Annotated in this window: 38 protein-coding genes and 1 riboswitch; of the genes, 11 read left to right on the top strand and 27 right to left on the bottom strand. The window is 68.1% G+C overall.

From position 1 onward, the window contains the following. The coding region (locus ABD231_RS15480; protein ID WP_344151212.1) for an HNH endonuclease signature motif containing protein at positions 1-928 on the top strand (928 nt) is incomplete at its 5' end. A 719-nt stretch (positions 929-1,647) separates the two neighbouring features. Next, on the top strand, positions 1,648-2,085 hold the full coding sequence (locus tag ABD231_RS15475; RefSeq protein WP_344151209.1) for a DUF4262 domain-containing protein: 438 nt from the start codon (positions 1,648-1,650) through the stop codon (positions 2,083-2,085). A 56-nt stretch (positions 2,086-2,141) separates the two neighbouring features. Here the strand turns inward: ABD231_RS15475 and ABD231_RS15470 are convergent, their stop codons facing one another. From ABD231_RS15470 to ABD231_RS15425, 10 genes are all read right to left on the bottom strand, one after another. Further along, positions 2,142-2,432 (bottom strand): helix-turn-helix domain-containing protein, encoded by a 291-nt coding sequence (locus tag ABD231_RS15470; protein ID WP_344151206.1) that lies wholly within the window; start codon positions 2,430-2,432, stop codon positions 2,142-2,144. A gap of 163 nt (positions 2,433-2,595) precedes the next feature. After that, positions 2,596-3,087: a CinA family protein gene (locus ABD231_RS15465; protein WP_344151203.1), complete on the bottom strand. Its 492-nt coding sequence runs from the start codon at positions 3,085-3,087 to the stop codon at positions 2,596-2,598. Positions 3,088-3,299: 212 nt separating this feature from the next. After that, positions 3,300-3,914: a CDP-diacylglycerol--glycerol-3-phosphate 3-phosphatidyltransferase gene (gene pgsA, locus ABD231_RS15460; RefSeq protein WP_344151200.1), complete on the bottom strand. Its 615-nt coding sequence runs from the start codon at positions 3,912-3,914 to the stop codon at positions 3,300-3,302. Continuing rightward, the gene (locus ABD231_RS15455) at positions 3,911-5,683 is read right to left on the bottom strand and encodes a MiaB/RimO family radical SAM methylthiotransferase (RefSeq protein ID WP_344151197.1); all 1,773 of its coding nucleotides are present in this window, start codon (positions 5,681-5,683) and stop codon (positions 3,911-3,913) included. The genes pgsA and ABD231_RS15455 overlap by 4 nt, the downstream gene beginning before the upstream one ends. Before the next feature lie 51 nt (positions 5,684-5,734). Beyond that, entirely contained in the window at positions 5,735-6,487 is a 753-nt protein-coding gene (locus tag ABD231_RS15450; protein ID WP_344151194.1) for a helix-turn-helix domain-containing protein, read from the bottom strand. A gap of 127 nt (positions 6,488-6,614) precedes the next feature. Continuing rightward, on the bottom strand, positions 6,615-7,193 hold the full coding sequence (locus ABD231_RS15445) for a hypothetical protein (RefSeq protein WP_344151191.1): 579 nt from the start codon (positions 7,191-7,193) through the stop codon (positions 6,615-6,617). Between the two features lie 2 nt (positions 7,194-7,195). After that, positions 7,196-9,607, bottom strand: a complete 2,412-nt coding sequence (locus ABD231_RS15440; RefSeq protein ID WP_425554182.1) for an FtsK/SpoIIIE family DNA translocase — start codon at positions 9,605-9,607, stop codon at positions 7,196-7,198. A 281-nt stretch (positions 9,608-9,888) separates the two neighbouring features. Beyond that, a complete protein-coding gene (locus ABD231_RS15435; protein ID WP_344151185.1) occupies positions 9,889-11,979 on the bottom strand; it encodes a DUF6351 family protein in 2,091 nt (696 codons plus the stop codon). Positions 11,980-12,033: 54 nt separating this feature from the next. Further along, entirely contained in the window at positions 12,034-12,564 is a 531-nt protein-coding gene (locus tag ABD231_RS15430; protein ID WP_344151182.1) for a DinB family protein, read from the bottom strand. 22 nt (positions 12,565-12,586) lie between these two features. Beyond that, positions 12,587-12,958, bottom strand: coding sequence for a VOC family protein (locus tag ABD231_RS15425; protein ID WP_344151179.1), 372 nt, complete (start codon positions 12,956-12,958; stop codon positions 12,587-12,589). Positions 12,959-13,053: 95 nt separating this feature from the next. After that, a riboswitch (SAM riboswitch) is annotated at positions 13,054-13,167 on the top strand. Positions 13,168-13,183: 16 nt separating this feature from the next. Between ABD231_RS15425 and ABD231_RS15420 the strand changes: the two genes are divergently transcribed. Continuing rightward, positions 13,184-14,548, top strand: a complete 1,365-nt coding sequence (locus ABD231_RS15420; RefSeq protein WP_344151176.1) for an aminotransferase class V-fold PLP-dependent enzyme — start codon at positions 13,184-13,186, stop codon at positions 14,546-14,548. 10 nt (positions 14,549-14,558) lie between these two features. Here ABD231_RS15420 and ABD231_RS15415 read toward each other — a convergent pair whose 3' ends face one another. Both ABD231_RS15415 and ABD231_RS15410 read right to left on the bottom strand, forming a co-directional pair. Beyond that, on the bottom strand, positions 14,559-16,610 hold the full coding sequence (locus ABD231_RS15415) for a prolyl oligopeptidase family serine peptidase (RefSeq protein WP_344151173.1): 2,052 nt from the start codon (positions 16,608-16,610) through the stop codon (positions 14,559-14,561). 10 nt (positions 16,611-16,620) lie between these two features. Further along, positions 16,621-17,175: a TetR/AcrR family transcriptional regulator gene (locus ABD231_RS15410; protein ID WP_344151170.1), complete on the bottom strand. Its 555-nt coding sequence runs from the start codon at positions 17,173-17,175 to the stop codon at positions 16,621-16,623. A gap of 54 nt (positions 17,176-17,229) precedes the next feature. On the opposite strand from ABD231_RS15410, the gene ABD231_RS15405 reads away from it, so the two are divergent. Beyond that, complete coding sequence (locus ABD231_RS15405) at positions 17,230-18,048, top strand: alpha/beta fold hydrolase (RefSeq protein WP_344151167.1); 819 nt, start codon at positions 17,230-17,232, stop codon at positions 18,046-18,048. A gap of 73 nt (positions 18,049-18,121) precedes the next feature. Here ABD231_RS15405 and ABD231_RS15400 read toward each other — a convergent pair whose 3' ends face one another. Then, positions 18,122-19,642 carry an alkaline phosphatase D family protein gene (locus ABD231_RS15400; RefSeq protein ID WP_344151164.1) on the bottom strand — a complete coding sequence of 507 codons (1,521 nt, stop codon included), beginning with the start codon at positions 19,640-19,642 and terminating at the stop codon, positions 18,122-18,124. A gap of 185 nt (positions 19,643-19,827) precedes the next feature. Here ABD231_RS15400 and ABD231_RS15395 point away from each other — a divergent pair, with 185 nt between their 5' ends. Further along, positions 19,828-20,874 (top strand): fatty acid desaturase family protein, encoded by a 1,047-nt coding sequence (locus ABD231_RS15395; protein ID WP_344151161.1) that lies wholly within the window; start codon positions 19,828-19,830, stop codon positions 20,872-20,874. Positions 20,875-20,882: 8 nt separating this feature from the next. Continuing rightward, a complete protein-coding gene (locus tag ABD231_RS15390) occupies positions 20,883-21,725 on the top strand; it encodes a hypothetical protein (protein WP_344151158.1) in 843 nt (280 codons plus the stop codon). Here the strand turns inward: ABD231_RS15390 and ABD231_RS15385 are convergent. The 4 genes from ABD231_RS15385 to ABD231_RS15370 form a co-directional block, all read right to left on the bottom strand. Continuing rightward, positions 21,679-22,710, bottom strand: a complete 1,032-nt coding sequence (locus tag ABD231_RS15385) for a LacI family DNA-binding transcriptional regulator (RefSeq protein ID WP_344151155.1) — start codon at positions 22,708-22,710, stop codon at positions 21,679-21,681. The two genes, ABD231_RS15390 and ABD231_RS15385, sit on opposite strands and share 47 nt — an antisense overlap. Positions 22,711-22,725: 15 nt before the next feature. Continuing rightward, the gene (locus ABD231_RS15380) at positions 22,726-24,420 is read right to left on the bottom strand and encodes a ribonuclease J (RefSeq protein WP_344151152.1); all 1,695 of its coding nucleotides are present in this window, start codon (positions 24,418-24,420) and stop codon (positions 22,726-22,728) included. Continuing rightward, positions 24,417-25,331, bottom strand: coding sequence for a 4-hydroxy-tetrahydrodipicolinate synthase (dapA, locus tag ABD231_RS15375; RefSeq protein WP_344151149.1), 915 nt, complete (start codon positions 25,329-25,331; stop codon positions 24,417-24,419). Before dapA ends, ABD231_RS15380 begins: the two co-directional genes overlap by 4 nt. A gap of 126 nt (positions 25,332-25,457) precedes the next feature. Then, entirely contained in the window at positions 25,458-26,273 is an 816-nt protein-coding gene (locus ABD231_RS15370; protein WP_344151236.1) for a metal-dependent hydrolase, read from the bottom strand. A 122-nt stretch (positions 26,274-26,395) separates the two neighbouring features. Here ABD231_RS15370 and argG point away from each other — a divergent pair, with 122 nt between their 5' ends. Next, the gene (argG, locus tag ABD231_RS15365; RefSeq protein WP_344151146.1) at positions 26,396-27,829 is read left to right on the top strand and encodes an argininosuccinate synthase; all 1,434 of its coding nucleotides are present in this window, start codon (positions 26,396-26,398) and stop codon (positions 27,827-27,829) included. Between the two features lie 18 nt (positions 27,830-27,847). Here the strand turns inward: argG and paaE are convergent, their stop codons facing one another. From paaE to paaA, 5 genes are read right to left on the bottom strand one after another with little or no spacing between them, the layout of a single operon-like run. Continuing rightward, positions 27,848-28,930 (bottom strand): 1,2-phenylacetyl-CoA epoxidase subunit PaaE, encoded by a 1,083-nt coding sequence (gene paaE, locus ABD231_RS15360; protein WP_344151143.1) that lies wholly within the window; start codon positions 28,928-28,930, stop codon positions 27,848-27,850. Beyond that, complete coding sequence (gene paaD, locus ABD231_RS15355; RefSeq protein ID WP_344151140.1) at positions 28,931-29,410, bottom strand: 1,2-phenylacetyl-CoA epoxidase subunit PaaD; 480 nt, start codon at positions 29,408-29,410, stop codon at positions 28,931-28,933. Then, on the bottom strand, positions 29,404-30,138 hold the full coding sequence (paaC, locus tag ABD231_RS15350; protein ID WP_344151137.1) for a 1,2-phenylacetyl-CoA epoxidase subunit PaaC: 735 nt from the start codon (positions 30,136-30,138) through the stop codon (positions 29,404-29,406). The genes paaD and paaC overlap by 7 nt, the downstream gene beginning before the upstream one ends. Beyond that, complete coding sequence (gene paaB, locus ABD231_RS15345) at positions 30,135-30,416, bottom strand: 1,2-phenylacetyl-CoA epoxidase subunit PaaB (protein WP_344151134.1); 282 nt, start codon at positions 30,414-30,416, stop codon at positions 30,135-30,137. Before paaB ends, paaC begins: the two co-directional genes overlap by 4 nt. Further along, positions 30,413-31,330 (bottom strand): 1,2-phenylacetyl-CoA epoxidase subunit PaaA, encoded by a 918-nt coding sequence (gene paaA, locus ABD231_RS15340; protein WP_344151131.1) that lies wholly within the window; start codon positions 31,328-31,330, stop codon positions 30,413-30,415. Before paaA ends, paaB begins: the two co-directional genes overlap by 4 nt. A gap of 174 nt (positions 31,331-31,504) precedes the next feature. Between paaA and ABD231_RS15335 the strand changes: the two genes are divergently transcribed. Both ABD231_RS15335 and ABD231_RS15330 read left to right on the top strand, forming a co-directional pair. After that, positions 31,505-32,698, top strand: a complete 1,194-nt coding sequence (locus tag ABD231_RS15335; RefSeq protein WP_344151128.1) for a DUF418 domain-containing protein — start codon at positions 31,505-31,507, stop codon at positions 32,696-32,698. 17 nt (positions 32,699-32,715) lie between these two features. Further along, the gene (locus tag ABD231_RS15330) at positions 32,716-33,321 is read left to right on the top strand and encodes a GNAT family N-acetyltransferase (protein WP_344151125.1); all 606 of its coding nucleotides are present in this window, start codon (positions 32,716-32,718) and stop codon (positions 33,319-33,321) included. Here the strand turns inward: ABD231_RS15330 and ABD231_RS15325 are convergent. Beyond that, complete coding sequence (locus tag ABD231_RS15325) at positions 33,307-33,564, bottom strand: DUF5655 domain-containing protein (protein ID WP_344151122.1); 258 nt, start codon at positions 33,562-33,564, stop codon at positions 33,307-33,309. The two genes, ABD231_RS15330 and ABD231_RS15325, sit on opposite strands and share 15 nt — an antisense overlap. Beyond that, positions 33,564-34,001: a VOC family protein gene (locus ABD231_RS15320; protein ID WP_344151119.1), complete on the bottom strand. Its 438-nt coding sequence runs from the start codon at positions 33,999-34,001 to the stop codon at positions 33,564-33,566. The genes ABD231_RS15325 and ABD231_RS15320 overlap by 1 nt, the downstream gene beginning before the upstream one ends. Positions 34,002-34,029: 28 nt before the next feature. Here ABD231_RS15320 and ABD231_RS15315 point away from each other — a divergent pair, with 28 nt between their 5' ends. Together ABD231_RS15315 and ABD231_RS15310 are read left to right on the top strand one after the other, a co-directional pair. Beyond that, positions 34,030-34,584, top strand: coding sequence for a helix-turn-helix domain-containing protein (locus ABD231_RS15315; protein WP_344151116.1), 555 nt, complete (start codon positions 34,030-34,032; stop codon positions 34,582-34,584). Between the two features lie 78 nt (positions 34,585-34,662). Continuing rightward, positions 34,663-36,384 carry an alpha/beta hydrolase gene (locus tag ABD231_RS15310; protein ID WP_344151113.1) on the top strand — a complete coding sequence of 574 codons (1,722 nt, stop codon included), beginning with the start codon at positions 34,663-34,665 and terminating at the stop codon, positions 36,382-36,384. A gap of 443 nt (positions 36,385-36,827) precedes the next feature. On the opposite strand, the gene ABD231_RS15305 is transcribed toward ABD231_RS15310, so the two are convergent. From ABD231_RS15305 to dapB, 3 genes are all read right to left on the bottom strand, one after another. After that, a complete protein-coding gene (locus ABD231_RS15305) occupies positions 36,828-39,326 on the bottom strand; it encodes an ATP-binding protein (RefSeq protein WP_344151110.1) in 2,499 nt (832 codons plus the stop codon). A gap of 139 nt (positions 39,327-39,465) precedes the next feature. Further along, positions 39,466-39,912: a hypothetical protein gene (locus ABD231_RS15300; protein ID WP_344151107.1), complete on the bottom strand. Its 447-nt coding sequence runs from the start codon at positions 39,910-39,912 to the stop codon at positions 39,466-39,468. Continuing rightward, entirely contained in the window at positions 39,913-40,659 is a 747-nt protein-coding gene (dapB, locus tag ABD231_RS15295; RefSeq protein ID WP_344151104.1) for a 4-hydroxy-tetrahydrodipicolinate reductase, read from the bottom strand. Positions 40,660-40,770: the final 111 nt, after the last annotated feature.

Genomic DNA, 40,770 nt, shown 5'->3' with positions numbered 1-40,770 from the left:
GTCCAAACCCCACAAGACCATCGACGGCGAACGCGACCCCCGCACTCGCGACCAACGACAAGCCGACGCCCTGACGATCATCATGAACGCCGCCGCCGGCAACCCCGACCATCCCGGCGTCCCACACCTGACCGTCACCATCGACTTCAACGACCTCAAAGCCGCCACCCCCGCCGCCTTCGGCGGCACGGCCGACGCAGACGCGAGCCGAGCCGGTGCGGTCGGGGCCGGTGCCGTTGAGGACGGCACGACCGGTCTCGATGCGGGAGGTCGGGGTGGTGGAGTAGGTGAGTTGGTGTTCGGCGGCAACCTGTCCGCCGGCGCCGTCCGCCTCCTGGCCTGTGACGCGGCGGTCCTGCCGATCGTGCTGGGCGGCGATTCGCAACCGTTGGATGTGGGCCGCGAGCAGCGGTTCGTGAACCGCTACATCCGCCGCGCGTTGAACAAACGCGACAAAGGCTGCGTCGTCTGCAAAGCACCACCCTGGATGTGCCACGCCCACCACCTCATCCACTGGGCCAACGGCGGTCCGACCAGCCTGCAAAATCTCGCGTTGCTGTGCGCCTTCCACCACCGCGCCGTGCATGACGGCCAATGGAGCATCACGATCGTCGACGGCATCGCCCAAGTCACCCGCCCGACCTGGGCAGACCCACCCCGCACCGATCCCGCCGCACTCGCCGAGCTAGTCGGCTGGGTCACCCCTGCCCACAGCACCAGCACCAGTGCCGACAGGGCCAGTGGCAGAAGCGCGCGGGTCAGCAGCAACCCAACTCATGAGCAGCCGGACCGGCTCCCGCCCGCCAGCACCCTCCCCAACCCAGGACTGGCCGCCGCCCGCGAAGCCTTCCGGACTCGGCTCACTGCAGTGGGACCCAACTACACCGACCCCTGGAGCACCAACGCCACCCCAACAGCCGGACCGTAAGAACCACGCCACCCGATCCACCAACACCACCGTCCACCATCACCCCACCGCGGCAGCCGGCCCACACACCGGCCCGCGGCCCTACCCATGCCCACCGCACAACCACAGCCACACCACCGACTCAGCCGCCGAGCCCATGATTCCCAAACAGCAACCACACCGATCGGTCAGCCGCACACCATCCGATCCCGGAACAGCAACCACAGCCCGTCAGCCGCACACCATCTGATCTCGGGGCAGCAACCACAGTCCGTCAGCCCAAGCGACGAGCAGACGCTCGCCCGCAGCAACCATCCCCCTCAGCCACCGCACCGCCCAGCCACCCCGCCTTTAGTCGGCCGCAGCGGTGATCAGCCACCGCGCACATCATCGGCCGAGTCCACGCAGGCAGCACCCGGCCGACGAATCAGACGCAAGGCACGTGATCCCGGAACAGCAACCACAGGCCGTCAGCCCCAAGCGACGAGCAGACGGTCGCCGCAGCAACCATCCCCCTCAGCCACCGGATCGCCTAGCCACCTCGCCCTTAGTCGGCCGCAGCGGTGGTCAGCCACCGCGCACGTCGTCGGCCGAGTTCATGCCGGGTGGGACACCTGCGGCGGTGACGGCAAGCCCAGACACCTTCAGGCAGCGAACCTGTGGACAACTCCGGCCACGGGGCGGAACGCGGATATCTTCTCTGGCGTATCGAACAGGTGTTCGAGGGAGAGGAGAAGTTGATGTGTGACGTCTGCGGTGGCATCACCGTTCCGGAGGTCTCGCGATCGATCGAGGCCGGCATCCGGACCTTCGGCTGGGCCATGCTGTACGTCGAGGGCGACGGCGAGCGGAACCCGGCCTTCGGCTACACGATCGGGCTCACGCAGTACGACCATCCCGAGATCATCGTCTTCGATCCAGTGCCGGCCTCAGCCCATCTGAGCCTGAAGCCACTGGCCTGGGCTGTGCTCGAGGGGAACACCTTCGGCGAAGGTGACGATCTGACCGCCTTCTTCCCGCCACCGGACCGAGCCGAGCTGCTGCAGTTCCCTGATTCGGGAGCGCATCTGTTCACAGCCAACAGCATCTTCCGGGGCGCGAGCGATCCACCACTGCCCGCGCTACAGCTCGTGCGGTCGAGTTTGAGTCCGCTGCTGAGCCGGCGGGGAGGCCGCTGATGGCAGCAGGAACCGGCTGCTCCGGACTTGCCGGGACAGCCGGGTGTCGACGACGGTCAGGCCGCGGAGGCCACGACCTCCGACTCGATGGTCGGATGCGCCAGGACCAGCGCCTCTTCGCGCGCCAGGTCTTCACTCACCTCGGCGAAGACAGCCGAGAGCGGCACCTCGAGGGCCATACAGATTGCCGCCAGCAGCTCGCTGGAGGCCTCCTTCTGGCCGCGCTCCACCTCGGACAGATAACCGAGACTCACGCGTGCATCGGCAGACACCTCGCGAAGAGTGCGCCCCTGGCGCAGCCGCTTACGCCGCAGGACGTCGCCCAGCAGGCCACGAACCAGCACCATGAGGTTTCTCCCTTCCGCCTGTCCGGTCGTTGCTACTCGCACCGTAGCCCGACCGTAGGAACCAACGGTACCTGTTGCCGGGTCACTACTCCTCGCAATGTCCACCTTCGGTGCGCCGTGCCAGTCTGCCTTACCTGTCCCCATGCTGGTCTCAACACCCCGTTCAGTCGAGTTCTTCCGCCACAAGTGTCGCTACGAGTTCCAGTGCGGCCGCCACAGTGCCCTGCCGTACCGCACTCCGGTCACCGCTCAGCTGCAACTTCCGCACCTGCACAGACCCTGGTCCAGCCGCTGCGACGTACACCGTGCCCGCCTCGACGCCTGCTTGGGGGTCCGGTCCCGCCACACCGGTCGTGGCTAGCCCGTAGGTGGCCTTCAGACGCTCTCGCACGCCGGTGGCGAGCGCTGCTGCAGTGTCGGGGTGAACCGGGCCCACAGCGTCCAGAAGGTCCTGAGGAACGCCCGCAAGCTTGGCCTTCAGGTCCGTCGCGTAGACCACCACACCACCCCGGTACACCGCAGACACCCCCGCCACATCCGTCAGAGCCGCACCGACCATCCCACCGGTCAACGACTCAGCAGTCGCCAAAGTCTCGCCCCGACTCTTCAAAACTCCGACCAGCCACTCGACCCTGCCCGCCCCGGTGCTCTCCATCTCCCCATTCCACCCCACGACCCACCCACGCTGCAGGCGGCACCCGGTGTGGCGACACACCGGAGAGGTTGGACGGCCGGGAGGGGTGGTCGGCGGAGGCGCTGAGTCCGGAGGCGCTGGCAGACCGGGAGGGGTTGTTGGCGGAGGCGCTGAGGCCCGAGAGGTTGGAAGGCCAGGAGGGGTGCTCGGCGGAGACGCTCAGGCCGGCGGGGCTATGGGAGGGGGTGTTTGGCGGCGGCGCGGAGGCGGAGGGCGCGGATCAGGTAGTCGACGCCGGTGATCAGGGTGACGGCTACGGCGGCGGTCATGAAGAGGATCGCGGTCCAGTGCAGGAGGCCGAGGGTCTGCCACGGGAGGAGGTAGAGGCCGAGAGCGATCGCCTGCAGGACGGTCTTGAGTTTGCCGCCGCGGCTGGCGGGCATCACGCCGTGGCGGATGACCCAGAAGCGGAGGGCGGTGACACCCCACTCGCGGACCAGGACGACGACAGTGACCCACCACGGGAGTTCGTTGAGCAGGGAGAGGCCGATGAAGGCGGCTCCGGTGAGGGCCTTGTCGGCGATCGGGTCGGCGATCTTGCCGAAGTTCGTGACCAGGTTCCAGCGGCGCGCGATGTCACCGTCGAAACGGTCGGTGACGATCGCGACCACGAAGGCGCCCGTGGCGAGCAGGCGGGTGCCGGTGTCGTTACCGTCGTGGCGGAGCAGCAGCCAGACGAAGAGCGGAACCAGGACGAGCCGCAGCACAGTCAGCGCGTTCGGGACGTTCCAGGCGCTCGGCGCGTGGATCCGCCCGGCTTGCGGAACCGGGTTCGGCGGGTTGGTCACGCGGTCAGGTTAGCGGCCGGACGGTCGTCCTGGGGATTCACCACCGCGGCGAACTCCGCGATCAGGTCGACACCGTCGCTGCCGGACACCTTCGCGGAGACCAGATCACCGATCCGGACACCCTCCGGAAGCCCGACCAGCGTCGTCGAACCATCCACCTCGGGGCCCTGGTGAGCGGCGCGGCCTTCACCGGTCTGCCCGGCGACCGGTGCGTCGTCCGGGGCGGCGGTGAGGGATTCCACGAGTACCTCGACGAGGTCGCCGATGCGGGACTCGGCGCGGGCGGAGGTGAGGTCCTCGGCGAGGCGGGTGACGCGGTCGAGGCGGGCGGCGATGGTGTCCTCGTCGAGTTTGCCGTCGTAGGTCTCGGCCTCGGTGCCGTCCTCGTCGGAGTAGCCGAAGACGCCGATCGCGTCCAGGCCGGCCTGGGAGAGGAAGTCGCAGAGGATGTCGACGTCTTCCTCGGTCTCACCGGGGAAGCCGACGATGACGTTGCTGCGGATCCCGGCGGCGGGAGCTGCGGCGCGGACCTGGGCGATCAGTTCGAGGAAACGTTCGGAGTCACCGAAGCGGCGCATCCGGCGCAGGAGCGGGCCGGAGGCGTGCTGGAAGGAGAGGTCGAAGTACGGGACGACGCCGGGGGTCGACGTCATCGCGGCAAGCAGCGTCGGGCGCATCTCGGCGGGCTGCAGGTAGGAGACGCGGACCCGGGTGATGCCGGGGACCTCGGCGATGTCTGCGACGAGGGTCTCCAGGAGGCGGAGGTCACCGAGGTCCTTGCCGTAGGAGGTGGAGTTCTCGGAGACCAGGAAGAGTTCGCGGACACCGTTCTCGGCGAGCCAGTGGGCTTCGCCGAGGACCTCGGTGGGGCGGCGGGAGATGAACGCGCCGCGGAACATCGGGATCGCGCAGAACGCACACCGGCGGTCGCAGCCGGACGCCAACTTCAGCGGCGCCATCGGGCCACCGTCGAGCCGGCGGCGTACGACGCGCGGGCCGCTGGCCGGAGCAGACGCGAGGTCAGGCGCGTCGATCTTCAATTCGTTGCGGGTGCCGTCAGACGCGGCAACCATCCGCCCCTTGAGAGGCTGCGCGGTGTCGGCGGCAGAATCCGAGGTGCCAACCGGCTTGAGTGCCGAGGGGATGTGGTCTCCGAGGGTGCTTGCAGCGGCCTCCGAGGAGCCACGCGCGTGGTCGCGCTGAGCCGGGATGACGGCAGAGCCGTGGTCGCCGTGGGCGGGAGCGGCGCCGCTGGGGGCGTGGTCGCCATGGGCGGGCGTGGCACTGGGCGCGTGGTCGCCGTGGCCGGGGGTGGCTACGGGGGCGGCGGACTGGCGGGCTGCTGGAGACAGCGGGAGGAGTTTGCGGCGGTCTCGGGGGGTGTGGGGGTGGTGCTTGGTGCCCGAGAGGATGGAGCGGAGGCGGTCGGAGATGTCGGCGTAGTCGTCGAAGCTGAGGACCGCATCAGTTTCGGGGAGGGCCTCGGCGAGTTGGTCGCCGTAGCGCTCGGCGAGGCAGCCGACGGCGACGACGGCCTGGGTGCGGCCGGACTCCTTGTAGTCGGCGGCGGCGAGCAGGGTGTCGACCGAGTCCTTCTTGGCGGCCTCGACGAAACCGCAGGTGTTCACCACCACGGTGTCCGCTTCGGTGGCGTCGTCGACGAGAAGGAAGCCGCCGGCCTCGAGGCGGCCGGCGAGTTCCTCGGAGTCGACGTCGTTGCGGGCACAGCCCAGCGTGACCAGGGCAACAGTGACGGGTGGCGTAGTCATCACTACGAGTATGACTCGCCGCCCAGCCTCACACCTAACTGCGCGCGAACGCTACTTCTTGGTCAGGGTGCCGTCGGGGTGGGCAACGAAGCGGTAGAGCTTGGTGACCTGGGCTTTGCCGTTGACCTTGATCGCGAGGTTGCCCGGGGCACCGGCGGACACGCGGATGTCGCCGACCACAGTGACCGTCTGCACCGAACCAGGACCGACCAGGCCCTGGAAGAGACGCTTGCCCTTCTTGTCGCGCAGCGTCACATAAGAACCGTTGTTCTTCGCGGTCAGGGTGAGCGTGGTCTTCGTCGGCACCACCGGTGGCGCGACCGGCTTCTTCTTGGTCGGGGCAACCGTCGGCTTCGGGGTTGGCTTCGGCGGCTGCGTGGTGATCGTCGTGGTGGCCGTGGTCTTGGACGCGTTGGCCTCGACATCGCTCGGCAGCGTGAAGAGCCGAACCATCCCCCAGCCCATCAGACCGACCAGAATCGCCCCGAGGACAACGGCCCAGCGCGGACGGGCCGGGTGCAGGGTCGGGCCCTTGACCGCGGCACGCTCCTCGCGGCGGGACTTCTCCTCGTCGGCAGCGTGTTCCGCGTCGAAGGACGCCACCAAGGGCGCCGGGTCGGCCTTGACCACGCGCGCGATCGAACGGATGTGACCGCGCGCGTAGAAATTGCCGCCACAGCGGGAGAAGTCGTCGGCCTCCATGGCGGTCAGCAGCCCGGTTCTGATCCGGGTGGCGGCACTCAGCTGCTCGATCGTCATGTCGGCCCGTACACGGGCCGCCGTGAGCTCGCTACCGATGCTCACGTGGTCACCGTCCTCTCCGTCGCCCGATCCGAAGTGCGGGCCATCAGCATCAATGAGTTCCTGATGCCGGCAGCCAGGACCGCCGACATCAAGTCAACGGTCGTCGCCCGATGGGGTCACGGACAAGTCAGAGTTGCTCGCGCACCGGACATCTGGCGTCCGCGAGCATGTGCAAAGCCTGTACCACTTCCCCGTTCGACGGCCGTGCCGTCAACCCGAACGGTACCGCTAGTGAGGACCCGGTCAGACGCCGGTTGGCATCCGTGGTCCGGCGCGTCGCACTCGGCATCGCGGCCAGGATCGGGCCGGGATCCAGCAGATGGACGGCGATCCGGCCGTCGTCGAGCGGATGCCGGCGTTTCAGCACCGTCACCTCCTCGATCTCCTGCCACCGGGTGCCGATCCATTCGTTGCCGATTCGCAACCGGATCCCGACGTCGTCGGCCACCAGCATGTCCCCGACCGTCAGCGCCCGGGCGCACACCACGGCCAGTACGGCGAAGGCTGCCGCGGCGAACCAGCGCAGTACACCGGTCGCAGTACCCGACGCGGAGGCGGCGAAACCGACCGCCACCAGGCCGGCGCCGAGGGCGAGGCCCCCGTGCACCTTCTGGGAGGCGCGGATCGTGAACGGAACAGGCCTGTCGTCGAGGTCGAAACCCTCATGACGGGGCTGATGATGGGTCATGGCGCTTGCTTCGGTCACAGTCACTCTCCTCGGAGGGTGGTGATGAAGTCTTCCAGGTCGTCCGGTTTGACCAGCACGTCCCGCGCCTTGGATCCCTCGCTGGGACCGACCACGCCCCGGCTCTCCAGGATGTCCATCAACCGGCCGGCCTTGGCGAAACCGACCCGCAGCTTGCGTTGCAGCATCGACGTCGACCCGAACTGGGTCGAGACGATCAGCTCGGCGGCCTGGACCACCAGGTCCATGTCGTCGCCGATCTCGTCGTCCAGGTCCTTGCTCGGCGCGGCGACGGCGGTGACGTCCTCGCGGTACGTCGGCTCCAGCTGGGTCTTGGTGTGCTCGACCACGGCGCGGATCTCGGACTCGGTGACCCAGGAACCCTGGATCCGCATCGGCTTGCTCGCGCCCATCGGCAGGAACAGGCCGTCTCCCTGACCGACCAGCTTCTCCGCACCGGGCTGGTCCAGGATGACCCGGCTGTCGGCCAGCGACGAGGTCGCGAACGCCAGCCGGGACGGCACGTTCGCCTTGATCAGACCGGTCACGACGTCGACCGACGGCCGCTGGGTGGCCAGCACCAGGTGGATACCGGCGGCCCGGGCGAGCTGGGTGATCCGGACGATCGAGTCCTCGACATCGCGCGGCGCGACCATCATCAGGTCGGCGAGCTCGTCGACGATCACCAGCAGATACGGGTACGGCGTGAGTACGCGCTCGGACCCTGGTGGCGGCTTCACCTTGCCGCCGCGGACCGCCTTGTTGAAGTCGTCGACGTGCCGGAAGCCGAACGCCGCGAGGTCGTCGTACCGCATGTCCATCTCGCGGACGACCCACTGCAGCGCCTCGGCGGCCTTCTTGGCGTTGGTGATGATCGGCGTGATCAGGTGCGGGATGCCCTCGTAGTTGTTCAGCTCGACCCGCTTGGGGTCGACCAGGATCATCCGCACCTCGTCGGGGGTGGCGCGCATCAGGACCGAGGTGATCAGCGAGTTGACGAACGACGACTTGCCGGAGCCGGTCGCACCGGCGACCAGCAGGTGCGGCATCTTCGCCATGTTCGCGACCACGAAGCCGCCCTCGACGTCCTTGCCCAGACCGGCCACCATCGGGTGGTGGTCGTTGCGAGCCGTCGCCGAGCGAATGACGTCGCCGAGACTGACGATCTCCTTGTCGGTGTTCGGGATCTCGATCCCGATCGCGGACTTGCCGGGGATCGGGGACAGGATCCGGACGTCGGCCGAGGCGACGGCGTACGCGATGTTCTTGGACAGCGCGGTGACCTTCTCGACCTTGACCGCGGAGCCGAGCTCGACCTCGTACCGGGTGACCGTCGGGCCGCGGGTGTAGGCGGTGACCTGGGCGTCGATGCTGAACTGCTCGAACACCTCGGTCAGCCGGTCGACCACGGCGTCGGACGCCTTGGTCCGGGCCTTGTGCACCGATCCCGGCTTCAGGATCTGGCCGTCGGGCAGTGTGTAGGTGATGTCGCCGGACAGGCTGAGCTGCTCGACGCGCTGCGGCATCGGGGTGTGCGGCGGCGGCTCCGGAGCCGGTGCGTCGTTCACCTTGAAGCTCGGCGTGGCCGGGGCCGCGGCTGCTGAAGCGTCGACGTCGTACGCGTCTTCTTCCGAAGGCGGCGCGGCCTTCGGCTTGCGGCTGCGCTTGGAGATCTCGCGTCCTTCGAGGACCGGCGAGTCGTACGGCTTGATCGTGGGGTCGCCGTCGTCCTCGAGGGCAGCCTTGGCGCGACGCTCCTTGCGGGTGAGCCGCACAGTGTCGTCAGTGGGCGACTCGCCCGCCGGCGCGGCAGCCTCCTCCGGCAGTTCGGTCCGGCCCATCAGTACGTCGAATGCTGCGCGCACCCGGAGCGGGATCGCGTAGATCGCCGTACCGGTGATGACCAGCAGACCGAAGATCGAGAGCAGTACGAGCAGCGGAGCGGCGACGTACTGGGTCATCAGGTAGGAAAGCGCCGCGGAGATGACGTAGCCGACCGCACCGCCGGCGTCGTGCAGCGGGGCATCGCCCGCAACGTCCGGTCGCGGGATGCCGTGGGCGATGTGCACCAGCCCGAGCACCCCGAACGAGAGCAGCGTCCAACCGATGATCTGACGCCCGGCCGGTCCGTTGCTCTCGGGGTTCCGCAGGGTCCGGATCGCCATCGCGAGCAGCAGCAGAGGGACGGCCCAGCCGGTAATACCGATGCTCTCGCCGACCGCGGTCCGGACGCCGTTGCCGACCGCGCCAGGCAGGTGCCACCAGATCGAGGCGGCGACGATGATCGCCAGCCCGATCAGGAACAGGCCCGCGCCGTCACGGCGGTGCTCCGGCTCCAGATCCCGCGCGCCGTGACCGATCCCCCGGGCCGCCCGGCCGATCAGGTGGGCGATGCCGATCCACAGCTTGACGAGGCCGCGGCCGATCGCCAGCATGGCGGCCGCAAAAGGGCCTGGTCCGCTGTTTTTGGGTGTGCTGGTCCGCGCAGCGGTACTGCCACCACCGCGCTTCGAGGTCTGCCCACGCTTCTGGGCGGCCGACGGACGGGTGCGTCCACCGGCAGCGGCTCGGGCCGTACTGGGCCGTTTCGCTGCCGACTTCTGCGCCCGCGCCGGGGAAGACGTGCGGGTCGCCATGTTCAGCAGGCTACCTCCAATACCACTCGAGTCCCACGTGTCACACGCCGATCACGCTGCCCCATCCGTAGCGTCACGACTCAGAAGACGGGCCACGCCTCAGTCGGACGCTGCTGACCGTCACCTGGTGCCGTCCAGTCACAAACGCCCTGCGGGAAGGCCTGTCGGAGCGCCGTCCACTGGGCCGGCGTGAAGTCAGCCTGGTAGTCAGCCAGTGACAGCGGGCGCAGGTGGCATTTGATGATGTCGTTGGCGACGGAGGCCCCTGCTACCTGGCGTGGCGCGGGCCAAACCGGGTAGAGCGTGTTGCACCGCGTCGTACCGATGCCGTTGACCTGCTTCTCGACGATCTTCACTCCCTGCGGCGTCCAGCACGCCTCATCGAGCGACGACGGCTTGTTGCGGATCAGACGGCTGTGCGACGAGCCGGGACCAGTGTCGGCATCCACGGCATCCATCCACTGATCGAGCGCCTTCAGCGCGGACAGGACGACCGGGTTGCCGGTACTGAAGCCGCCCTGCGCGTCGCTGGACTGCACCAGCATCACCTGGTTGTCCGCATCCCCGTTCGCCTTCACGAGCCGCTCGCGCAGCGAGAACGAGTGGAACATCAGGTGGATGTCGCCGTTCGGCAGCTCATCCAGGTACTGCCGGTAGTCGATGATGGGGGTGCTCGCGAGTCCCCCGCCGCCGTTGATCAATTGCCCGGTCCGGTACGCCGTCTCGGTCGCCTGCGAATCGGCCACCGTGCGACCGGGGACGAAGTTGGCGTCGGCGTCGAAGCCACCGATCGCGCGGTTCAGGTCGACGAACTGGGCCGCGGTGATCTTGCCGGCGTTCAGCGCCGCCAGGCCGTACTGGATCCCGACGTTGTCGAGCGGTCGCCGGACAGCGCCGGCAGCGTCCTTGCCCCAGATGTTGACCTGGTGGTCGTAGACGTCACACCGAGCACCACCAGGGTTCGTCGACGGGTCGTACCGCTGCTCCACAGGTAGTTGCTCAGGGCAATAGACCCGCGGGTCGATCCGGCGGCCGCCGGCGGCCAGGTTGGCGATCGTCTCGACCTTGCCGAACCCGGCCACCGCCCGCTTCGCGGTGTCGGTCCAGCCGTCGGCCGATCGGAAGTAGTGATCCAGCAGCAGCGCGTCGGTGATCGTGTGCAGGGTCGCGAACCCGACCTCGGGGAACACGCACGCCGCGACGATCCCGTCGAGCAGCCCCGGATAGTTGTCGGCGATCTGGAAGACCTGGTACGAACCGCCCGAGCAGCCCCAGCCGATCGTCTGCCGCGGTACGCCGATGGTCTCGGCGATGTGCTCGCGGGTCATCGTCATCGTCTCGGCCGCGAGCACCCCGTTGCAGTTCACCCCGAACACGTTCAGGCTCGACGAGGCAACGGCGTACCCGCGTCCCAGGAGTACGTCGTCGTTGATCCCGCCGGTGTTGCTCCCCTGCTGGTACCAGCCACCGGGGCAACCGCCGCCGAAACTGTAGACCAGCCGGCCGTTCCAGGCCGACGGTGGCCGCTGCACGCTCGGCGCACCTTCCGTGCGGTCGTGCAGTACGGCGTACTCGTAGATCGACCGGTTGATCACACCGGTTTCAACGCGGACGATGTACGGCACCCGCCGGCCGTCCGACGTGGTCGTCGTGGCGAGGTCATCGGGTTTCGTTGCCGGCAGCACCTTCAGCGACCGGTCGATCGTCGAGCGGTACAGGTAGTCGACCCGGGTCGGCACCGAGCAGTTCGGCCCAGTCGCCGGTCCGAGTTTGACCTTCGCGAGCGTCGTGAAACCGGCCGTCCCGCAGATGTACGGCGTTTCGTGCGGCCCAGCCAGCATCGGTCCGGAGCGCGGATAGTTCGTGATGCCGAGTCGAGCCTCGCCCGCGGTGAGCGTGTTCCGGCCGATCACTAGTCCGCGAACCAGGCCGATCAGCCGGTCCGCGGTTCGGGTGAAGGCGTCGGTGACATCGCGACCGTTGAGCTCGACGACAAGGTTCTCGAGGTTCTGTCCGGTGATGCCGATCAGCGCATTACCGTCGCTGACAAACTCCGGCCGCGGAGACGACAGCACCTCGATCCGGACGCCGTATGCCGCACTCGCGGGCGCGACGAGCAACGCGGTGAGCACCGCGAAGATCAGCGCGACGAGGGCGGCCGGACGCTTCATGGCAGGAAGTTGACCACAACGCCCGGTCCATCGGAAGGCTTGTTACCAGATCGATCAGGCTCCGGTGGTGCCGTCGAGTTGTTCCCGCAGCAGGTCGGCGTGCCCGCAGTGCCGGGCGTACTCCCCGACCAGGTGGATGTAGATCATCCGGAGCGTCGACTCCGTGCCGTTGAAGACGAAGCGCTCGTCGAACGACCGGTCGGCCGCCGCTTCGTCGGACAACTTCCATTCGGCTACCAAGCCGTCGTACGCCGCCTCGGCCTCGGCCGGATCGATCAGCTCGAAGTCGGCGTCCTTGCCCAGCTCCGGCGCGAACAGCGGCTCGGCCTTCTCGCCGGACGCGAAGTGAATCCGGAACCAGATCCGCTCGACCTTGGTCAGGTGCCGGATCAGCCCGAGCAGCGACAGGTTCGACGGCGGCGAGGGCCGGGTGGCGAGCTGCTCGGCGGTCAGCCCGGCGCACTTGTAGAGCAGCGTGCTGCGGTAGAAGTCGAGATACCCACGCAGCAGCTCACCTTCCGGCGCGGTCAGCGATCCGTCGGGCCGCTCGACATCAGGTGCGGTCCACGCCGCGATCGTCGTCATCCCGCCATCCAACACACCCACCTCAACGGTCGCGAATCGGCGGTGCCCAGCCCGGCCTCGGGATGAGGCAGAACGGGTGACCCGCCGGGTCCTCGAACACGCTGCCCACCACTTGACGGGCACCCAGCGCGACGACGGCCGCACCGGCTTCCGCGAGGTCGTCGACCATGACGTCGAAATGCATCTGCTGTGGATGCGCGGGGTCCGGCCACTGCGGCGGGCGGTGGTCCGGTGCGCGCTGGAAGGCCAGACCGGACGTGTGGTCGTTGTCCGCGACCACCACCCAGTCGTCGCTGCGGTAGGTGATCGGCTTGCCGAGGAGCTCGGCGTAGAACTCCGCCAGCCGGAGCGGATCCGGACAGTCGATGGCCAGATGGTGCAGGCGTCCGATCATCTTCCGCCGCCTCTCGTCCCACGATGTGTTTGTCTATCTCATCACATGAGATTAGGGCTGGCGTCCTTGTGGCCGGTTCGTTACCGTTCTCGGCAGGTCATGAGCGCCAGCGTCAAGCCCCGGCTCGCTGGCCGGCAACCCTCCTCCGCGGCGGGGTGCCCCGGGTGAAGACCAGGCCGTGCGGATACCCCGTTCGGCAAGTGCGGACTTCCCGGGAGCGAAGCCATGTCGATCCTCTCCATCCTCGAGCCGGCCAGCACCACCACCCCGCGTGCGGCGGTCACCCGGCTGACGAACGGCACCATCCCCGCCACTGTCGGTGCGGACCTGCTGGTCCCGCTGGCCGACGGTCGCGTGACGGACTACGCGAACTTCGACCATGGTGCCAGCGCGCCGTGTCTGGAGTCGGTGCGCGCCAGCGTCGAGGCAGCCCTGCCGTCGTACGCGTCGGTGCACCGCGGCAACGGGTACGCCTCCCGGATCACCACCCAGTGGTACGAGCGGGCCCGCGCCGAGGTGCACAGCTTCGTCGGCGCTCGCAACGACGACCAGGTGATCTTCACTCGGCAAACCACCGACGCCCTGAACCTGCTCGCGCACGCCGTCCCGGCGGACGCGACGGTGATCGTCTTCGAGTCCGAGCACCACGCGGCGCTGCTGCCCTGGGGCGAGGAGCGCACTGTCCGGCTCGCCGCTCCGGCTTCGGCCAGCGCGGCCGTGACTGCTGTGGCCGACGCGCTGCGGAGCGCTCCGGAGGGCCCGCGGCTGGTTGTCGTCACGGGCGCATCGAACGTGACCGGTGAGATCTTCCCGATCGCCGAGCTCGCTGCGGTCGCCAAGGCGCACGGCGCGCGGATCTGCCTGGACGCCGCCCAGCTGGCACCGCACCGCGTCGTCGACATCGCCGAGCTCGACGTCGACTGGGTCGCACTGTCCGGCCACAAGCTCTACGCCCCGTACGGCGCCGGTGCGCTGATCGGTCGCGCGGACTGGCTCGACGCCGCCGATCCCTACCTGTATGGCGGCGGCGCGACGACCGCGGTCACCGGCGACGGTGTGGTCTGGGCGACCGGCCCGTCCCGTCACGAGGGCGGCTCCCCCAACGTCATCGGCGCAATCGCCCTGGCCTCGGCCTGCGCGACCATCAGCCGCAACCGCGACGCGATCGAGCAGCACGAGCGCAGCCTGCTCGCCCGGCTCCGCACCGGCCTCGCGCAGATCGCCGACGTCACGACGTACTCGATCTTCGGCGCCGAGGCCGACCGCGTCGGCACGGTCTGCTTCACCATCAAGGGTCTGAGCTCGACGCTCGTCTCCGCAGCACTCAGCGCGGAGTACGGCATCGGCGTTCGCGACGGCAAGTTCTGCGCCCACCCGCTGGTCGGCCACCTCCTGGCCGACGCACCCGAGCACGGTACGGCGGTGCGCGCCAGCCTCGGTCTCGGCACGACCCGCGAGCACGTGGACCGGCTGGTCGGCGCAGTGCGCTCACTGGCCACCAACGGGCTGCGCGCGGAGTACGAGGACACCGACCACGGCTGTCAGCCGGTCGAGGACCCTCGCGATCTCCACGCGCCCCGCATCTGGTGAAGCCCAGCTCCTACTGCTCAGGAGTCTCCAGGCCTACATGGTGAGCGGCGAACGCCAGTAGGTCAGCCCACTCCGCCGCGATCATCGCGGCGGGTTTTCCGAAGCCGTGACCGGTGTTGACCTCTACCCGGGTCAAGACAGGTGCGGATCCGGACTGGGCATGCTGCAATGCAGCGATGAACTTATGACTGTGCAACGGGACTACCCGGTCATCGTGGTCACCGGTGACCACCAGCGTGGCCGGGTACGCCGTACCGTCCTGCACGCGATGTAGCGGCGAGTAGGCCAGCAGGTCCTCGAACTGCTCCGGGTTGTCCGGATGCCCGAAGTCGGACGCCCAGGCGGCACCCACCGTGAACAGGTGGAACCGCAGCATGTCCAGTACGCCGACTCCCGGCAGCGCGACCTTGAAGAGGTCGGGCCGCTGTGTCATGGCCGCTCCGACGAGCAGTCCGCCGTTGCTGCGGCCGTGAATGGCCAGCTGGGCCGGAGTGGTCACGCCCTGGTCCCGCAGGTGTTCCGCGACCGCGATGAAGTCGTCGAACACCTGCTGCTTGTTCTTGAGCCGCCCCGCGTCGTGCCAGTCGCTGCCGTACTCACCGCCGCCCCGCAGGTTGGCGATCGCCAGCACTCCCCCGGCCTCGAGCCACGCCGGCCAGCCCGGCTTGTAGTCGGCCAGGATCGAGATGCGGAAACCGCCGTACCCGTAGAGCATGGTCGGGCGCGGTGTGGTGAAGTCCAGGTCGGACCGGGTGATCAGGAAGTACGGCACGTCGCCGGCCTTCTCTCGCACCACCGTGACCTCGGGCGACTTGTAGCCGCTTGTGCCCCGAACCAGCTCCGGCAGCGCACGCGCCTCGCCGGTCGACGCAGAGACGACGTACGAGACCGTCGGGTCGGTGGTGGTCGACAAACCGATGAAGAGCTCGTCGTGCTTGGTGCTGCCGTTCAGAGCGAGCACCCCACCACCCTGTACGTCGACCACTCGCGCACCGGAACCGTCGAGTGCGTAGAGGGTCAGCACGGGCTGCGCGTCGACCAGCGTGATGGTCGCCAGTCCGGACGCCGTACCGCGAACGGCCTGCAGTGCGTCGGGCCCCTCGGGGATGAGGTCGGAGAAGGTGCCGTCCAGCGAGGAGAGCACCACGCGGCCACGGGACGCGTCCCGGTCGGTCTGCAGTACCAGCTGGTCGCCGGCCATCCGGATGAAGAAGATCTCGTCGACCAGCTCGTCGACGACCTTGATCGGCTCACCGAGGCCGTCCGTAGCGATCGGGTAGACCCACAGCCGGGACGCCGGGTCAGTGCCCGCGTTGATGTGCACGACGACATACCTGTCGTCGTCGGACACCTCCGGCGAGATGAACAGGCGGTCGTCCTCGGGGAACGCGAGAACCAGTTCGTCGTCGGACTGCGGCGTACCCACGCGGTGCAGTTTGAGCTGACCACCCGTCAGCGTCTTCGTCTCCGTACCCTCGGTGCGCCCACTCGACGGGTAGTGCAGATACAGGTACGCCGAGCTGTCCGGAAGCCACGTGGCCTCGCAGAACTTGGCCTCCGTCACCAAGTCGTCCACCGGGTCCCCAGTGGCGATGTCGAGCAGCCGGAACGTCGTCCAGTCGCTACCGCTCTCGTTGATGCCGTACGCGAAGTACTTGCCGTCCGGACTCACGGTGAACGTCCCCAGTGAGTCGGTGCCGTCTTCGGACAGCTTGTTCGGGTCGATCAGCACCCGGCCGCTGTCCAGCAGTTCGTCGAGCGACTCCGCGACGTACACGACGTCCTGCGCCTGCGTGCCGTCGTTGCGACCGACGAAGTACCAACCGCTCTTCTTGGCCGGCACTCCGGCGCGCGGACGGGCCAGGATCGCGGACAGCGTGGTCTGGAACCACTCCCGCTCCGGATAGCCCGCCAGCTCGGCCTGGGTGTATTCGTTCTGCCGGTTGACCCAGTCCTGGGTCACGGCGGAGTCAGGGTCTTCCAGCCAGCGGTAGGGGTCGGCGATCGCGTGCCCGTGCAGGGTTTCGACCACATCGTCGCGGCGGGTCTCCGGGTAGGTCATGGGGACAAACCTAACCGGCGACCGGAATCACTGCCCGGGCAATTAGCTCGAACGTCGGCCGCGGGTCCACGTCGTCGTGCCGGGCAATCCGATGCAGGATCAGCCCCTCCGATACCGCAGCCATCGTGTGCGCCGCCACCTCGGGGTCGGTGGCCCCCAGAGCGGCGAGTGCCTCGGCGGCGCCGGCCTTCAATGCAGCGTGCCCGCGGGACAACGCTTCTCGCAGTACCGGGTCGTGGCTGCCCTCCAGAAACAGGATCAGCCGCGCAGTGGTCTGCACGCGATTCACTCGGGTGATGAGATCGAACAGTCCGCACATGGCATCCACAAACTCCGCCGCGGTCGCCGGACGGAACCCGCCCGGCCCGGCTGCCTGCCGGTCGGCCTCCGCGAGCCAGTCGACGACACCGGACATCAGTGCGGCCCGGCTGCGGAAGTAGTTCGAGGTCGACCCCTTCGGCAGCCCGGCCCGGTCGTCGACCCGGGCGTGCGTGAGCGATCGGAGCCCTTCGGTGCCGAGCAGCTCGACGGCGGCCTGGAGCGCCCGGGTGCGCGGTGATTCCACCCCGTCACTATAAACGTAGTAGACGCCGTACTACGTTCGTAGTACGGTCGAAAGATGGAACTTCAGGGGGTGAGTCACCGCTTCGTCGAGTTGTCCGGCGTGCGGTTACACGTGACGGAGGCGGGGAGCGGCGAGCCCGTCGTACTGCTGCATGGTTTTCCGCAGCACTGGTGGGAGTGGCGTGACGTCCTCCCCGCACTGGCCGAGCACTACCGGGTGATCTGTCCTGACCTGCGTGGGTTCGGGCAGTCGAGCGCACCGGCCACCGGGTACGACCGGGAGTCGCTGCTCGGTGACCTCACCGGGCTGCTGGACGCGTTGCAGCTCGACCGGGTGCACCTACTGACACACGACTGGTCCGGGATTCTTGGAACGCTGCTCTGCCTGCGGCAGCCGGAGCGAGTGCAGGATCACCTGATGCTGGCGATCCCGCCGCTGGGCGCCAAGCCTGACGCAGCGATGTTCGGGAGGGCGCTGCGGCACGGGTGGTTCAACCTGGTGCTCCCGTGGCCGGGACTCGGTCCGTGGGCACTACGCCGTACTGGACTGGCCAAGACGATGCTGCGCGGCCACTCGGTCGATATGCCCGAGGACTTGGTCGAGTTGTTCGCCAGCCAGTTCCAGGAGCCGGAGCGTGCCGTGGCGGGGTCGTTGTTGTACCGGAAGTTCATTCAGCCCGAGGGGATGCGGATGATGCGCGGCGAGTACCGCGCGGAGCAGCTCACGACTCCGACGAGGGTGCTGATCGGTGCCGAGGACCGCGTGGTGCGGGCCGGCCCTGACACTCATGAGATTGCCGGTGCGTCGCACTTCCTGGTCGACGACCGGCCGGATGCGGTGGTCGAGCACGCACTGGAGTTCTTCGGACGGTAATCGCGTCGTACCCACCGCCCCCGGTGGGCGGCATCCCGCACAGGCGCCGGAGGCAGGTGGGTACGACGGGCCCTCAGTGGTGGGCCGGATTGATGTCTTTGCTCCAGAGGACCTTGCCGAACAGGTCCCGCAGTGACGCGGTGAAGACTCCGGTGCGCGGATCGATCTCCACGTGCCCGAAGAACTGGTTGCCGCCACTCGGCGGCTGGTTCGGGAAGTCGGCCGCCTTGACGAACTCCGCCTTCGGTCCGAACGTCGGGTCCAGCGTGTTCGGGCCGAACGTACCTGCGTTCACCGGACCGGCGACAAGCTCCCAGAACGGGTCGAAGTCGGTGAAGGCCGCACGGGACGGGTCATAGTGATGGGCGGCGCAGTAGTGCACGTCTGCGGTCAGCCAGACCGTGTTGCGCACCTTGCGCTTCTTGAACTGGCTGAGCACCCAGGCGATCTCGTGCTCCCGGCCACCGGGCGCACCGCCGACGCCGTTCGCCACTGCCTCGATCAGCGGGCCGTCCGGCACCAGCAGTCCGAGCGGCATGTCACTGGCGATCACCTTCCAGGTGGCCTTGGACTTGGCCACCTCACGGACCAGCCACTCGGCCTGCTCGGTGCCGAGCATCGCCACTGGCCCAGCCGTCGCCGGTGTCGGGTTGGCGCCGCGGTAGGTGCGCATGTCGAGGCAGAAGACGTCGAGCAGCGGACCGTAGCTCACCTTGCGGTAGATGCGGTTCCGGCCGGCGGTGTGCACCATCGGCAGGTACTCGAGGAACGCCTGCCGAGCTCGGGCCGCCAGGACGTCGACCCGCCTCTCGGTGTAGCGCGCGTCTTCCAGGATCTCGCCCGGGTACCAGTTGTTGACCGTCTCGTGGTCGTCCCACTGGCTGACGATCGGTACGTCGGCGTACAGGTCCCGGACGTTGTGGTCGAGCAGGTTGTACTTGTAGCGGCCGCGGTACTCCGCCAGCGTCTCGGCGACCTTGGAGACCTCCTCGGTCACCACGTTCTTCCAGACCGTGCCGTCCGGGATCTGTACCGAGGCCGCGATCGGGCCGTCGGCGTAGATGTTGTCCCCGGAGTGCAGGAAGAAGTCCGGCCGAGTCTCGTGCATGGCCTTGTACGCGATCATCCCCCCGAAGTCCGGGTTGATGCCGTACCCCTGGCCGGCGGTGTCCCCGGTCCAGACGAACGACAGCCCGCGGTTGCGGCCCGGCGTACTGAAGGAGCCCTCCAGGGACTCACCACACCGGCCGTAGGCGTCCTCGAACGCGATGCGGTAGTCGTAGCGCTGACCGGGCCGCAGGCCGCGCAGCGGCACCTGTGCGGTGTAGTCGGCGTCCGGCCCGGTGATCGGACCGCACAACCGGACTGCCCGGTCGAAGCGGCCATGGCTGGTCAGGTCGACCACCATCCGGGCCTTCCGGTCGGTGCGCGACCAGACCACGGCGGAGTTCGAGCTGACGTCGCCCGACATGATGCCGGACGGCAGTGCGGGCCGATCCCGGCGTACGACGTTGGCGGCTGCGACCTCAGGCAGAGCCAGGGTGGCGCCGGCGGCGGTGGATGCAGCCAAGAGTTGGCGGCGACTCAATTTCATACGGCAAGCCTGGTCCGGCCGGATGGCTGCCGCGTGAACTGGCGATGACCCCTTGGCGCGCCACGAGACCCACCTTGCAAAGGGCTTGCCCCACGTGGTTCGGTTGGGGCCCAGCCACAGCTGTGGCGCTGCCCTGGACCTGGTGGCGCATCGAGACGATGTTCCACCGGACCGGAGGGTTTCCCTTGCGCCCACAGCAGCAGTACGCCAGCCTCTACACCGACCTGCTCCGGACCGTGCAGGAGCTCGGACTCCTGCGGCGGCGGCACGGGTACTACTTCACGCGCATCGGCCTCGTGGCCGTCGCGCTGATCGGCGTCGCGGCAGGCGTCGTCGTACTGGGTGACTCGTGGTTCCAGCTCGTGCTGGCCGCCGTACTGGCGCTGGTGCTCGTTCAGGTGGCGTTTCTGAGCCACGACAGCGCGCACCGGCAGATCTTCGACTCCGCCGCGCGCAACGACTGGACAGCGCGGGTGCTGGCCGGTGCCGTCGCAGGGATGAGCGTGAGCTGGTGGCGCAACAAACACTCACGTCATCACGCCGCACCGAACCAGGTGGACAAGGACCCCGACGTACAGCTCAAGGCGGTCGCCTTCACGCCAGATGCGGTGCTAGGGCGCGGACCGCTCGGTCGGTGGATCGCTGCCCGCCAGGGGTGGCTGTTCTTCCCGCTGCTCACGCTGGAAGGCCTCGGCCTGCACGCATCTAGCCTGCGGCACCTGTGCCGCCGGGACGCCAGCAAACTCGAGCGGGTCGAGCTGGCGGTCGTGATCTCCCGTCTGACTCTGTACGTCGCCGCGCTGTACGTACTGCTGCCGCCCACCAAGGCCACTGCCTTCCTGGCAGTGCAGTTGGCCGTCTTCGGCGTGTTCCTCGGCGCAGCGTTCGCACCGAACCACAAAGGCATGCCCCTGGTCCCAGCCGGCATGAAGCTCGACTTCCTGCGCCGCCAGGTGCTGATGTCGCGCAACATCCGCGGCGGTGTGCTGATCGACTTCGCCATGGGCGGTCTCAACTACCAGATCGAGCACCACCTCTTCCCGAGCATGCCCCGCCCGACACTGCGCCGGGTGCGCCCGATCGTCCGCGAGTACTGCGAGCTGCATGGCGTGGACTACACCGAGGTCGGCCTGTTCACGTCGTACCGCATCGTTGTCGAGTACCTCAACAACGTCGGCCTGCACGCCCGCGACCCGTTCCAGTGCCCGCTGGCGGCCTCCCTGCGTGGTTAAGTGGCGCTATGGGGTTGCTGTGTGCACTTGCTGCTGCGGTGGCCTACGGACTGGCATCGGTCCTACAGGCGGCGGCCGCACGGAGTACTCCGGATGAGAGTGCGCGCGGTGTCCTGCGCGTCGTCGGACAGTGGAGGTTTCTGGCCGGGATCGCGCTGGACGTGCTCGGCTTCGGGCTGCAGATGGTCGCACTGCAGTCGCTGCCGCTGTTCCTGGTCCAGGCCGCACTCGCAGCCAGTCTTGCGGTGACCGCCGTCGCGGCTCGGGTGCTCGGCGTACGGCTCGGGACGAAGGAGTGGTCTGCCGTCGCCGCGGTGTGTACCGGTCTAGCCCTGCTGGGGATGTCGGCGGGTAAAGAAGGCAGTACGCCGGTCGGTCACGGCTTCCGGCTGTCGTTGGTCGGGGCAACGATCGTGCTCGGCCTCGCGGGGCTTGCGACCCAACGCGCGTCCGAGAGACTGCGCGCGCCGCTGCTTGGGCTGGTGGCCGGGCTGGCGTTCGGCGTGGTCGCCATCTCGGGCCGGATCATCACCGACTTCCACCCGCTGAAGCTGCTCGCCGAGCCGGCGCTCTACACCGCGGTCGTGAGCGGCGCGCTGGCCATGTTCTGCTACGCCTCGGCGCTCCAGCGTGGCAGCGTGACGATGGCGACCGCGATGCTGGTGGTCGGCGAGACTGTGTTCCCAGCGCTGGTCGGACTGCTCGCACTCGGCGACCACTCCCGGCCGGGGTTCGGCGCAGTCGCGGTCGGCGGCTTCCTCGTCGCGGTCGCCGCCGCCGTCGTACTGGCTCGATTCGGTGAGGTTACGACGCCGGCGGGATCTCCCCCGAGCCGCGAATCGTCAGTTTGACCGGCACCCGCACTGTCCGGCCAGGCCGGTGGGGTTCGGGAAGGCGCTCGGTCATCAGCTGGATCGCCGTACGGGCCATCACGTCGGCTGACTGAGCGACCGCGGTCAGGCCGGGCTTGAGGAGATCGCCGAGCGCCAGGTCGTCGAACGAGACGAGCGCGACCTGGTCACGCCGGCCGGCCAGACCTCGCAGTACCTCGGCGGTTGTCATGTTGTTTGCCGACAGCAACGCTGTGGCGGGCTCCGGCCGATCCAGTACGGCGGACAGCGTGATGCCGATGCCTTCCGTGGTCGGCTCGGACAGGTGCACGAGGTCTTCGTCGACGTCGATGCGGTGCCGGGCCATCGCGGCGCGGTAAGCGACAACGCGCTCGCGGGCGGTGAAGATCCGCTCATCGTCACCGAGGTAGGCGATCCGGCGGTGGCCCTGGCGGACCAGGTGATCGATCGCCTGGTCGATACCGCCGGCGTTGTCGGCCAGTACGGCGTCCGCTTCGATCCCGTGCGCGGGTCGGTCGATCGTGACGACCGCCATCCCGGCATCGACATGCGGTGCCAGGTACTCCTGGGTCTCGCCGATCGGCGCCATGATCAGCGCGTCCGGGCGGCGGGCGACGAACTCGAGGCAGACGTCGCGCTCGCGCTCCGGGTCCTCGTCGGTCAGGCCGATCATCACCACGGAACCCGACGAGCGGGCCCACAGCTCGACCGCACGACCGAGCGAGGCGAAGAACGGGTCACCGATATCGCGGATGACCACGGCGATCGTGCCGGTCTTGCCGCGGCGCAGCATCCGGGCCGACTCGTTCGGCGTGTAGTTCAGGTCCTTGATCGCGGCCTGGACCTTGGCGGTCAGCTCCGGGCTGACGTTCGGCTCCTCGTTGACCACCCGTGAGACGGTCTTGAGCGCCACGCCCGCCCGGGCCGCGACCTCTTTCATGGTGGGCCGGCGCTGACCGGCTCCGTTGACACCAGTGATGCTCACAGGCCCACCTCTCCGTTAGCTCTGCACGACGACCGGGATGATCATCGGGCGGCGGCGGTGGGTGTCACTGACCCACTTGCCGACCACCCGGCGGATCACCTGCTGCAGCTGGTACATGTCGTCCACGCCGCCGCCGATCGCCTTCTCGATCTCCGCCTCGATCTTCGGCTTCAGGGTGTCGAAGACGGTGTCGTCCTCGGCGAACCCGCGGGCCTGGATCTCCGGACCGGCCGTCAACTTGCCGGTGACGGAGTCCATCACAGCGATCACCGAAATGAAACCCTCGTCGCCGAGAATCCGGCGGTCCTTCAGCGAGGTCTCGGTGATGTCGCCGACCGTGGAGCCGTCGACGAAGACGTACCCGCAGTCGACCTTGCCGGCCACGACGGCCTTGCGGTCGATCAGGTCGACCACCACACCGTCCTCGACGACGACCACGTTCTCGCGCGGTACGCCGGTCTGGATCGCCAGCTCGGCGTTCGCGTGCAGGTGCCGGATCTCGCCGTGCACCGGCATCACGTTGCGCGGCTTGACGATGTTGTAGCAGTAGAGCAACTCGCCCGCACTCGCGTGCCCGGACACGTGCACCAGGGCGTTGCCCTTGTGGATCACGTTCGCGCCATGCCTGGTCAGACCGTTGATCACCCGGTAGACCGAGTTCTCGTTACCCGGGATGAGCGACGACGCCAGTACGACGGTGTCGCCCGGCTGGATCTGGACGACGTGGTGGTCGTTGGCCGCGATCCGGGACAGCGCCGACATCGGCTCGCCCTGGGATCCGGTGGAGACCAGCACGACCTGCTCGGGCGGGTAGTTCTCCAGCTCGCGCATGTCGATCAGCGTGTCGCCGGGCACGTTCAGGAAGCCGAGATCCCGGGCCACGCCCATGTTGCGGACCATCGAACGGCCGACGTACGCGACCTTGCGGCGGTGCTTCACGGCGGCGTCCATCACCTGCTGGACGCGGTGCACGTGGGAGGCGAAACAGGCCACGATGATGCGCTGGTTCTTCGCCTTGGTGAAGACACCGTCGAGCACCGGGGCGATGTCCCGCTCGTGCGTGGTGAAACCGGGGACCTCGGAGTTGGTGGAGTCGACGCAGAACAGGTCGACCCCCTCCTCGCCGAGCCGCGCGAACGCGTTCAGGTCGGTGATCCGGCCGTCCAGCGGGAGCTGGTCCATTTTGAAGTCGCCGGTGTGCAGCACCATGCCGGCCGGGGTCCGGATCGCGACCGCGAGAGCGTCCGGGATCGAGTGGTTGACCGCGACGAACTCGCAGACGAACGGGCCGATCTGCAGCTTCTCGCCCTCGACCACGGTCTGCTGCGGCACGTTGCGGTGCCGGTGCTCCTTCAGCTTGCCCTCGAGCAGCGCGAGCGTGAGCTGCGACCCGATCACCGGGATGTCGCCCCGCTCACGCAGCAGGTAGGGCAACCCGCCGATGTGGTCCTCGTGGCCGTGCGTCAGGACGACGGCCACGACGTCGTTCAGCCGGTCCCGGATCGGCTGGAAGTCCGGCAGGATCAGATCCACACCGGGCTGGTTCTCGTCCGGGAACAGCACACCGCAGTCGACGATCAGCAGTTTGCCGTCGTACTCGAACACGGTCATGTTGCGGCCTACTTCACCGAGGCCGCCGAGCGGGATGACCCGCAGTGCGCCCGGCGCCAGCGGCCCGGGCGTGTCGAGATCGGGATGGGGATGACTCATGCAATCAGTCCTGCCGTTTTCAAGTCGGTGGTGAGCCAGTCCACTTGCTCCGCGGTCGCCTCGATCAGCGGCGACCGGAGGGTCGCGTGCTCGATGACACCGGCCAGCTTGAGTGCGGCCTTCACCATGATGGCGCCCTGGGTTCTGGTCATAATCGCTTCGACGGCGGGCACCAGCCGTCGATCAATCTCCTGTGCGGTGGCGAGGTCGCCGGCCACCACGGCGTCGATCAGCTGCCGGTACTCCGGGCTTGCGACGTGTCCCACGACACTCGCGATACCGACCGCTCCTATCGCCAGCATGGCGAGGTTCAGCTCGTCGGCACCGCAGTAGTAGAACAGATCGGTGTTCGCGAGCACCTTGGTGGTCGCGGCCAGGTCGCCCTTGGCGTCCTTCACCGCGACGATCCGCGGGTGCTCCGCGAGCGCGATCAGCGTCTCGGTCCTGATCTCCACCCCAGCCCGGCCGGGGATGTCGTACAGCAGGTTCGGCAGGCCGGTCGCGTCGGCAACCTGGGTGAAGTGCTGACGCAGACCCTCCTGCGGAGGCTTGTTGTAGTACGGCGTCACGACCAGCAGCCCGTCCGCACCGGCGGCCTCGGCCTGCCGGGCGAGCTCGATGGTGTGCACCGTGTCGTTCGTCCCGACGCCGGCGACGAGCTTGGCCCGGTCGCCGATGGCCTCGCGGACCGCGCGGATCAGGTCCACCTTCTCCTGGTCCGAGGTGGTCGGGGCCTCGCCGGTCGTCCCGTTCAGGATCAGGGCGTCGTTCCCGCCGTCGACGAGATGCGTGGCCACCTTCTGCGCCGCGGCCAGATCCAGGGATCCATCCGGCTGAAAAGTAGTGACCATGGCCGTGGTCAGGCGGCCGAAGGGCAGCGCCGGAGCGGCTGAAGGTTCTGGCGAGGGCATGGTGCTCAGATTACCGTCCCGACGCCCTGAAGAAATGAGTAGGCCTGGTGGCTGTCCGCTCGGGGGTCCGGGCAGCCACCAGGCTCACTCGTCCTATCGGGTGAGCCCAGGAAGTCGTTACACGTTTCACGAAAAAAGTCCGGAAAAGATTCTGTGAACACTTTGAGTGACTTCTCCCTCACTGAATGTAGACAAAATGAACGGATATACGCCTGGAAGCAGCAAAATCCCGGCCACCAGCAACGCCGGTACGACGATCAGCCGCTCGACCCAGCTGTTCGTACTGAACCGGAGCAGCCGCGGCAGGCGGATCTCGTACCAGGTCTCGCCGCGAATCGGGAGCGGCCAGAGCCATGGACACCCGGAGCGGGTCAGACTGTCGCCCAGACAATGCGTGAACATGCCGAGACCGACGGCCACCCCGATCCACCCACCGATGCCGCTCAGCCCCGCCTGAAGCGCATCGGCGGGCGTCGTACCAGGAAGCGCCGTACCGAAGACGGAGTAGGCACTGGCGCCGAGGACTGCGAACAGGACCCAGTCGCCGAGCACGTGAGCTGCCAGGAGCAGACCGGTGGCCGCGATAGCTAGCACTGCCCACTTGCCGCGGTCCCCCAGGCTTGCGGCCAGTAGGCCGAGACCGATCGCGGCCGCGAGGGTGTGCGTGGCGTGCCGATGCTTGCCGGTGCTGTCCTCGTCACGAGGACCCTTGGTGAGACTGTAGAGCGCGCCCGAAAGCCTGCGAATCAGGGCGGAGATCAGCCCGGTGATCGGGCCGAGGAACCGCGACGCGCTCCCGCCCGGGTGATCCAGGTCCGGCACCAACGCGTAGCCGGCCGTGGCCGCGGCGAACGGCACCACCTCGGCCACCGAGGTCAACCCGACCATTGGAGCCACCGCCAACCCCAGAACCCACCCCGACAACGCATGCGACCGCCCCATCATGGTGCGCCTCACTCCCCTCCAGCAGACCCCCATCTTCTCAATCCAGCCTCAGCAGTCCCAGTAGCCACACCCGTCACCGGCATTTTGCATAATCATTCAGAGGCATGCATACTCTTCCTATGTCCAAGGTGCTTACGTCGTTGCCGGTTGGTGAGCGGGTCGGGATCGCGTTCTCGGGAGGTCTCGACACGTCGGTCGCGGTCGCGTGGATGCGCGACAAGGGAGCGGTGCCCTGTACCTACACCGCCGATCTCGGCCAGCCCGACGAGCCCGACATCGCGTCGATCCCCGGGCGAGCCGCGGCGTACGGCGCTGAGCTGAGCCGGCTGGTGGATTGCCGCGCGGCGATGGTCGAGGAGGGCCTGGCCGCGCTCGCGTGCGGCGCCTTCCACATCCGGTCGGGTGGGCGGACGTACTTCAACACCACGCCGATCGGGCGGGCAGTGACCGGGACGATGCTGGTCCGGGCGATGCTCGACGACGACGTCCAGATCTGGGGCGACGGGTCGACGTTCAAGGGCAACGACATCGAGCGGTTCTACCGGTACGGCCTGCTCGCGAACCCGCAGCTGCGGATCTACAAGCCGTGGCTGGACGCGCAGTTCGTGCACGAGCTCGGCGGCCGTAAGGAGATGTCGGAGTGGCTGGCCAGCCACGACCTGCCGTACCGGGACAGCGTCGAGAAGGCCTACTCCACCGACTCGAACATCTGGGGCGCCACGCACGAGGCGAAGACGCTCGAGCACCTCGACGCCGGGGTGGAGATCGTCGACCCGATCATGGGCGTCGCGCACTGGGACCCGTCGGTCGAGATCGCCACCGAGGACGTCACCATCGGCTTCTTCCAGGGCCGGCCGGTGACGATCAACGGCAAGGAGTTCGGTTCCGCGGTCGACCTCGTCCTCGAGGCGAACACGATCGGCGGCCGGCACGGCCTCGGCATGTCCGACCAGATCGAGAACCGGATCATCGAGGCCAAGTCGCGGGGCATCTACGAAGCCCCGGGCATGGCGCTCCTGCACGCGGCGTACGAGCGGCTCGTGAACGCGATCCACAACGAGGACACCCTCGCGAGCTACCACAACGAGGGCCGCAAGCTCGGCCGGCTGATGTACGAAGGCCGCTGGCTCGACCCCCAGTCGCTGATGCTGCGGGAGTCCCTGCAGCGCTGGGTCGGTACGGCGGTCACCGGTGAAGTGACGCTGCGGCTCCGGCGGGGCGAGGACTACTCGATCCTCGACACCACCGGACCGGCGTTGTCGTACCACCCCGACAAGCTGTCGATGGAGCGCATCGAGGACTCCGCCTTCGGCCCGGTCGACCGGATCGGCCAGCTGACGATGCGGAACCTCGACATCGCCGACTCCCGCGCCAAGCTGGAGCAGTACGCCGGACTCGGCATGTTCGGCGTCGAGAACCCCGCCCTGGCCGCCTCCACCAAGCTGATCGGCGAACTGCCCACCGGCGGCGCCGACGCCATCGCCTCCCGCGGCGAGGCCTCCGAGGAAGACATCCTCCTAGACCGCGCCGCCATGGAAGCCGGCACCGACTGACCCAAACGCGACCGACAGTCAGGCGTCGTAGTCGACGGTTACGGCTGAGGTGGTGGGGTGGGATTGGCAGGTCAGGACGTAGCCGGCTCGGATTTCGTCGGGTTCCAGGGCCCAGTTGGTGTCCATGCGGACTGAGCCGTCGAGGACTTTGGCTCGGCAGGTGCCGCAGACGCCGCCTTTGCAGGCGAAAGGGGCGTCGGAGCGGACGGCGAGGGTGGCGTCGAGGATGGGGCGGGCGTGTTCGCCTAGGGGGAAGGTGGAGCGGCGGCCGTCGAGGACGACGGTGACTTGGGCGGCGTCTTCGTCGACTGCCTCTTCGACCTGGGGCTTGGGGGCTTCGTCGCCGATGTGGAAGAGCTCGGCGTGGACATGTTCGCGGGCTACGCCTTCGGCCAGCAGGAGGTCTTGGGCGCCGACGACCATGGCGTACGGGCCGCAGAGGAACCAGTCGTCGACAGTTGCGATCGGCAGGATGGTTGCGAACATCCGCTGCAACCGCTCCACGTCGATGCGGCCGCTGAAGAGTTCCACCTCGGTCGACTCACGCGACAGCACGTGCACGAGGTGCAGGCGCTCGGCGTACACGTCCTTCAAATCGGCCAGCTCGTCCGCGAACATCACCGAGCCCGCAGTGCGGTTGCCGTAGAGCAGTGTGACGCGGCTGGACGGTTCGACCGACAGGATGGTCGCCACCAACGAGAGCACCGGTGTGATGCCACTACCCGCGGCCAGGAACGCGTAGTGCTTGGCGTTGGCGGGGTCGAGCGTCGTACCGAAGCGGCCGAGCGGCGTCATCACCTCGAGCTCGTCGCCGACCTTGAGCTCATGCGCCGCGTACGCCGAGAACGTGCCACCGGGGATCCGCTTCACCCCGATCCGCAGTACGCCGGAACCCGCAGGCGAGCAGATCGAGTAGCTGCGCCGCACGTCTTCACCAGTACGGCGAATTGTCAGGTGCTGGCCCGCGGTGAAGTCGTACTCCCCCGCGAGCTCCTCCGGTACGGCGAACGTGATCGCCACCGAGTCGTCGGTGATCGCCTCGATCGCCGCCACCTTGAGCGCGTGGAATGTCGCCCTGCGCCGGGCAGCCACAGTAGTCATCTAGATCGCCTTGAAGTGATCGAAGGGCTCACGGCAACTGTTGCAGCGCCAGAGCGACTTGCAGGACGTGGACCCGAAGCGGCTGAGCTCCGACGTGTCAGGTGACCCACAGAGCGGACACCGCAGAGTCAGCGACAGCATCACCGGTCCACCGACAGCACGGCGACCGGTGGGCGGCGCGATCCCGTACTCGGTCAGCTTCGCCTTGCCTGCCTCGCTCATCCAGTCCGTCGTCCACGCCGGCGACAGCACGGTCTCAACACGACCGTCGACGTGCAACGACTGCAACGTCAGCTCTACCTCGTGCCGGATCAGATCCATCGCCGGACAGCCCGAGTACGTCGGTGTGATCGTCACGACGACCTCATCGCCCTCGTGCCGCACACCACGCAGCACTCCGAGGTCAGCGATCGTCAGCACCGGCACCTCGGGGTCAGCGACCTCACCGACTGCGTCGAGGATCGCAGCGTCGGTCACCATGTCGCCCCCGGGTGTGAGCGCGCCACGTGCTGCAGCTCTGCGAGCAGGTACCCCATGTGCTCCGTGTGCCGACCACTCCGGCCGCCCTTGTGCTGGTACGACGACTCTGGCCGGCTGCACGTGGATTCGTCGATCACCGCGAGCACCCGGCGTTCCCACTCATCCCGCAGACCAGCCGGATCCACAGCGACCGGGAGCCGCCGTACAAGCTCGTCGGACTCGAACATCTCCGCGGTGTACGGCCAGAGTGCGTCCAAACCGGCCTGCATGCGGCGGTGGCTCTCCTCAGTACCGTCACCCAGCCTGATGACCCACTGGGTCGCGTGGTCGACGTGGTACGCGACCTCCTTGACCGCCTTCCCCGCCACACCGGCCAGCGTCTCGTCCGTGCCGGTACGCAGCTCGTCGTACAGGAGATGCTGGTACGTCGCGAAGTACAGCAGGCGGGCCATGGCGTGCGCGAAGTCGCCATTCGGCAGCTCGCACAGCTGCAGGTTGCGGAACTCGCGCTCCTCCCGGAAGTACGCCAGGTCGTCCTCGGTGCGGCCGTCCATCGAACCGGCGTACTGCAGCAGCGTCCGCGCCTGGCCCAGCTGGTCGAGCCCGATGTTGCCAAGGGCAACGTCTTCTTCGAGCTGAGGCGCGGCCGCGATCCACTCGGCCATCCGCTGCGCGGCGATCAGCGCGTCGTCACCGAGCCGGAGCGTGTAGTCGAAGAGGTCGGTCACAGGTGCTCGACACCTTCCGGAACCTCGTAGAACGTCGGGTGCCGATAGACCTTGTCGCCTGCCGGGTCGAAGAACTCGTCCTTCTCATCCGGACTGGACGCGGTGATGTCGGTCGCCCGCACCACCCAGATCGAGACACCCTCCTGACGCCGGGTGTACACGTCACGCGCGTTCCGCAGCGCCATGGTCGCGTCAGGTGCGTGCAGCGACCCGACGTGCGTGTGCGACAACCCACGCCGCGACCGAACGAACACTTCCCACAGAGGCTCAACGGTCATGCCACAGCCTCCTGCTGCTTCGCTGCGTACGCCGCTGCGGCCTCCCGGACCCAGGCGCCGTCCTCGTGCGCCTTGACCCGATGGGCAAGCCGCTTCTCGTTGCACGGCCCGTTGCCCTTCACCACGGCGTACAGCTCGGTGTAGTCCGGCTCAGTGAAGCTGTAGTGCCCAGTGCTCTCGTCGTACACCAGTCCGTCGTCCGGCACGCGCAGCCCCAGCACATCCGCTTGCGGAACAGTCATGTCGACGAATCGCTGCCGCAGCTCGTCGTTGCTGTGCCGCTTGATCCCCCACGCCATCGACTGCTCGGAGTGCGTCGAGGACGCGTCCGGCGGACCGAACATCATCAGCGACGGCCACCACCAGCGGTCTAGCGCGTCCTGCGCCATCGCCTTTTGCCCCTCGGTGCCGTTGCACAGCGTGTGCAGGATCTCGAAGCCCTGCCGCTGGTGGAACGACTCCTCCTTGCAGACCCGGACCATGGCTCGCGCATACGGCCCGTAGGAGCAGCGGCAGAGCGGCACCTGGTTCACGATCGCGGCGCCGTCGACCAGCCAGCCGATCGCACCGATGTCGGCCCAGGTGAGCGTCGGGTAGTTGAAGATGCTGGAGTACTTCTGCCGGCCGGTGTGCAGCATGTCCAGCAGGTCGGCCCGGTCCACGCCGAGCGTCTCGGCGGCGGCGTACAGGTAGAGGCCGTGACCGGCCTCGTCCTGGACCTTGGCCATCAGGATCGCCTTGCGGCGCAGCGAGGGCGCGCGGCTGATCCAGTTGCCCTCCGGCTGCATGCCGATGATCTCCGAGTGCGCATGCTGCGCGATCTGCCGGATCAGGGTCTTGCGGTAGCCGTCGGGCATGGCGTCCCGCGGCTCGATCCGGCCGTCGGCGTCGATCGTCGCCTGGAAGCTGTCCATGAGCGCAGCATAGCCCAGATGTGACACTTTTTCTCCGGATCGACAACAGGTGTCACAAGGGTGGTGCTGGACCTACCCGTGGGAGTGGGTTCAGCGCACTGGGTCGGGCTGGCTAGCAGCGGGAGGATCGTCTCAACAGTTCAAGGGCTAAACAGTTCTGAGAGGCAGACTCCAGTGACGATCCAGCAAACCCTCCCGGCCACGGATCACCGCGGCCCGGTCACCGGTAAGGAACGGGCCCTCGCCCCCGACCTGATCCGCGGCGCGATGCTGCTGCTGATCGGGCTGGCGAACAGCGCGAACTTCGCCTTCGCCGGCCAGCCCGGCGTGGAGAGCGCGCCGCACGGGTTCGAGCGCATCCTCAACTTCCTCAAACTCACCTTCGTCGACGCCCGGGCGTACCCGGTCTTCGCGGTGATGTTCGGGTACGGCCTGGTCCAGCTCGCTCGGCGACAGCGCTCCTCCGGCGCAACGCCCGGTGCGGTCCGGCGGATCCTGCTGAAGCGCAACGCGTGGCTGATCGCGTTCGGCGCCGTACACGCGACCCTGCTGTACTTCGGCGACTTCCTCGGCGCCTACGGCATCGTCGGGATCATCTGCACCCTGCTGCTCCTCAACCGCAGCGACAAGTTCCATCGGATCGTCATCGGCATCTGGGCGTTCGAGATCGTCTACGTCCTCTACCTGGCGATCCATAGTGCGGCTGCGACGCTGGCCAGCTCCGGACCGGCTCATGCACTCACCAACGAGCCCAACCCGTCGCTCGCAGCATCGTCGTACGGCGCGAGTCTGCTGGAGCGACTGCACGAGTACCCGCTGCACACCGCCAGCGTGATCCCGTTCGTCATGGTCGTCTGGCTGGGTATCTGGGCCGCCCGCAAGCACATCTTGGAGAACCCGGCCGCACACCGCACGCTGCTCACCAGAGTCGCCGTAGTCAGCATGAGCATCACAGTGCTGGGCGGTCTGCCGCTGGCACTGGTCGGTGCGGGCTGGCTGCACGTTGACGAGACCGCAGTCGCTTCACTGAACATGCTGTCGCATGTGAGCGGGATGTTCGGTGGTCCCGGGTACGTCGCTCTGTTCGGCCTACTGGTCGCCCGCATCACCACCCTGTCGCTCCCGGTCCGCGCGATCTCCGCACTGGGTCAGCGGTCGATGTCGGGGTACCTGTTCCAGTCGGTTGCGTGGATGGGCCTGCTGGCACCGTTCACTCTGGATCTCGGGCACCGATTCGGCAGTACGGCGTACGCGGCACTCGGATGCGCGGTTGCGGTCTGGCTGGTCTCGGTGATCGGCGCCTATCTGATGAGCCGCCGCTCGTACCGCGGTCCGGCGGAGACCCTCCTGCGCCGGCTCGTCTACTGATTGAGAGGATGGGCAGCGTGAGTGACTTCGGCGTACCTGAGCCTGCAAATCTGTCCGACCTGTCCGGTGAACCGCCGGTGGCCGAGACCAGTGTGCGGCTCGCGCTGCCCGCCGAGGCGAACGCGATCGGCGAGATCCAGGTAGCGGCCTGGCGGGCGTCGTACGCCGGTCTGCTGCCGGCCGACGTACTGGCCGACCTGAACCCAGCACAGTTCGCCGCCCAGTGGCGGGCCGCACTGATCGCCCCCGGCGAGGCCCGCAACCGGGTGATGGTCGCACTGGCCGGCCGCACCCTGGTCGGGTTCGCGGCCATCACCGCCTCGGACGACCCGGACGCCGACTCCCAGCACGACGCCCTGATCGCGGAACTAGCAGTCCAGCCGGACGCCACCCGCGCCGGCCACGGCTCCCGCCTCCTGAACGCAGTCGTCGACACAGTCCGCGCCGACGGCTTCCGCCGGGTCACCGTCTGGGTCAACTCCACCGACGACGTCTCCCGCGCCTTCTACACCGAAGCCGGCTGGGCCCCTGACACCGCACACCGCGAGCTCGACCTGTACGGCGACGGTTCGGTCCGCATCAAGCAGATCCGTCTCCACACCGACCCCTCAGCTGAGGTGTAGCCCGCACCCCACGGCGTAGGCCCTCGCCAACCAGTCCTCGACCTCAGCGTCCACTTCACTCGGGTCGCTCAGCCGGAAGGCGTGCAGGACGTTCCGTGGCGAGTACACCTCCACCCGCCGAAACCGCGGGCCAGCCAGCTCCTCCGCCAGCACGACGTGCCCGTCGAGCTGCCCCAGCGGCCGACAGGTGTGGGTCTGGTTCCGCTGCGCGAACGTCCGCCCGCACCGCTCACACCGCCACATCAGGCCACGCAGAACTCGTTCGCCTCGGGGTCCTGCATGACGACGAGGTAGCCGTCCGCCTCGTCCATCCGCCGCAGCACGCTCCCACCGAGCTCGATCAGGCGATCCACCTCGGAATCGACCGCCGTACGACGCTCGTCGCCGGACAGGCCGGGTGCGACCTTGATGTCGAGGTGCACCCGGTTCTTGGCCACCTTTGCCTCCGGCACCTGCAGGAAGAAGATGTCCGGCCGGTCCCGCACCTTGTCCACCAGCGTGCGCCCGGTCGGCCGCTGGTCCACCGGGATCTGCTGCGCGTCCGCCCAGTCGTCCCAGGTCAGGAAGCCGTCGGGCACCGGCGTCGGGAAGTCGTACCCACCGAGCGCACGCATCCAGAAGCGCGCCACCCGATCCGGCTCAGCGCAGTCGAACACTATGTGCAGGTCAAACGCCGTCATGCACCGACTCTAGGGCAGTCTTGGCCGCATGAGCGAGGTGCGAGTCAACGAGGTCGGGGACATGGTGCTGACGGGCGCGGCGGCGATGCGGACGCTGGCGGATCCGGTGCGGCTGGCGATCACGGACCGGCTGACACGGCACGGGGCAGCGACGACCGAGGAGCTCACGGAGGCCGTTGGGGTCGGTGCGGCTGAGCACGCGGAGCAGTTGGCCGCGGTCGGCCTGGTCAAGCGGGACGGCGACACGTGGGAGGCCTGTGGGCGGGGCATCTTCTTCGAGATTCCGGAGGACGGGGACGTCGAGGTTCAGCAGGCGGCGCGTGCGTTGAGCAGTGCGATGTTGCTGAGCTATGAGCACCTCCCGCGCCAGTGGGTCGAGGGGACCGAACCGGAGCTGGAGCTGGATTGGGCTCGCTCGGCGGGGTTGTTCAACGCGGGGATGTGGCTCACCGCCGAGGAGTTGCGCAAGGTGCAGGAGGACCTCGAGGTTCTGCTGATGCCTTATCTGCAACGCAAGGAGCCGACGCCGGACTCGCGGCGGGTGCGGATGCTCGCGTACTTCCTGCCGCCGAAAAGCGACTAGCCGGGGGTGGTGCTCGACCCCGGCCGCCTGGCATGACAGATTGCGACGGTCCGATCACGCTTTGCCGTTGGAGTCTGTATGAAGCTCGCCTCCCTGGCCGTCGGCCTGGGGCTGTCCGCCGCTGCTGTCCTGATCGTTCCCGGCTCGGGTGCGACCGCCTCGATGCGGACGGGGGTGATCGTCGACAAGGCGCGGCCGGTGGCGAACAAGTACCTGCAGCAGAAGCTCAGCTGGCGGCGCTGCGGTGACGAGGAACTGCGGACCTTCTGCACGAAGATCGCCGCACCGCGCGACTGGTCCAACCAGTACGGCGGAACTGACATCGAGCTCGCGGTCAGCAAGGTCACCCCGGAACGCGGTAAGCCCAGCCGGGTCGTGTTCGGCAACCCGGGTGGACCAGGCGGTGCCGGGCTCGGAATGGCGCCGTACCTGGCGAGCCAGAAGCCACTGGCCAAGGACCACCTCGCAGTTGGCTTCGACCCCCGCGGTACCGGCGACAGCACCAACGTCACCTGTCAGGGCGCACCGGGCTACTCGATGGACGCCCGCGACCGCGACCCGTCGAACCTGGACCTGATCTCGCAAGCCTCCAAGCTGGCCCAGCCGTACTGCGACCGGCAGTCCCGCGGGCTGCTCCCCTACGTCACCACCGCGCAGACCGTGCAGGACATGGACCTGATCCGCCAACTGCTCGGCTTCGACAAGATCGACTTCGTCGGCTACTCCGGCGGCACCTGGCTGGGCGCGTACTACCAGACCTACTTCCCGCAGCACGTCGGCCGCTTCGTGCTCGACTCGAACACCGACTTCACCAGCCCGTGGATCAGCACGTTCGCGGCGCAGCCGGCCGCGTTCGAGCGGCGGTTCCAGCAGGACTTCGCGACCTGGGCGGCCAAGTACGACGACAAACTGCACCTCGGTACGACGTCCCGCCAGGTGGTTCGCAACTACGAACGGTTACGGGCGGCGCTGAAGAAGCAGCCCGTGATCGAGGAGTTCATGGACGGCTCGATCCGGATCACCTACGACCAGAACACCCTGGACGACATGGTTTCCGGGGATTTGTATACAAAACTCGACTTCTACTCGCTTGCCCTTGATCTGGCATTTCTCCGCGAACTTTCCGAAACCCAGACAAAGGGCGGACCGCGCGCCGCACAAGCCCTCGTCGACGCGCTCTCACCGGCCCGCCAGCAAGAACTCGTTCGCCGGGCGCACCGCAGTACCGTCGGTCTGCCGGCACGCGGTCTGTCCGCGGCGGGCGACGACTACGAGGACGCGACCTTCACGGCGATCACCTGCAACGACACCGCTTGGCCGCAGGGCCGCGAGCACGCCGACCAATTGGCCGGCCGCCTCGGCCCGCGGAACCCGCTGATCGGTTGGAGCATGAACGAGAACCCGTGCTTCTACTGGGACCGCCCGCAGCTCACCATGCCGCACCCGACCGGCGCCGGCCTGCCGACAACCCTGATGGTGCAGAGCCAGAACGACCCGGCCACCAGCTTCACCCTGGCTGCCGAAGCCCACCACCGGTACGCCGGATCGCGGCTGCTGACGATCACCGGCGAGGGTGATCACGGCGTGTACGGCGGGGTGAACAAGTGCGCCGATCGGATCGTCAACGCGTTCCTCACCACCGGCAAGACCCCGGCCACCGACGTGAGCTGCCGCGGCGAAGGTATCCCGGCACCGTCCACTCCGGAGCCGATCGAAGGTGAGGGCGGCGAGGCCGCCACCGGTTCACCGTTGCGCCGGGTTGCCGGATTCACCGCAGCCCTCTCCGGATATCTCGGCTGAAATCATCACGAATTGGCACCGGCCAAACGCTTGACCCAATTCCGGAGCCGCACCGGAAATCACCCACTGACAGGCACCGGTTACGGTCGGCGAAATCCCGCAGATGCCTTCGTTGTCAGGACATATTTGTCAGGGCGATGTCAGGGTTACGTCCCTGTGCGACAGAGCGTGACATCGGCCACTCTTGTTTCAGCGCGGGAGGGCCGGGCGTCGACCGGGAGGGCTCGACGAAAGGCTCGCTCGCTGGACGTGGCTTCGGCCGGCTGCAGGTGGGGGGACTGCCTGGGGGGTCAGACAGAGGCGCAGCCGGCCGGGTCACGCACACGTACGATCCCGCGCATCCCAGATCCCTCGCGGGGCATCGTCGATCCCCCAGGTCGTGATGCCTCGCGAGGCATATCCCCTGCCGATCAGCAGCTCTGGTGGACTGCTGATCGGACAGGTCACAGATACCTGGACCGGTCCGGATCAGGTGCGGGGCTCTGGACCGGGTAGCCGTCGGCCACGGCTGCCAGCGGGGCTGAGCGCCCCGCTGTCCACGCCGTCCGGAAGACGCGCCGGTCCAGCGATGCCTCGACCGCACTGCGCGTCGCCTGGTAGTCGGCCTTCTCCACCTGCGGTACCGGTGCCTGGATCACTTCGCGTACGCCGTCCGCCGCACCGAGCAGGAATGCGGCGTACTCGCTGCGTTCTCGCTGCTGAGCAACCGCAGCGAGCTCTTCGAGCACACTGGCCGACCGCCACCTGTCACCGAGGTCTCGATGCTCAGCCAGGCTCTCGTCGAGCAGGTGTACCGCACGCTCGGTCAGACCGCGACGCCGTTCGACTATGCCGAGCTGGTTGAGCGACCACGCCACACCCTCGCGATAGCCGAGTCGCTGCGACAGTGTGAGGCTCTCCTGCAGCAGGGTCTCCGCCTCGACCAGCTCACCCTTGTACTGCGCGATCGCGCCGAGGCTGATCAGCGACCAGGCGAGTCCTTCGCCGTCGCCCAGTCGCCGGAAGCTGTCCCGCGCCCGGCCGCACCGGCGGGCACCGACATCCAGATCGCCCCGCAGCCAGGCCACGAAGCCAAGGTGGTTGTGCGCCCACGACATCCCGGACTGGTCACCGAGCTCCTCGAACAGGTCGTAGCTCAGGCAGTGCAGGTCCTCCGCAGTCCCGTAGTCGCCGCGCTCGCGCGCCACTCCCCCGAGTCGCTGCAGCACCAACGCCGTACCGGCGGTGTCCTTGAGTTCCTTGTACTGCGCGAGTGCGGTCTCGAGCCGAGTTGTCGCCACGTCGTACTCGCACTGCAGGAACGCCAGCATGCCGGCACCGAGATTCGCCTTCGCCAGCGCGGGTGTCGCGTCATCGGTGGACGGCGCCAGAGCGAGCGAACGCTCCAGCCACTGGCTGCCCTCCGCATAGTGGCCGCGCAGGTAGCAGAACAACCAGAGTGCGCCAGACAGCCGCAACGCTTCGCTCACTGACCTGGTCTGCAGCGCCCACGCCATGGCAGCGCGCAGGTTGTCCAGCTCACTTTGCAAACGTTCGAGCCAGTCCTCCTGGCTCGCACCGCGCAGCTCACGCTCCGCCTGCTCAGCCAGTCCGATGTAGAAGTGCGCGTGCCGGCTGACTGCCTCGTCCACGCTGGACGTCGTCTGCAACCGGTCCGCTGCGAACTCCCGGATCACCGCGAGCATGTAGTACCGCGCGACGCCGCCGCGCCTCGTGACCCGGATCAGTGACTTGTCCACGAGGCGTCCGGTCAGGTCGAGTGCCTCGGCCCTCGCGACCGGTCCGGGTGCGTCCTCACCGGACATCACCATCGCGGCCGCGCTCAGGCTCCAGCCGCCGACGAAGACCGACAGTTGCGCGAAGACATCGCGCTCCGCCGGTGTGAGCAGGTCATGGCTCCACTCGATCGCACCGCGCATCGACTGTTGCCGCGGCGACGCCGTCCGGTCGCCACCGGCCAGGATGCCGAACGACGTCTCCAGCTCACCGGCCAGCTCTTCGATCGTCATCACGTTCGTCCGGGCGGCTGCCAGCTCAATCGCCAGCGGCATGCCCTCGAGCCGCCGTACCACTCGGGCCACCTGCTCCAGCTGGCCGTCCAGGTCGTACCCGCGCGCCCTGGCCCGATCCACGAACAGCTGGACCGCAGCCGCTGCCTCGGACCGACCATCAACCGGGGGCAGCGCGAGCGGTGGTACGACGTACACGTTCTCACCGGGGACCCGGAGCAGCTCGCGGCTGGAGGCGAGGATGGACAGGTTCGGGCAGGACTCCAGCAGCGCAGCGCACACCTGGCCGACGCTCGAGACCACGTGCGAGCAGTTGTCGAACGCCAGCAGCAGGGTGCGCTGGCCGATCTGCTCGGCGATCTCTTCGGTCAGCCGGGCGGTGTCCATCGGGTGCAGCCCGATCGAAGCGGCGACGGCCGCAGCGACGCCCTGTCCGTCGGTGAGCGACGCGAGCGGCACCCAGCACACGCCGTCCGCGAAATCATCGGGGAGCTCGCTTGCGACCGCCATGGCGAGCCGGGTCTTGCCGACACCGCCCGGACCGGTCAGCGTCAACAGCCGGGTGATGCGCTGGCCCAACAAGCGCTTGGCCGTACTCAGCTCGACAGTCCGCCCGATCAGCTCGTTCGGCGGGGCGGGTGGTCGTCTGAGCACCGGCTGCGGTGAGTCGGACTCGTTCCGGGCGGAGGTGGTGAGCTGACTGCGCTCAGCGCTGTTCAGTCGCAGGGCGTCCGCGAGGAGCCGCAGAGTGTGCGCTCTCGGCGCACGGCGACGACCCCGCTCCAGCGCCGCGATCGCGTCGACACTCAGACCGGCCAGCTCCGCCAGGCCCTCCTGCGACAGCCCGGCGTCTCGCCGATGCCGGCGCAACAAGCCGCCGAACCCAGCCCCCTGCACGTCGTCCGAACCGCGGCGAGATCCGTCGGACGACACAGGACGGCTCCACCCAGTTTCCGGCCTCGACGTGGCGGTTGCCACGTACGTTTCCCTTGAAAATATCCTTATCCGGCCCGCATTGTCAGTCAATCGCCGCAGGTTGCCAGCGAACTCACAGGTAACGCCCAGTACCAGATCACTGCGTTCCGGCGGCGTGCCGGGCGATCGCCTGGCGCATGGTGGCCCGTGCCCGCTTGCGATCTCCGGCGGCGTCGTACGCCGTCGACAGGCGGAACCATACCCGCCAATCGTCCGGCGAAGCCTCCGCTTCGGCCCGGTACTGCTCGAACGCCGCGTCGGCCGCGGCCCGGTCGATCCGCCCGGACGGTCGCCGCGGCAGATCGTCGACCGGCAGCCCGCCGGCCGCCTCCAGCTCGCGGGCCAGTCCTTCGGTCTGGGTGCCGAACCGCAGCTCGCGCCAGACCAGATACGCACCGAGCACCGGAATCACCAGTACGGCGACGCCGAGGCCGACCGCGACCGGATCCCCGGTCCCGATCAGCAACACCCCGCGCCAGCCGAGCAGAGCGGCGTACGCGATGAACACGACCGCCAGGACGATCGCCGCCTGCTTGGCCTTCATTTAGTCCAGGTCCATGAAGTGCTCGAGCCCGACCGTCAATCCCGGCGTGTTGACGATGCTCCGTACGCCGAGCAGCACACCGGCCATGAATGACACCCGGGCCATCGAGTCGTGCCGGATCGTCAGCGTCTCGCCCTCGTCACCGAACAGCACCTCCTGGTGCGCGATCAGCCCGCGCAGCCGGACACCGTGCACCCGGATCCCCTCGACATCCGCACCACGAGCCCCGTCGAGCGCGGTCGTGGTCGCATCCGGGATCGGCGCGCTTCCGGCCTCACGGCGAGCAGCCGCGACCAATTCCGCCGTACGGCGTGCTGTCCCGGAGGGTGCGTCGACCTTGTCGGGGTGGTGCAGCTCGATGATCTCGACCGACTCGTAGAACCGGGCCGCCTTGGCCGCGAACTGCATCATCAACACCGCGCCGATGGAGAAGTTCGGGGCGATCAGTACGCCAACCCCCGGTGCCGCATCCAGCCACGACTGCAGCTTCGCCAGCCGCTCCTCGTCCCACCCGGTGGTCCCGACCACCGCGTGGATCCCGTTCGCGATGCACCACTCGAGGTTGTCCATCACCACCTCAGGCCGGGTGAAGTCCACCACGACCTGAGCACCCGCCTTCGTCAGCTCAGCCAGGTCGTCCCCCTGGTCCAACGACGAAACCAGCTCCACGTCAGCGGCCTCATCAACCGCCAGGCACGTCTGAGCGCCCATCTTCCCCTTGGCCCCCAGCACCCCAACCTTGATCATCCGCGCCCTCTCACCCGATCCCGTCAACCCCCCAAGGATCTCATCCACCCCACTCATCCCCCGCGAGCCCCACCGACCTTCGCCCCCGCGCCCAAAGATGGGCCCGCTGCT

Source organism: Kribbella yunnanensis (assembly GCF_039529655.1).
Taxonomy (GTDB): Bacteria; Actinomycetota; Actinomycetes; order Propionibacteriales; family Kribbellaceae; genus Kribbella; species Kribbella yunnanensis.
The sequence above is the reverse complement of the archived record's forward strand: the minus strand, read 5'-3'. Positions and strand labels throughout refer to the sequence as shown.

Excerpts from the sequence above, each read along its gene's own strand:
- ABD231_RS15475 (WP_344151209.1), top strand. The coding sequence starts at position 1,648 with ATGTGTGACGTCTGCGGTGGCATCACCGTTCCGGAGGTCTCGCGATCG.
- ABD231_RS15470 (WP_344151206.1), bottom strand. The coding sequence starts at position 2,432 with ATGGTGCTGGTTCGTGGCCTGCTGGGCGACGTCCTGCGGCGTAAGCGG.
- ABD231_RS15465 (WP_344151203.1), bottom strand. The coding sequence starts at position 3,087 with ATGGAGAGCACCGGGGCGGGCAGGGTCGAGTGGCTGGTCGGAGTTTTG.
- ABD231_RS15455 (WP_344151197.1), bottom strand. The coding sequence starts at position 5,683 with ATGACTACGCCACCCGTCACTGTTGCCCTGGTCACGCTGGGCTGTGCC.
- ABD231_RS15440 (WP_425554182.1), bottom strand. The coding sequence starts at position 9,607 with ATGCTGGCGATCGGCCGCGGCCTCGTCAAGCTGTGGATCGGCATCGCC.
- ABD231_RS15435 (WP_344151185.1), bottom strand. The coding sequence starts at position 11,979 with ATGAAGCGTCCGGCCGCCCTCGTCGCGCTGATCTTCGCGGTGCTCACC.
- ABD231_RS15430 (WP_344151182.1), bottom strand. The coding sequence starts at position 12,564 with ATGACGACGATCGCGGCGTGGACCGCACCTGATGTCGAGCGGCCCGAC.
- ABD231_RS15425 (WP_344151179.1), bottom strand. The coding sequence starts at position 12,958 with ATGATCGGACGCCTGCACCATCTGGCCATCGACTGTCCGGATCCGCTC.
- ABD231_RS15420 (WP_344151176.1), top strand. The coding sequence starts at position 13,184 with ATGTCGATCCTCTCCATCCTCGAGCCGGCCAGCACCACCACCCCGCGT.
- ABD231_RS15415 (WP_344151173.1), bottom strand. The coding sequence starts at position 16,610 with ATGACCTACCCGGAGACCCGCCGCGACGATGTGGTCGAAACCCTGCAC.
- ABD231_RS15405 (WP_344151167.1), top strand. The coding sequence starts at position 17,230 with ATGGAACTTCAGGGGGTGAGTCACCGCTTCGTCGAGTTGTCCGGCGTG.
- ABD231_RS15400 (WP_344151164.1), bottom strand. The coding sequence starts at position 19,642 with ATGAAATTGAGTCGCCGCCAACTCTTGGCTGCATCCACCGCCGCCGGC.
- ABD231_RS15390 (WP_344151158.1), top strand. The coding sequence starts at position 20,883 with ATGGGGTTGCTGTGTGCACTTGCTGCTGCGGTGGCCTACGGACTGGCA.
- ABD231_RS15380 (WP_344151152.1), bottom strand. The coding sequence starts at position 24,420 with ATGAGTCATCCCCATCCCGATCTCGACACGCCCGGGCCGCTGGCGCCG.
- dapA (WP_344151149.1), bottom strand. The coding sequence starts at position 25,331 with ATGCCCTCGCCAGAACCTTCAGCCGCTCCGGCGCTGCCCTTCGGCCGC.
- ABD231_RS15370 (WP_344151236.1), bottom strand. The coding sequence starts at position 26,273 with ATGGGGCGGTCGCATGCGTTGTCGGGGTGGGTTCTGGGGTTGGCGGTG.
- argG (WP_344151146.1), top strand. The coding sequence starts at position 26,396 with ATGTCCAAGGTGCTTACGTCGTTGCCGGTTGGTGAGCGGGTCGGGATC.
- paaE (WP_344151143.1), bottom strand. The coding sequence starts at position 28,930 with ATGACTACTGTGGCTGCCCGGCGCAGGGCGACATTCCACGCGCTCAAG.
- paaD (WP_344151140.1), bottom strand. The coding sequence starts at position 29,410 with ATGGTGACCGACGCTGCGATCCTCGACGCAGTCGGTGAGGTCGCTGAC.
- paaB (WP_344151134.1), bottom strand. The coding sequence starts at position 30,416 with ATGACCGTTGAGCCTCTGTGGGAAGTGTTCGTTCGGTCGCGGCGTGGG.
- paaA (WP_344151131.1), bottom strand. The coding sequence starts at position 31,330 with ATGGACAGCTTCCAGGCGACGATCGACGCCGACGGCCGGATCGAGCCG.
- ABD231_RS15325 (WP_344151122.1), bottom strand. The coding sequence starts at position 33,564 with ATGTGGCGGTGTGAGCGGTGCGGGCGGACGTTCGCGCAGCGGAACCAG.
- ABD231_RS15320 (WP_344151119.1), bottom strand. The coding sequence starts at position 34,001 with ATGACGGCGTTTGACCTGCACATAGTGTTCGACTGCGCTGAGCCGGAT.
- ABD231_RS15315 (WP_344151116.1), top strand. The coding sequence starts at position 34,030 with ATGAGCGAGGTGCGAGTCAACGAGGTCGGGGACATGGTGCTGACGGGC.
- ABD231_RS15310 (WP_344151113.1), top strand. The coding sequence starts at position 34,663 with ATGAAGCTCGCCTCCCTGGCCGTCGGCCTGGGGCTGTCCGCCGCTGCT.
- ABD231_RS15300 (WP_344151107.1), bottom strand. The coding sequence starts at position 39,912 with ATGAAGGCCAAGCAGGCGGCGATCGTCCTGGCGGTCGTGTTCATCGCG.
- dapB (WP_344151104.1), bottom strand. The coding sequence starts at position 40,659 with ATGATCAAGGTTGGGGTGCTGGGGGCCAAGGGGAAGATGGGCGCTCAG.